This is a genomic window from Lysobacter sp. N42 (assembly GCF_004344885.1).
The window spans coordinates 859832-917502 of sequence record NZ_SKFB01000001.1; the positions used below are offsets into that span (position 1 = coordinate 859832).

At 44.9% G+C, this 57671-nt stretch carries 62 protein-coding genes and 1 pseudogene (2 of these 63 running past the window's edge); 15 read left to right on the forward strand and 48 right to left on the reverse strand.

Going from position 1 to position 57671, the window contains the following annotated elements; all coding sequences use genetic code 11:
- The 5 genes from prfB to EYQ95_RS04240 all read right to left on the reverse strand — a co-directional run.
- Positions 1-965 (reverse strand): peptide chain release factor 2 gene (prfB, locus tag EYQ95_RS04220; protein WP_111913954.1). Its coding sequence is split into 2 segments (ribosomal slippage): positions 1-889 and positions 891-965, totalling 1098 coding nucleotides (it extends 134 nt beyond the left edge of the window); the frame shifts between segments, so codons are not numbered across the junction.
- Between the two features lie 101 nt (positions 966-1066).
- Positions 1067-2803: a single-stranded-DNA-specific exonuclease RecJ gene (gene recJ, locus EYQ95_RS04225; RefSeq protein ID WP_111913953.1), complete on the reverse strand. Its 1737-nt coding sequence runs from the start codon at positions 2801-2803 to the stop codon at positions 1067-1069.
- Positions 2804-2826: 23 nt separating this feature from the next.
- Positions 2827-3555, reverse strand: coding sequence for a thioredoxin fold domain-containing protein (locus EYQ95_RS04230; RefSeq protein WP_111913952.1), 729 nt, complete (start codon positions 3553-3555; stop codon positions 2827-2829).
- Between the two features lie 54 nt (positions 3556-3609).
- Positions 3610-4491, reverse strand: a complete 882-nt coding sequence (gene xerD, locus EYQ95_RS04235) for a site-specific tyrosine recombinase XerD (RefSeq protein WP_111913951.1) — start codon at positions 4489-4491, stop codon at positions 3610-3612.
- 57 nt (positions 4492-4548) lie between these two features.
- Positions 4549-5040 carry a VC2046/SO_2500 family protein gene (locus EYQ95_RS04240; RefSeq protein WP_111913950.1) on the reverse strand — a complete coding sequence of 164 codons (492 nt, stop codon included), beginning with the start codon at positions 5038-5040 and terminating at the stop codon, positions 4549-4551.
- A gap of 132 nt (positions 5041-5172) precedes the next feature.
- On the opposite strand from EYQ95_RS04240, the gene EYQ95_RS04245 reads away from it, so the two are divergent.
- Entirely contained in the window at positions 5173-6819 is a 1647-nt protein-coding gene (locus EYQ95_RS04245) for a response regulator (protein ID WP_111913949.1), read from the forward strand.
- 54 nt (positions 6820-6873) lie between these two features.
- Here EYQ95_RS04245 and EYQ95_RS04250 read toward each other — a convergent pair whose 3' ends face one another.
- The 16 genes from EYQ95_RS04250 to rpsB form a co-directional block, all read right to left on the reverse strand.
- Positions 6874-7707, reverse strand: coding sequence for a pirin family protein (locus tag EYQ95_RS04250; protein WP_111914822.1), 834 nt, complete (start codon positions 7705-7707; stop codon positions 6874-6876).
- A 4-nt stretch (positions 7708-7711) separates the two neighbouring features.
- A complete protein-coding gene (locus EYQ95_RS04255) occupies positions 7712-8692 on the reverse strand; it encodes a glutathione S-transferase family protein (protein ID WP_111913948.1) in 981 nt (326 codons plus the stop codon).
- Between the two features lie 126 nt (positions 8693-8818).
- Positions 8819-9979 carry a lipid-A-disaccharide synthase gene (lpxB, locus tag EYQ95_RS04260; RefSeq protein WP_111913947.1) on the reverse strand — a complete coding sequence of 387 codons (1161 nt, stop codon included), beginning with the start codon at positions 9977-9979 and terminating at the stop codon, positions 8819-8821.
- Positions 9980-10001: 22 nt separating this feature from the next.
- Complete coding sequence (lpxA, locus tag EYQ95_RS04265; RefSeq protein ID WP_111913946.1) at positions 10002-10766, reverse strand: acyl-ACP--UDP-N-acetylglucosamine O-acyltransferase; 765 nt, start codon at positions 10764-10766, stop codon at positions 10002-10004.
- A 1-nt stretch (position 10767) separates the two neighbouring features.
- Positions 10768-11223, reverse strand: coding sequence for a 3-hydroxyacyl-ACP dehydratase FabZ (gene fabZ / locus EYQ95_RS04270; protein ID WP_111913945.1), 456 nt, complete (start codon positions 11221-11223; stop codon positions 10768-10770).
- Positions 11224-11242: 19 nt separating this feature from the next.
- A complete protein-coding gene (lpxD, locus tag EYQ95_RS04275; RefSeq protein WP_111913944.1) occupies positions 11243-12262 on the reverse strand; it encodes a UDP-3-O-(3-hydroxymyristoyl)glucosamine N-acyltransferase in 1020 nt (339 codons plus the stop codon).
- Position 12263: 1 nt separating this feature from the next.
- Positions 12264-12779 (reverse strand): OmpH family outer membrane protein, encoded by a 516-nt coding sequence (locus EYQ95_RS04280; protein WP_126266322.1) that lies wholly within the window; start codon positions 12777-12779, stop codon positions 12264-12266.
- A 31-nt stretch (positions 12780-12810) separates the two neighbouring features.
- The gene (gene bamA / locus EYQ95_RS04285; protein ID WP_111913942.1) at positions 12811-15288 is read right to left on the reverse strand and encodes an outer membrane protein assembly factor BamA; all 2478 of its coding nucleotides are present in this window, start codon (positions 15286-15288) and stop codon (positions 12811-12813) included.
- Between the two features lie 28 nt (positions 15289-15316).
- Positions 15317-16660, reverse strand: coding sequence for a sigma E protease regulator RseP (rseP, locus tag EYQ95_RS04290; RefSeq protein ID WP_111913941.1), 1344 nt, complete (start codon positions 16658-16660; stop codon positions 15317-15319).
- 2 nt (positions 16661-16662) lie between these two features.
- Entirely contained in the window at positions 16663-17895 is a 1233-nt protein-coding gene (ispC, locus tag EYQ95_RS04295; protein ID WP_111913940.1) for a 1-deoxy-D-xylulose-5-phosphate reductoisomerase, read from the reverse strand.
- Between the two features lie 5 nt (positions 17896-17900).
- A complete protein-coding gene (locus EYQ95_RS04300) occupies positions 17901-18782 on the reverse strand; it encodes a phosphatidate cytidylyltransferase (RefSeq protein WP_111913939.1) in 882 nt (293 codons plus the stop codon).
- A 15-nt stretch (positions 18783-18797) separates the two neighbouring features.
- Complete coding sequence (gene uppS, locus EYQ95_RS04305) at positions 18798-19559, reverse strand: polyprenyl diphosphate synthase (protein WP_111913938.1); 762 nt, start codon at positions 19557-19559, stop codon at positions 18798-18800.
- An 80-nt stretch (positions 19560-19639) separates the two neighbouring features.
- Positions 19640-20197: a ribosome recycling factor gene (gene frr / locus EYQ95_RS04310; RefSeq protein ID WP_111913937.1), complete on the reverse strand. Its 558-nt coding sequence runs from the start codon at positions 20195-20197 to the stop codon at positions 19640-19642.
- A gap of 17 nt (positions 20198-20214) precedes the next feature.
- Positions 20215-20964, reverse strand: a complete 750-nt coding sequence (gene pyrH, locus EYQ95_RS04315; RefSeq protein WP_111913936.1) for a UMP kinase — start codon at positions 20962-20964, stop codon at positions 20215-20217.
- 94 nt (positions 20965-21058) lie between these two features.
- Positions 21059-21934, reverse strand: a complete 876-nt coding sequence (tsf, locus tag EYQ95_RS04320) for a translation elongation factor Ts (RefSeq protein WP_111913935.1) — start codon at positions 21932-21934, stop codon at positions 21059-21061.
- A 70-nt stretch (positions 21935-22004) separates the two neighbouring features.
- Entirely contained in the window at positions 22005-22754 is a 750-nt protein-coding gene (gene rpsB, locus EYQ95_RS04325; protein ID WP_111913934.1) for a 30S ribosomal protein S2, read from the reverse strand.
- A 288-nt stretch (positions 22755-23042) separates the two neighbouring features.
- Here rpsB and map point away from each other — a divergent pair, with 288 nt between their 5' ends.
- Genes map through dapD form a run of 3 tightly spaced genes read left to right on the forward strand, consistent with a single transcriptional unit; the run spans position 23043 to position 27281 of the window.
- Positions 23043-23825, forward strand: coding sequence for a type I methionyl aminopeptidase (map, locus tag EYQ95_RS04330; RefSeq protein ID WP_111913933.1), 783 nt, complete (start codon positions 23043-23045; stop codon positions 23823-23825).
- Positions 23826-26444 carry a [protein-PII] uridylyltransferase gene (gene glnD, locus EYQ95_RS04335; RefSeq protein WP_111913932.1) on the forward strand — a complete coding sequence of 873 codons (2619 nt, stop codon included), beginning with the start codon at positions 23826-23828 and terminating at the stop codon, positions 26442-26444.
- Between the two features lie 12 nt (positions 26445-26456).
- Positions 26457-27281, forward strand: coding sequence for a 2,3,4,5-tetrahydropyridine-2,6-dicarboxylate N-succinyltransferase (gene dapD, locus EYQ95_RS04340; protein ID WP_111913931.1), 825 nt, complete (start codon positions 26457-26459; stop codon positions 27279-27281).
- On the opposite strand, the gene truC is transcribed toward dapD, so the two are convergent.
- Positions 27278-27982, reverse strand: a complete 705-nt coding sequence (truC, locus tag EYQ95_RS04345; RefSeq protein ID WP_111913930.1) for a tRNA pseudouridine(65) synthase TruC — start codon at positions 27980-27982, stop codon at positions 27278-27280. The genes dapD and truC overlap by 4 nt on opposite strands.
- 20 nt (positions 27983-28002) lie before the next feature.
- On the reverse strand, positions 28003-28335 hold the full coding sequence (locus tag EYQ95_RS04350) for a YqcC family protein (protein ID WP_111913929.1): 333 nt from the start codon (positions 28333-28335) through the stop codon (positions 28003-28005).
- Positions 28336-28492: 157 nt separating this feature from the next.
- Here EYQ95_RS04350 and EYQ95_RS04355 point away from each other — a divergent pair, with 157 nt between their 5' ends.
- Positions 28493-29527 carry a DUF3549 family protein gene (locus EYQ95_RS04355; RefSeq protein ID WP_111913928.1) on the forward strand — a complete coding sequence of 345 codons (1035 nt, stop codon included), beginning with the start codon at positions 28493-28495 and terminating at the stop codon, positions 29525-29527.
- Positions 29524-29874 carry a DUF3301 domain-containing protein gene (locus EYQ95_RS04360; RefSeq protein ID WP_111913927.1) on the forward strand — a complete coding sequence of 117 codons (351 nt, stop codon included), beginning with the start codon at positions 29524-29526 and terminating at the stop codon, positions 29872-29874. Before EYQ95_RS04355 ends, EYQ95_RS04360 begins: the two co-directional genes overlap by 4 nt.
- Here the strand turns inward: EYQ95_RS04360 and EYQ95_RS04365 are convergent, their stop codons facing one another.
- The 3 genes from EYQ95_RS04365 to syd form a co-directional block, all read right to left on the reverse strand.
- A complete protein-coding gene (locus tag EYQ95_RS04365) occupies positions 29875-30210 on the reverse strand; it encodes a DUF962 domain-containing protein (protein ID WP_111913926.1) in 336 nt (111 codons plus the stop codon).
- Between the two features lie 24 nt (positions 30211-30234).
- The gene (locus EYQ95_RS04370; RefSeq protein ID WP_111913925.1) at positions 30235-30891 is read right to left on the reverse strand and encodes a GNAT family N-acetyltransferase; all 657 of its coding nucleotides are present in this window, start codon (positions 30889-30891) and stop codon (positions 30235-30237) included.
- Positions 30892-31006: 115 nt separating this feature from the next.
- Positions 31007-31564: a SecY-interacting protein gene (gene syd / locus EYQ95_RS04375; protein WP_111913924.1), complete on the reverse strand. Its 558-nt coding sequence runs from the start codon at positions 31562-31564 to the stop codon at positions 31007-31009.
- Between the two features lie 90 nt (positions 31565-31654).
- Between syd and queF the strand changes: the two genes are divergently transcribed.
- The 6 genes from queF (at position 31655) to EYQ95_RS04405 (ending at position 38513) form a co-directional block, all read left to right on the forward strand.
- Positions 31655-32509: an NADPH-dependent 7-cyano-7-deazaguanine reductase QueF gene (gene queF / locus EYQ95_RS04380; protein ID WP_111913923.1), complete on the forward strand. Its 855-nt coding sequence runs from the start codon at positions 31655-31657 to the stop codon at positions 32507-32509.
- Positions 32510-32730: 221 nt separating this feature from the next.
- Positions 32731-34314, forward strand: a complete 1584-nt coding sequence (locus EYQ95_RS04385; RefSeq protein ID WP_111913922.1) for a GGDEF domain-containing protein — start codon at positions 32731-32733, stop codon at positions 34312-34314.
- A gap of 15 nt (positions 34315-34329) precedes the next feature.
- Positions 34330-35691, forward strand: coding sequence for a nucleotide 5'-monophosphate nucleosidase PpnN (gene ppnN / locus EYQ95_RS04390; RefSeq protein ID WP_111913921.1), 1362 nt, complete (start codon positions 34330-34332; stop codon positions 35689-35691).
- A gap of 22 nt (positions 35692-35713) precedes the next feature.
- Entirely contained in the window at positions 35714-36082 is a 369-nt protein-coding gene (locus EYQ95_RS04395; protein ID WP_207916214.1) for a DUF3192 domain-containing protein, read from the forward strand.
- Between the two features lie 9 nt (positions 36083-36091).
- Entirely contained in the window at positions 36092-37366 is a 1275-nt protein-coding gene (locus tag EYQ95_RS04400) for a hypothetical protein (RefSeq protein WP_111913920.1), read from the forward strand.
- 142 nt (positions 37367-37508) lie between these two features.
- Positions 37509-38513, forward strand: coding sequence for an isocitrate dehydrogenase (locus EYQ95_RS04405; protein WP_111913919.1), 1005 nt, complete (start codon positions 37509-37511; stop codon positions 38511-38513).
- On the opposite strand, the gene rlmM is transcribed toward EYQ95_RS04405, so the two are convergent.
- The 4 genes from rlmM to cfa all read right to left on the reverse strand — a co-directional run bounded on the left by rlmM (position 38510) and on the right by cfa (position 42482).
- Positions 38510-39586 carry a 23S rRNA (cytidine(2498)-2'-O)-methyltransferase RlmM gene (rlmM, locus tag EYQ95_RS04410; RefSeq protein WP_111913918.1) on the reverse strand — a complete coding sequence of 359 codons (1077 nt, stop codon included), beginning with the start codon at positions 39584-39586 and terminating at the stop codon, positions 38510-38512. The two genes, EYQ95_RS04405 and rlmM, sit on opposite strands and share 4 nt — an antisense overlap.
- Positions 39583-40203 (reverse strand): alpha/beta family hydrolase, encoded by a 621-nt coding sequence (locus tag EYQ95_RS04415; RefSeq protein ID WP_111913917.1) that lies wholly within the window; start codon positions 40201-40203, stop codon positions 39583-39585. The genes rlmM and EYQ95_RS04415 overlap by 4 nt, the downstream gene beginning before the upstream one ends.
- Position 40204: 1 nt before the next feature.
- The gene (locus EYQ95_RS04420) at positions 40205-41134 is read right to left on the reverse strand and encodes a transcriptional regulator GcvA (protein WP_111913916.1); all 930 of its coding nucleotides are present in this window, start codon (positions 41132-41134) and stop codon (positions 40205-40207) included.
- A gap of 229 nt (positions 41135-41363) precedes the next feature.
- Positions 41364-42482 carry a cyclopropane fatty acyl phospholipid synthase gene (cfa, locus tag EYQ95_RS04425; RefSeq protein WP_111913915.1) on the reverse strand — a complete coding sequence of 373 codons (1119 nt, stop codon included), beginning with the start codon at positions 42480-42482 and terminating at the stop codon, positions 41364-41366.
- Positions 42483-42698: 216 nt separating this feature from the next.
- On the opposite strand from cfa, the pseudogene EYQ95_RS27060 reads away from it, so the two are divergent.
- Positions 42699-43148: pseudogene (locus tag EYQ95_RS27060) on the forward strand (hypothetical protein).
- A 2-nt stretch (positions 43149-43150) separates the two neighbouring features.
- Here the strand turns inward: EYQ95_RS27060 and EYQ95_RS04435 are convergent.
- Entirely contained in the window at positions 43151-43804 is a 654-nt protein-coding gene (locus tag EYQ95_RS04435; RefSeq protein ID WP_111913913.1) for a hypothetical protein, read from the reverse strand.
- A gap of 151 nt (positions 43805-43955) precedes the next feature.
- On the opposite strand from EYQ95_RS04435, the gene EYQ95_RS04440 reads away from it, so the two are divergent.
- A complete protein-coding gene (locus EYQ95_RS04440; RefSeq protein ID WP_111913912.1) occupies positions 43956-44939 on the forward strand; it encodes a kelch repeat-containing protein in 984 nt (327 codons plus the stop codon).
- Between the two features lie 2 nt (positions 44940-44941).
- Here EYQ95_RS04440 and EYQ95_RS04445 read toward each other — a convergent pair whose 3' ends face one another.
- The 12 genes from EYQ95_RS04445 to EYQ95_RS04505 form a co-directional block, all read right to left on the reverse strand.
- Positions 44942-45235, reverse strand: coding sequence for a hypothetical protein (locus EYQ95_RS04445; protein WP_207801067.1), 294 nt, complete (start codon positions 45233-45235; stop codon positions 44942-44944).
- A 68-nt stretch (positions 45236-45303) separates the two neighbouring features.
- Positions 45304-45576, reverse strand: coding sequence for a hypothetical protein (locus EYQ95_RS04450; protein ID WP_111913911.1), 273 nt, complete (start codon positions 45574-45576; stop codon positions 45304-45306).
- Positions 45560-45850: a hypothetical protein gene (locus tag EYQ95_RS04455; RefSeq protein WP_111913910.1), complete on the reverse strand. Its 291-nt coding sequence runs from the start codon at positions 45848-45850 to the stop codon at positions 45560-45562. The genes EYQ95_RS04450 and EYQ95_RS04455 overlap by 17 nt, the downstream gene beginning before the upstream one ends.
- 492 nt (positions 45851-46342) lie before the next feature.
- A complete protein-coding gene (pgsW, locus tag EYQ95_RS04465) occupies positions 46343-47494 on the reverse strand; it encodes a poly-gamma-glutamate system protein (protein WP_111913908.1) in 1152 nt (383 codons plus the stop codon).
- A 14-nt stretch (positions 47495-47508) separates the two neighbouring features.
- Positions 47509-48084, reverse strand: a complete 576-nt coding sequence (gene pgsC / locus EYQ95_RS04470; protein WP_111913907.1) for a poly-gamma-glutamate biosynthesis protein PgsC — start codon at positions 48082-48084, stop codon at positions 47509-47511.
- A complete protein-coding gene (pgsB, locus tag EYQ95_RS04475; RefSeq protein WP_111913906.1) occupies positions 48081-49286 on the reverse strand; it encodes a poly-gamma-glutamate synthase PgsB in 1206 nt (401 codons plus the stop codon). The genes pgsC and pgsB overlap by 4 nt, the downstream gene beginning before the upstream one ends.
- Before the next feature lie 157 nt (positions 49287-49443).
- Complete coding sequence (locus EYQ95_RS04480; RefSeq protein WP_111913905.1) at positions 49444-49845, reverse strand: GFA family protein; 402 nt, start codon at positions 49843-49845, stop codon at positions 49444-49446.
- Between the two features lie 16 nt (positions 49846-49861).
- Positions 49862-50158: a HigA family addiction module antitoxin gene (locus EYQ95_RS04485; RefSeq protein ID WP_111913904.1), complete on the reverse strand. Its 297-nt coding sequence runs from the start codon at positions 50156-50158 to the stop codon at positions 49862-49864.
- Positions 50158-50436 (reverse strand): type II toxin-antitoxin system RelE/ParE family toxin, encoded by a 279-nt coding sequence (locus EYQ95_RS04490; RefSeq protein WP_111913903.1) that lies wholly within the window; start codon positions 50434-50436, stop codon positions 50158-50160. The genes EYQ95_RS04485 and EYQ95_RS04490 overlap by 1 nt, the downstream gene beginning before the upstream one ends.
- A 493-nt stretch (positions 50437-50929) precedes the next feature.
- A complete protein-coding gene (locus EYQ95_RS04495; protein WP_207916215.1) occupies positions 50930-51112 on the reverse strand; it encodes a hypothetical protein in 183 nt (60 codons plus the stop codon).
- Positions 51113-51296: 184 nt separating this feature from the next.
- Positions 51297-51746 (reverse strand): hypothetical protein, encoded by a 450-nt coding sequence (locus tag EYQ95_RS04500; protein ID WP_111913902.1) that lies wholly within the window; start codon positions 51744-51746, stop codon positions 51297-51299.
- Positions 51747-51970: 224 nt separating this feature from the next.
- A complete protein-coding gene (locus tag EYQ95_RS04505) occupies positions 51971-52720 on the reverse strand; it encodes a hypothetical protein (RefSeq protein ID WP_132327471.1) in 750 nt (249 codons plus the stop codon).
- 589 nt (positions 52721-53309) lie between these two features.
- Between EYQ95_RS04505 and EYQ95_RS04510 the strand changes: the two genes are divergently transcribed.
- Positions 53310-53831: a hypothetical protein gene (locus EYQ95_RS04510; RefSeq protein WP_111913900.1), complete on the forward strand. Its 522-nt coding sequence runs from the start codon at positions 53310-53312 to the stop codon at positions 53829-53831.
- 86 nt (positions 53832-53917) lie between these two features.
- On the opposite strand, the gene EYQ95_RS04515 is transcribed toward EYQ95_RS04510, so the two are convergent.
- From EYQ95_RS04515 to EYQ95_RS04535, 5 genes are all read right to left on the reverse strand, one after another.
- Positions 53918-54742, reverse strand: a complete 825-nt coding sequence (locus EYQ95_RS04515) for a hypothetical protein (RefSeq protein WP_111913899.1) — start codon at positions 54740-54742, stop codon at positions 53918-53920.
- On the reverse strand, positions 54729-55298 hold the full coding sequence (locus tag EYQ95_RS04520; RefSeq protein WP_111913898.1) for an RNA polymerase sigma factor: 570 nt from the start codon (positions 55296-55298) through the stop codon (positions 54729-54731). The genes EYQ95_RS04515 and EYQ95_RS04520 overlap by 14 nt, the downstream gene beginning before the upstream one ends.
- Positions 55299-55411: 113 nt before the next feature.
- The gene (locus EYQ95_RS04525) at positions 55412-56176 is read right to left on the reverse strand and encodes an SDR family oxidoreductase (RefSeq protein WP_111913897.1); all 765 of its coding nucleotides are present in this window, start codon (positions 56174-56176) and stop codon (positions 55412-55414) included.
- 24 nt (positions 56177-56200) lie between these two features.
- Positions 56201-57097 carry a 3-hydroxyisobutyrate dehydrogenase gene (gene mmsB, locus EYQ95_RS04530; RefSeq protein ID WP_111913896.1) on the reverse strand — a complete coding sequence of 299 codons (897 nt, stop codon included), beginning with the start codon at positions 57095-57097 and terminating at the stop codon, positions 56201-56203.
- 2 nt (positions 57098-57099) lie between these two features.
- On the reverse strand, positions 57100-57671 hold the 3' portion of the coding sequence (locus tag EYQ95_RS04535; RefSeq protein WP_111913895.1) for an enoyl-CoA hydratase/isomerase family protein. Its footprint extends 571 nt past the window's final position; only the last 572 of its 1143 coding nucleotides appear in the window; its start codon lies beyond the right edge, outside the window — the gene reads right to left on this strand; its stop codon occupies positions 57100-57102.

Consider the following 57671-nt stretch of genomic DNA (forward strand, 5'->3'; position numbering starts at 1 on the left):
GACTGCCCCAGCCGATATCCGACTTGGTATCTTCTAGTGCCTGCTTCGCTTCTTCCTGCTTTTTCATTTCCATCTCATAAAGCTTGGCTTTTAGCTGCTTCATGGCTTGGTCTTTGTTCTTGTGCTGCGAACGGTCGTTCTGACACTGCACCACAATTCCCGAAGGCTCGTGCGTGATTCGCACTGCCGAGTCAGTACGGTTAACGTGCTGACCACCCGCACCAGACGCACGATAGGTATCTATGCGCAAATCGGCTGGGTTAATTTCAATTTCAATGTCGTCGTCTATTTCTGGATAAACAAACACCGACGCGAAAGACGTATGCCGACGATTACCAGAGTCGAACGGAGATTTACGCACCAGTCTATGTACACCTGTCTCTGTGCGTAACCAACCGAACGCATATTCGCCCTGTACGCGAACAGTTGCCGACTTCAAGCCCGCTACTTCACCTTCCGACAATTCAATAATTTCTGCTTTCATGCCATGAGCTTCAGCCCAACGTAAATACATACGCAGCAGCATGTTAGTCCAGTCTTGGGCTTCTGTACCACCCGAGCCTGCTTGTAAATCTACGTAGCAATCGCTCACGTCGTTCTGACCAGAGAACATGCGTCTAAACTCAAAGCCCTCTAGCACTTCACGCCATTTGCCAATTTCAGCAACAGCGTCGTCTAACGTATCTTGGTCGTCAGCTTCTATCGCCAACTCAACAAACGCTTCAGAGTCGTCTAAACCTTGTGTTAACTGTTTAAAGCCTTTCACCAGTTCTTCGAGCTGTGAACGCTCTTTACCTAAAGCTTGCGCCTTCTCAGGCTGATTCCAGACTTCTGGATCTTCTAACTCTCGCTCAACTTCTTCTAGCCGTTCTTCTTTGACCGTTAAGTCAAAGATACCCCCTAAGCTGCTCAGAGCGCTGCCTAAGATCAGCAATATCATTCATCACGGCATTTGTTTCTAACATAGTCCAGAGTCCCTTACGATTTCTAACAAGCAACGTTAAGCGATTAAAATGGGGCGCTAGTTTAGCGAATTTGAGGGTAAAACAACAGAGCTAAGAGCCAATTAGGACGGGTTGCACCACAAATATTCGACGACGAGTTGAGGGGTAACCACACCTCTAAACTCATTAGCTTGCAAGCGGTAAGCTAACGTCACTTTTTGGCAGGGTTCAAAACTCCATTTCGCGTCTGCAGCGAAAAAGGCGATTGCTTCCACCTCTTGCCCGCTTCGTGGGTCTTTAAGCCACAGCTTCAGGTGCTTTTCCTTCAGCCAGGCGTGACGCTTTACCTCAAATTGATTGTCAAACACCGGGGCCTCGAACTTTTGTCCCCACGGTCCAACGTTTTCCAATTGATGAATGAAGTCCAATGATATTTCTTCAGGCTGTAACTCTCCATCTGACCAAACCACAGGCGTCAGCATGTCTTCGTCAGCCCACTGCTCTACTACTTGCTCTACGGACTGCTGAAAAGCATCCAACTTACTCGCGTCTAGTGTTAAGCCGGCAGCCATAGCGTGCCCGCCAAATTTTACGATTATATTTGGGTCCAAAGTATGAACGCGCTCCAACACATCACGAATATGTAGTCCTGGAATAGACCGGGCTGAGCCCCTTAATTGATTATTTTCGTCTTTCGCAAACGCAATCACCGGGCGGTGGTACTTTTCTTTAATTCTCCCTGCCACAATACCAATCACACCTTGATGCCAGTTTTCGTGATAGAGCACAATAATGGCAGGAAGATTACCAGACATCGAAACCTGAGCCACCGAACTTTCCGCCTGCTCTCGCATATCTTGCTCAATGGTGCGGCGTTCTCTATTTAACGTATCCAGGCGAAATGCACTTGCTTTGGCTTGTTCATAGTCACCAGCTAACAAACAGTTAATCCCTAAGTTCATGTCGTCAAGTCGCCCAGCGGCATTAATTCGAGGACCAACGGTGAATCCGAGATCTTGTGCAACAAGTTTACTTGGGTCTCTGCCTGCAGCTTCTAGCAGCGTAGAGACTCCCGGCTGACATTGTCCACCGCGAATCCTAGCAACGCCTTGCTGCACGAGAATTCGATTGTTGTAATCAAGTGGAACTACGTCTGAAACCGTACCTACCGCGACTAAATCTAACCACTGAGCAAGGTTTACCGTCGCACCAACGTGGCTTTCATGGTTTTCTCTAAACCAAGTACGCAAAGCCATAAGCACATAAAATGTAACCCCCACGCCTGCAATAGCTTTACTCGCAAACGAACACTCTGGGTGGTTCGGGTTCACAATCGCGTCGGCATCTGGCATTTGTGAGCCGGGTAAATGGTGGTCGGTAACGACTACACGCAAGCCCAGCTCTTTCGCTCTGGCTACGCCCTCGATAGCACTGATTCCATTGTCTACGGTAATTAGGCAGCGGCAGTTTTGTTGATGGGCTATTTCCGACAAAGGTGCAGTTAAACCATAGCCGTCGGTGAATCTATTAGGTACTAGAAAAGAAACATCTTGAGCGCCCATTGCGGTTAGCGCTAAAACAAACAAACTCACGCTAGTTGCACCGTCTGCATCAAAGTCACCGACAATACATATTTTTTCTTGCGCTAAAATGGCTTCGCCAATGATTTGTGCTGCCTTTTCACAGTCTCTTAAGGTATTAAAATGCAGCAGACCCTTTAACCCGTATTCAAGCTCAGAAATATGACTTACGCCTCGGCGAGCAAGAACTTTTCGAAGAGTTAAAGGCAGGCTTTCAGGTAACGAAGAGAAATCTCGTTCCTGCCTGCGCCTTAATGTCATTTCAACTGCATCAGACATCGGTGAAGTGAAACCTTCGCAGATTAGTTACTTGCACGTAAGCTTTGCAGCAAGCGCTGTGGAGGCACAAAGCCAGGCATTAGTTGACCACTAGGTAACACGATTGCTGGAGTTCCGGTCACCCCCATTAGTCTTGCCAAGCGAACATGTTCAGCCATAGAAACGTCACAGGTTTTAGGGCTTGGTACAACACCATTCATCGCGTCAGTCATCGCTTGTTCTGCGTTATCCGAGCACCACACTGAGGTAAGATCGGTTGCTGACTGGGTATTTAAACCGGTTCTTGGAAACGCAAGGTAACGTACTGAAATGCCTAAGTTATTGTAATCGCTCATTTGCTCATGGAACTGTCGGCAATATGGGCATGTGTGGTCGGTAAATACGGTGATCTCATAACGCTCACTTGGAGCTGGGTAATTAAGCGTCAGACCATCTACTTCTTCCAGCAGCTCGCGTCGTACAGACGAAACTGACTGTTCTGTTAAATCGAGTGGTTGGCTTGTAATGTCGAATACTTTTCCTGCAAGCAGTTGCTCACCAGACTCGGAAATATAAAAGATGCCTTGGCTGGTAAACGCTAACCAAAAACCTTCGAGCTCAGGTGCTGGTTCTATGCGTTGTACTTGAAAACCAAGGGTGGCGAAGCTATTTTCAAAACGGCTTTGAAGTTCCTCAGGAATTTCCTCCGCCGACATCACAGGTGTGTTGAAAACATAGAAAGCTGTTATTAATGCACTCAGCCAATACTTCACGTTAAATATCCTTGTTCTTCATATTTGCAATGGGTTTGCATACTACCATGCTTATCAACCTCGTGGGTGATGTTGAGCGTGGATTTGTTTCAATCTTGCTTTCGCCACCTGGGTGTAAATCTGTGTTGTAGCTATATCGGCATGGCCTAACAACATTTGTAAAGCTCTCAAATCAGCGCCATGGTTCAATAAGTGTGTCGCAAAAGCATGGCGTAATTTATGCGGTGAAAGCGGTCTAGTTATTCCCGCAACTTGAGCATGGTGTTTAATACGGTGCCAAAAGGTTTGACGGGTCATTTTCTGCCCCCGAGTAGACAAAAACACCTCGTCACACGACTTCTTTTGCAGTTCAACTCGACCATACTGCAAGTATTGCTGCAACCATGTAATCGCTTCTTCACCCAAAGGCACTAGGCGCTCTTTATTACCCTTACCAATGACTCGAACTACTCCTTGGCGCAAACTCACTTCATTGAGCTTCAGCTCAACCAGTTCAGTCACTCGTAATCCGGTAGCGTATAAAACTTCCAACATAGCGCGGTCACGCACGCCTAACGGGCTATTTGTTTCTGGCGCTTGGATTAGGTCGGTAACATCTTGCTCGGTTAACGTATCAGGAAGTTTTCGAGGCTGTTTGGGTGATTTAATATGAGCACAAGGGTCGTCGGACCGTACTTCTAACTTTTGTAGGTAACCGAAGTATTTTCGGCAGGCACTTAAAAAGCGAGCTTGCGTACGCGCGCTTTGCCCTTGTTGGTATTGCGCTGCTAGGAATCGTTCAATATGTTCAGAAGATGCAGATTCTAACTCTAGGTTATGGTGTTGCAGCAGCCATTTCGCAAACTTCTGTAAATCAGAACGGTAAGCCGACAATGTATGTTGGCTTGCACCTTGAACTAACCATAACTGCTCAATAAATTCTTCTAAATCTGCCACCGCCCTTCTCTTACCTTCTGTCTGCAACACTAAGAAAGCTTTATGGCTTGAACTATATCACATGGTTAGCGAATCGGGAGTTAACTTGTCTTGGGGAATTTTGTTTTGATGTAAGGTATCTAGAATGTCCACAAGATCCTGTGGGTGCTCTTCTTGGGGCTGCCTTTCTTGCGAACGAGCCTCTATCCAATGAGGTGCATTGTCACGAATTCTGGCAGGAACTCGGTCGTGTTCATCTAGCAATACCATAGCTTCAGGGTCCAGCGCATCTAACAATAACCAGTCACGCATCGACTTACTGGCAAACTTGGCAGGTTCTCTTTCGTGATCGCGACGAGAAGCATACATTGGGCGTGAAACACCTATGCTAAAAGGAGGAACCCAGCTATCTTGCTCTTTTTTCGGTTTATCGTCGAACCAGTCAGGTGCGTGCGGGCTTAACGAAGCGAGCAGAAATTTAAACTGCGCCGTATGGTTTTGATGTAGCGACTGAATCAGCTTGCTATCAATGTCTTGCTCACGTTGTATCCAAACTGTCTGTTCAACCATAGGTAATTCCAAATGAATGTGGCACACTCTATATCGGCAAAGGTTTTCGGGTCTTAAGCTCGAAAACGAAATTGGCAGAAATATTTTGTTCACGTATGCTTGAAGCAGCACCACGGGGAATTTAAATAACGAATGAGCAACGAACTCGACCTTTCAAAGAAAAAGATTTTAATTATCGATGACCAGAAAACCTTTCAGGTCATGCTGAAAACTATGTTGCTCAATTTAGGTGCGCTTCAGGTCGTTGCTGTATCTTCTGGTGAAGCGGGCTTAGCGGCACACAAACAGCATCATTTCGACGTTCTTTTAGTCGACTACAATCTTGGCCGCGGAAAAAATGGTCGCCAAGTACTTGAAGAGCTTCGCGTGCTCGAATTACTTCGACCAGACGGTGTGTTTATCCTCGTAAGTGGCGAGAACAATAAACCTATGGTTCTTAGTGCCATCGAGTTACAGCCCGACGACTACCTCATGAAGCCGTTTTCTAATAATGTGCTGCGCTCTCGTTTAACCCGCTCTTTTAGAAAACGCATAGCACTTAGAAAGGTATACCAAGCACTTTACCGACAAAAATATTCAGAGTGCTTACAAGCCTGTAAAGAACACATTGACAGCGGTGGGCGTTACAAAAACTTCTGTTTACAACTCTCCACCGAACTCAATATGAAAACAGGAAAGTTAAACGACGCAGAGAAATCCGTTAAAGCATTACTTTCAGAGCAGAGGTTCTCATGGGGTGTACTTGCTTTAGCCAAAATTAAATACGCGCAGGGGCAATTTGAAGTTGCCATCCCCTTGTTAGACGAAGTTATTAAGAATAACCCTAACGGTGCAGACGCTTACGACCTAAAAGCTCAAGCATTAGACAAACTCGACAAACAAGAAGAAGCCCTAGACCCGGCTAGAAGAGCAGTTACGTTGGCGCCTTTCTCATTAAACCGCCAACTGTATATGGCAGACTTAGCAAGGCGCAATGGAGAGTTCGAGCTGGCGAAGCAAGCCATGTACCATGTTGTTGAAATTTCGAGAAAATCGGTACACCGAGACCCTAAATATTTGTGTACTTACATTCGCAGTATTTTAGATGCAGCAGAAAACGGTGAAGATTCAAAACAAGTCAGTAAATATCAGCAAGAAGCTTCTCTAGCACTTCATCGAGCTAAAACAGATGAACTTTTGGTGTACTCAAAATTTGACTACAAAACTTTAGAGAGTGCGGTTTTTGCACGTATCAACGCTTTTAATGGCCAGTTGCGTGAAGCACAGTCCAATATGAAAGGAATTGTTGCAGGCTTTCTTGAGCAAGGTCATGAGGTTCCACCTGAAATAGCGCCAGACATTATTATCGCCCTACTCGATATTGGTGAGTTTGAGCGCGCTGAGTTACTTGCAGACGGACTTAGCGATGAAGCGATTTACGACAACTACAACAAAAAGTTACTCGAATCACGAATCGAGAAATGCAAAGAGCAACGTAAATCATTTGTGGAAGCGAATAAATTGGGTATTAAAGCCTATACCGAAGGCGATTACAAAGAATCATTAAAACACTTTGAAGTGGCGTTAAAGCAGGCACCAATGAACAGTGGCGCCTCTCTTAACTACGTGCAAGCGGCGATCAAGGTTATGATGGATGATGATCAACACTCGCAATATCTACTCGACGGTTGTAAACGCTGTTTTAGAACGATTGAAGGGTTAACCCTACCTGAAGCCCACCAAAAACGTTTAAAACAAATCAAAACAGATTATCAAGGCGTAACCGGTATCAAGGTATAAAGTACCCAGTTTGATACCGGCTTTTTACTCTCAAGATAGAGGCTTAGGAGCCGATTATTGAGCTAGAGTCCCATTCTGGTAATCGGTAAACGCTTGTCTTAGCTCATTTTCCGTGTTCATAACGAACGGTCCGTATTGCGCTATTGGCTCTCCAATAGGCTGCGCCGCTAGCAATAGAAAGCCTGTTTCACCTTTTGTTTTTAACGTAACCGTCGCCTCATCGTCGAGCTCTACCAACTCCCCGGCACCTACATTTATACCGTCGAGTAATATCCCACCCTCGTAGACATAAAGAAGTCGAGTAGATTGCCCTTGATTAGGCAGTTCAATTTCGCTGTCTGCCTGAGTTCGATAGTCTAAATATAAAAAGGAACGACCTGGAGCTTTCACAGGACCCTCTTCGTTTTCAAAATTCCCCGACAACACGCGAACTAGACCGTTTTCGATCTTCACCTCTGGTACCTTGTCTCCAGGAATGTCGGCATATTCAGGATCGCTCAGTTTTTCACTAGCGGGCAAATTCAACCACAGTTGAAAACCCCACATTAAACCGTTTTCTTGCTTAGGCATCTCCGAATGAATAATGCCTCTTGCAGCTTTCATCCACTGCAAACCGCCCGGGCCAATTTCCCCCGAATTGCCGGTAGAGTCTTCATGAGCCATTTTTCCTGCCAGCATATATGACAAGGTGCAAAAACCGCGATGAGGGTGCGGAGGAAAGCCAGCAATATAATCATTAGGATCATCCGACTTAAATTCATCCAACATTAAAAACGGATCTTTGTGCCGAAATGCAGGTTGATTGATAACACGGCTTAACTTCACACCTGCTCCATCTTGAGCAGGCATACCTTTAACGCGGTGACGAATCACTGAAGATGACTTCATAACTTTAAACTCCGCTAAAACTTTCACGATTGTGAGGTTCCAAAAAGTCAATTTCAGGACCTTTTGGCACAATGCCCGTAGGGTTAATCATGGTATGGCTCGCATAATAGTGGGTTTTGATATGCGCCATATTTACCGTTTCAGCCACACCGTCTACTTGATAAAGCTCGCGTACGTAGTTCCACAAATGAGGATAATCAACAATACGCTTCTTGTTAGTTTTAAAGTGCCCATGATAAACGGGGTCGAACCGCACTAGCGTTGTAAACAAACGCCAGTCAGCCTCTGTAAGGGTTTCCCCAGTTAAATAACGCTGCTTCGCCAATATTGACTCTACTTTGTCTAAAGCTTCAAACAACGCATCAAAAGCCACACCGTAGGCTTCAGGTGTAGTAGCAAAACCTGATTTATAAACACCGTTGTTAATATTGTCATATACCAACTCATTGATGGCATCTATGTCGTTATGTAATACCTCTGGGTAAAAGTCTTCTGTATTACCGGTGATTTCATCAAACGCACTATTGAACATACGAATAATGTCCGCAGACTCGTTGCTTACGATAGTGTTTTGTTGTTTATCCCAAAGCACAGGCACGGTAACGCGACCTGAGTAGTTCGGATCCGCTTTCGTGTAGACCTGATGCATGAAATTAAAATCAAAGAGCGGATCTTTCATTTCACCCGAACCAAATTCCCAACCGTTCTCCAGCATTTTAGGCTCAACCACAGAAACGCTAATATGGTCTTCAAGGTTTTTCAGAACCCTAAAAATAAGCGTACGATGGGCCCACGGACAAGCATAAGAAACGTATAAATGGTAGCGCCCAGACTCAGCTTTAAAACCCGCCTTACCCGTAGGTCCAACAGAGCCATCTGCGGTCACCCAATTTCTAAATTGAGCTTCACTACGAACAAACTTACCGCCAGTTTTCTCGGTATCGTACCATTTGTCTTGCCATTTACCGTCTACTAAAAGTCCCATCGAGTACTCCGCAACTCTTTGATGAATTTAATGATGCTTAAGTTTACCAATCCCAGAGCGCCCGGAATAATCGATTCTTTCGAGCGCTGCATTCGGTATTCTCTTGAAGTTAGAACGTAAAGTAAACTATACGGTAGGCGCAGTTTCGTGGATCAATGCAAGCAGGCGTTTAGCAGCTTGTTTACCTGCTCCACAACGGATTTTTTCATGAAGTGCTGTGTACTGGTCAAGCACGGGAGTCATATCTTCCGTTAAGTGCCGCTTTACTTCGTGAAAAATATTGTCTGGCGTACAGTCGTTTTGCGCTAATTCACGCACTAACGATTTGTCGGCGAGTAAGTTAGGTAAAGAAAAATATTTTAACGTCAGCATGCGACTAAGAATTTGATAGTTCAGCCAGCCGAATTTATAACACACCACCATCGGGCGCTTAAGTAGCATGGCTTCTAACGTTACTGTACCTGAAGCTAGAATACATGAGTTCGCCGCCAACATGACATCCCTACTGTTGCCATCAAACTCATGCAATGGAAGTGCTTTGTCTTGCTCGGATAGTAAACCAGCAATTTGATTTTTCCGTGCATCGTTGGCGTACGCGAGAAGAAATTCTACTTCGGGAAAAGCCTCATAAATTTTATGTGCGGTAGCGAAAAAATCAGGCGTAAGCAAACCTGCTTCGCCGCCCCTACTTCCGGGTAATAATGCGACATAGGTTTTATCTGGCGCAAGCCCGAGCTTCTTCCTAGCCGCTTGGCTATCTGGCTGCAACGGAATATCGTCTGCCAACGGATGCCCCACAAACGTACAGGGAACGTTATAACGGCTATAAAAGTCAGGCTCAAAGGGAAGTATCGCAAATACGTCGTGAGTGGCCTTCTGTACTTTGAAAATACGTTTTGGACGCCATGCCCAAACAGACGGGCTTACATAATGCGCGGTTTTGATACCTTGGGCTTTTAACTTGGTTTCTATGGGCAAATTGAAGTCTGGCGCGTCAATACCTACAAATACGTCCGGCTTTTGCGAGAGCATCGCGGTAACAACCTGCTTTCTTGCCTTTAACAACCCTGGGAGCTGCTTTAAAACATCGACAAGCCCCATCACCGAAAGCGTTTCCATTGGGAATAGGCTGTTTAATCCTTGCTCTTCCATTAAAGGTCCGCCTACGCCGATAAACTCAACGTCTGGCTGCATCGCTTTCAGCGACTTCATTAGATTTGCACCAAGAATATCGCCAGAGCTCTCTCCGGCGACAATACCTACTTTAAGAGGGGATACAGAGCTCATTGAAGACCTATAAAAGCAAAGATTAGCGAATAATTCCGCGTGTGGACTGGCCGATAAAATCAATCATGGGTTGTACTTCATCTACGGCCATTTTCTCCATTGCAGCAACTGCTTCGTCGAGCGTGTAACCGTTCCGGTATAGCAACTTATACGCACGCTTCACGTTCTTGATTTGCTCTGAAGTGAAACCTCTGCGTTTTAACCCTTCGCTGTTAATCGTGCGGGGCACTGCATTGTGTCCCTGCGCCATAATATACGGGGGAATATCTTGTACGACTACGGAGCTTACGGCACAAAATGAGTGCGAACCAATTTTGCAGAATTGATGAACACCGGTAAAACCGCCAAGAATAACGTAGTCGCCCACATGCACATGACCAGCTAGCGTTACCGCATTCGCGAAAATATTCTGGCTACCAATAACACAGTCGTGCGCCACATGTACGTAAGCCATAAATAGGTTGTCGTCACCTATTTTGGTAATACCCTTGTCTTGCACTGTACCACGGTGAATTGTCGTCGACTCGCGAAAAACATTACGGTCACCAATCACCAGTTCAGTAGGCTCGCCAGCATACTTCTTATCTTGGCAGCCTTCTCCCACAGACGAAAATTGGAAAATCTTATTTTCCTTACCCATTCGCGTAGGTCCATTAAGCACTACATGAGGACCTATCCAGCAGTCATCGCCTATTTCAACGTCTGGGCCAACAACTGTATAAGCACCTATAGAGACATTGGCGCCAATTTTGGCACTCGGGTCAATAATCGCTGTTTCGTGAATCAAACTAAACCTTCCTTCTCGCGCACATTAAGTCTGCGCTCGCTGCTAACTGCCCGTCTACTTCAGCTCTGCCTTTAAACTTCCAAATTCCGCGTTTCTCTTTATCAAACTCAACGAAAAGGTCGACGCGATCCCCCGGGATAACCTGGCGCTTAAAGCGCGCATTGTCGATACCCGCAAACAAGTAAATTTCGTTTGACTCGATATCTTCAACCATTTTGAAACCCAGCAACCCTGTTGCCTGCGCCATAGCTTCAAGTAGCAAGACTCCAGGAAATATCGGGTTTCCAGGAAAATGGCCCGTAAACACGGGTTCATTCATGGTTATGTTTTTTATCGCATGTAATGACTCACCAGGTACATAAGAAATAACCCGGTCAACTAAGGCAAAAGGATAACGATGTGGAAGGATTTCGGATATCTCGTTGATATCAAAACCAGGTAGTTGTTCTTTGCTCAAAAGACTCTCCGTCTACAACTTATTTATTGTTTTTTTCTAATGCACGCACTCGAGAAAATAACTCGGGCAATTGCTTAAATCTAACACTAGCTCGAGACCAAACACTATGTTCCATTTCAGGTAACCCTGAAGCCAACACACCCGGCTTTTTAATATCTCGGGTTATCATGGTCATACCGTTGGTTCTTACACCATCACAAATATTGATGTGACCTGCTATACCAGTATAGCCTGCAAATAAGCAGTTTTTACCAATTGTTGTACTTCCGGCAATACCGGTGTGCGCAGCCATTGCAGTATTTGCGCCAATATGAACGTTGTGCGCAATCATACAATGGTTGTCGATAATACATCCGCTTTCAATAACTGTGTTGTCCAGCGCGCCGCGGTCAACAGTCGTATTTGCACCAATTTCGACACGGTCACCAATTTCAACTGAACCAAGCTGTGGTATTTTAACCCAGCTACCTTGATGCGGCGCAAAACCGAACCCGTCCGCGCCAATTACCGCTCCACTATGAAAGGTACAATCGCTACCAATAACCACGCCATAGTAAATCGATACCTGCGGCCATAGCCGACAATTATCTCCTAAACGAGCGTTCTCGCCTATGTAACAGTTAGCACCAATGCTTGTTCCGGCACCGATCACTGCATCATCGGCAATCACCGCATGAGGACCCACTGCGACTCCCTCACCTAATTGAGCTGACTCGGAAACCACTGCTGTTGGATGTATCCCCACAGGAGGTCGTGGAGACAAATCGAAAAATTGCGCCGCTTTCGCGTACGACAAGTATGGGTTATCGCTTAATATAAAATTACGGTCAGGAAACGCTTTAGCTACTTCAGGATGAGCAATGATAGCTCCAGCCTGAGTCGTTTCAAGCTGACTTTGATATTTAGGGTTCGCTAAAAAAGAAACTTGCTGAGGCGTTGCCGCAGCAAGTGTCGCTAAACCATGAACTTCAGTTTCTGCAGCACCGCTCACTTCCGCATCTATTGCAGAAGCGAGGGTAGCTATACTCACAGGCTTCATATTATTCCTGCGTCATACGCTCAATAACACGGTTAGTAATGTCTAAGCTGTCTTTCGCAAACGCAAGGTTACCAGCTTCAATCACCATGTCGTAGTCGCCTGCAACAGCCATGTCGTTGATCACCTGCTGAATTTGACCAAGAACACGGTTACGCTCTTCCGTTCTACGACGGTTAAGCTGCTGTGTAAGTTCTTCACGGCGTTGCTGATACTCTTCATAAGTTGTTTGCAATTCAGCCATTGAGCTTTCTTTCTCTTCATCGCTCATAATAGCTTCATCGCGTTGCATAGTTTCTTGCAAAGTCGTCATGTCTTCTTCCATTTGGCGAAGACGCTCAGCTCTGTCTTGGAATTCACGCTCAATAATAGTGCCGATTTCACGAGACTGTGGAAGCTGCTCGAATACAGCACGAACGTCAACAACCGCAACCTTTAGTGGAGCAGACTGTGCATTTGCAGTAAATGGGCTTAATGCCAAAGCTGCGACAAGCGCTAAAGATAACATTACAGATTTCAAAATTACTTCCTCTATATTTATTAATTAAAACTTAAAAAGTTGTACCAATATTAAATGTAAATTGATCTTCTAACTCGGAATCAAGCGAACGCAAAGGGAAACCTAAGCTAAAGGTTAATGCTCCCATAGGTGAAAGCCACTGTAAACTCGCACCGTATGAAGCTTGATAGTTTCCTGGATCACTGTAATCCCAAAACGGGGTGCCTTCAACGACTTGAAGGTCTTTGTACTCATCGTAATTAAATTCGGTATCCCAAACACTACTTACGTCAATGAACGCACTTGTTCTAATCGTGCCTCGCGTAGACTCTCCAACAAACGGTGTTGGGAAAATCAACTCGATACTTGCATTAAACATCGCGTTACCACCAAGTGCTCTGCGGCGGAGAACATCTAACGTGTCATGCTCTGGACCCAGGGCGATTTGAGTCGGCAAACCGTTCTCGTCTGGTGGCCCTTGAATATAGTTAGTACGACGAATTAAACCTTTAGGTCCAGTTCGGTTTTGTTCAAACCCGCGCAGCGAGTCGCCGCCGCCACCATAGAAGTTTTCCCAGAATGGTAGCGTATATTCAAAGCCATCATCGTCACCGTAGCCATTACCGTAACCAAAACTCATTCGTGTCAAACCTACCCAGTTGTGGTCGTCATCGAATGGTTGGTAATAACGGAAGTTATACTCGGCTCTGAAGTACTGCAAGTCACTGTTCGGCGAAGTTACCTTCAAGCTCAAAGAATTCTCTGTACCGTCGGTTGGAAACACACCACGGTTCAAGGTAATTCTTGACCAGCTAGCTGTCGCATAAAACGAGTCGAACTCTAAACGAGCATCGCTTGAAGATTGCTCCGCATAACGTTCATAAAAGTCTCGCGTTTGCTCGTACGGGTCAAACTGAGTAATACCTGTTTTCGCATAACCAAAACCGAAGTTTAGACGGTTATATTCGTTCACAGGGAATCCCATGTTCAAACCAACACCGTAAGACGTTTGGTTATATTGCTGCAGGTTAGCCTGCCCTGCGTCAAAGTCGTTGTAATAAATACTACCGCCTAAACTTACACCGTCGTCGGTGAAGTAATTGTCGCGATAATTTAAACGTAACGACTTCGAGTAACGGTTGGTGTCAACCTGGAAACCAACACTGTTACCTGAACCTAAAAAGTTTTCCTGAGAAACAGCAACGTTAAAACTTAAACCAGCATAATCGCCATAACCCATACCTGCCTGGAATGTTCCAGAAGGTTGCTCTTTCACATTGTATAAAACATCAACTAAATCAGGTTCACCAGGCACCGGTACGGTTTCAAATTCAACCGTTTCAAAATAACCAAGTCGCTCTAAACGAACCTTACCTTGCTCTACCAACTGGTCCGATAGCCATGCGCCTTCAATTTGACGCATTTCACGACGAAGTACTTCGTCTGCAGTCGCATCGTTACCCTCGAAATTAATACGGCGCACATATACACGTTGGCCAGGATCAACCATCATGGTTAATTTTACGGTATTTGTTTCTTGGTCGAGCGTCGGCATAGTATTCACTTCGGTACGCGCGTAGCCCATACGACCAAAGTAACGCTTAATCGCTTCTTCTAAGTTAGTAACTTCTGCCTGACTGTATTGCTTGTTGTCAATCAGCGCACCTAGGCGATCTAGCCATTCACGATGACGCTGAATATCACCAATGATTTCCACACCGTCGACATTAAACTGTTCACCCTCAGACAAATTCAACGTTACATAGATACTTTCAAGCTCTGGTGTAATGTCTACTTGCACAGAGTCCATCGAGAATTGTAAGTAACCATTGTTAAGATAAAATGACTCTATGTTCTCTAAGTCACCTACCAACTGTTCTTGCTGGTAATTACGCTTGGTAAAAATACGCCAAAATGGAACTTCGTCTCGTAATTCCATTTGCGACAGCAACTGTTCACGGCTGAACACGTTATTGCCGATCACGTTAATTTGTTCAATTTCAGCTGCAGCGCCCTCTTCGAACTCAAATCGAAGATCAACACGGTTACGCGGTCGGTTAATCACTCGAACGTCTACCTGGGCGGTGTATTTACCTACACTGTGATAGAACTCTTCGATACTGCGCGCAATGCCTGAAATCACTGTTCGGTCTAACGACTCACCTTCCGCAATACCTGAAGTACGCAAACTGTCCAATAATTGGTCGTCTTTAAGGTCTTTATTGCCCTCTAACTCAACCGCATTAATCACTGGACGTTCTTGTACAGTAATGACCAAGCTGTTACCGACACGCTCAACCTGAATATCGTCGAAGTGAGTTGAGGCATAAAGCTCGCGAATCGTTTCACGAATACTTATTTCGTCTACTTCTTCACCTGGGCGAACAGGTACGTAAGTTAGGGCGGCACCCAAAGCTACACGCTGCAAACCGCGAACTTGAATATCCTCAAGTAAAAATGTTTCAGCAACCGCGGCAGAAGAACTTGCCCCTACTAATGCTGCACCAACAAGCCAATGTTTCAATGTCATGAAATTACGTCTTTTTTGTTTATAAGTTTTATGGCAATAAACGGTTAATATCGTTAAACACCGCAACCATTGTAAGTAATGCTAATAATACGAGTCCAATTCTAAATCCATATTCTTGAACACGCTCCGAAACCGGCTTTCCTTGAATACCTTCCACGATGTAAAACAATAAATGTCCACCGTCGAGCATCGGTATCGGTAATAAATTCAATATTCCCAAACTCACGCTAATCAAGGCTAAGAAACTTAAGAAATAAACTAAGCCATAACTTGCGTGTGTACCTGCGCCTTGGGCAATACCAATAGGACCGCTAATGTTGTTCAGCCCTACGTCTCCTAGCACAAGCTTCTTCACCATGGACAACGACAATCCCATAAGCTGCCATGTCCGTTCTACGCCCCCTACCAGAGCCTCAATAGGCCCTGCTTTCATTACGAAGCGATATTCTTCCGGATAAGGTTCACTTTGTGGCGCTACACCCAAGTAACCATTTCCATCTCTATTCGCCAGTTGCACCGACAGTTCTTGGCTGTTTCCACCTCGTTCAATGCCAATATCGATGACTTGATCCGGGTGTTGTGCAATGAAGCTTGTTATTTGTCCCCATTCTTGGACAGGAGTTCCGTTAAGGGCGACAATTTTATCACCCACTTCAAGTCCTGCAATCTGAGCAGGCGCGTTTTCCTCTATCCAAAGCAACGTTGTTGTCACTTTAGGGCTAAATAGGTCAATCCCTAATGCACTCAACGTTGTTTCTGTTTCTGGATCTACTGACCATTGAGTCAGGTTTAACCGATGCTCTGAAATTTCCCCATTTTCTTGCTGAGTCTCTATAGTGGTTGCATCGTCACCCATTCGGGCCACTAACCGAAGGTTTACATCTTGCCAGTCCTCTACTGCATGGCCGTCAACACGAATAATTTCGCTATTCGGTGCAATACCCGCTTGTTGCGCAATACTGCCATCAGCCACTTCACCCACAATTGGTTTTGCCGCTGGCATACCTATCATCAGCATGACCCACAAAACCGCAATGGAAAAAATAAAATTAGCAATAGGACCAGCAGCAACAATAGCACTGCGCTGCCACAGAGGTTTATTTCGGAAACTTTGGTGAAGTTCATTTTGCTCGGTTGGGTGCACTTCGTGATCCAGCATTTTCACGTAGCCGCCCAGAGGTATCGCGGCTACTTGGTATTGTGTTTGGTCTTTGCCTTTCCAGCTCAATAACGGCTTACCAAAACCAATTGAAAAGGTAAGAATTTTCACCCCGCAACGGCGAGCAACCCAGAAATGGCCAAATTCGTGAAAAGTCACCACCAAACCTAATGCAACAACGAAAGCACCAATTGACCAAATAAACTGTTCCACCGTTAACCCCAATTCGCCTGAATATATTTCTTGGCAGCAATTCTCGCTGTCTCATCACAGCTCACAATGCCAGCTATATCATCGACCGTTGTTGCCAACTGATGTTCCACCACAGAATCACAAATTTCACTAATTGCTGTAAAGGGAATTTGCCGTTCCAAGAACGCTGCAACAGCGACTTCATTCGCAGCATTTAACGTAGTTGTGGCCACTTGCCCTGCCCAACATGCGTCAATCGCAATTTTTAAGCTTGGGTAACGCTCATAATCGACTTCACTGAAGGTAAGCGCTGCAACCTTGGTAAAGTCCAACCGTTCAACACCGCTCTCGATACGCTCTGGATACGCTAAGGTATGCGCAATAGGCGTACGCATATCAGGCATGCCCATTTGAGCGATGACAGAGGCGTCAGCATATTGCACCATAGAATGAATAACACTTTGCGGGTGAAGAAGTACGTCTATCTGTTCGCGATTGCAGTTAAACAACCAGCGAGCTTCAATGTACTCCAAACCTTTGTTCAGCATCGTGGCGGAATCGACCGAAATCTTTCGGCCCATAGACCAATTCGGATGAGCACACGCCGCTTCAGGTGTTTGCTCTTTTAATAGCTCGAGTGGAAGTTCTCTAAAGGGACCACCAGAGCCTGTTAGTAGTATTTTCTCTACACCATAATGGCTCAACTTCGCCTTACCGGAAGCACGTTGTACTTGCTCTGGAAGCGCTTGGAATATGGCGTTATGTTCACTATCAACAGGTAACACCATAGCGCCCGAATCTGCTGCGGCCGACATGAAGAATTGACCACTCATCACCAACGCTTCTTTATTAGCGAGAAGAACGCGTTTACCCGCTTTTACCGCAGCTAATGTTGGCTGCAAACCAGCTGCGCCGACAATCGCAGCCATTACGGTGTCTACCTCTTGCGCAACCGCAACAGCGTCTAAATCTTCAACTTGGTCTAGAACTTGTGTTTTTGAACCCACCTCATTCAACACCGAGCGAAGCTGGCTAGCGGCAAAAGCGTCAGTTAGCACTACATATTCGGGCTTAACCTGATCACACAGCTCTAGCATTTTTTGCCAATTCTGATGCGCTGTTAAGGCAAACACTCGATAACTTTCTGGATGTCGCACAATAACGTCTATGGTGTTTAAACCAATAGACCCTGTGGCTCCAAGAATGGTTATCATCTGTTGGCCCTGATGCAGCTCATCATACTTCGGCGAGTTCATAATAATTAACTACTTCCAAAATAAGGATGAATAAGCCACAGATAGCCCAGCAAGAATATAGGCAATGCAGAAGTTAAGCTGTCGATGCGGTCAAGAATACCGCCGTGACCTGGCAGCAAAGAGCCACTGTCTTTAACGCCCGCACAGCGCTTAAACATACTTTCATTAAGATCCCCAAACACCGACACGATCACCGACAATGTCGCTACCAAGTAGAATGCCAAGAGAATGTTACTAGGCACCGGTAGTGTGAAAGCAACAATACTCATCACTCCAATGGAAAACACGAGCCCACCGACAAAACCTTCTTTCGTTTTGCCCGGACTAACGTGCGGCATAAGTTTATGCTTACCAAACTTTTTACCCGCAAAGAAAGCACCGATGTCGGCAGCCCATACCAGTAAAAACAGGAATAGTACGGTCCAAGAACCAAAGTAAGGGTTGTCGTCGTAATGAAGCGAACGCAAACTCAAAAGCGCAGCCCATGCTGGGATAAGCACTAAAATGCCAAATGCACCGACAAACGCGCGGCTTTTCGCCCAAACAGCGCGGCTTCTTGGGAAAGTAAATACGAGAAATATGGCGAACAACCACCATATACCACCCACTAACACAGGATAGAACACAGCATTAGCAAGCTCAGTTGCTGACCAAATGGAACCAACAGGAGTAATGTAGGCTAAAACAGCGACACAAATACCTACTAGCAAGCAATATAAAGAGCGTCCGGCAGTCTTACAAACGCCCATCAAAGGTGCCCACTCCCATGCAGCAAGCACCATAACCCCACCGATTACCCAGTTAAACCATTCAAGCGGTAGTAAAAATACAATAGCTAACGCGACAGGTATTAAAAATGCCGCAGTCAAAATTCGTTGTCTTAACAAAAAAAAATCCTCTGTTTAGCCCTCAGCCAGCATTTGTTGTCGTTGTTCGCTGGTCAGTCCGAATCGGCGTTCACGTTGCATAAAGCTATCAATCGCGTCTGCAAACGTTTGGTCATCAAAGTCAGGCCATAATGTATCTGTAAAATACAATTCGGCATAGGCTAATTGCCACAATAAGAAGTTACTTATTCTGATGTCTCCGCCGGTTCTGATCAAGAGGTCTGGAGTTGGAATATCGGCTAACTGCATATATTCACCTAGCAACGACTCGTCAATTTGCTCAGGCTCAAGCTCACCAAGCTTCACACGCTGGGCAACTTGTTGGCATGCCGCAGCAATGTCCCATCGTCCACCGTAGTTAGCTGCAATATTAAGAATAAGCGCAGTGTTTTCTTCAGTTTGTTCTTCTGCTTGGCGAATACGCTTTTGTAGTTTTGGTGAAAACCTAGAAACATCACCAATCACGCGTAACCGAACACCATGCTGTTTTAGCTTAGCGACTTCTCGCTGCAACACTGTGATAAAAAGCTCCATTAAAACCGAAACTTCGCTTTCTGGTCGCGCCCAGTTTTCACTACTAAATGCAAACAGCGTTAATGCCTCAATGTCATTTCTACGCGCAAACGTAATGGCATTTTGTACTGCATTTGAACCGGCCTTATGACCATAAGTACGAGACTTACCTTTTTTCGTCGCCCAACGCCCGTTGCCATCCATAATAATTGCAACGTGCTTCGGCAAGCCTTCTATTTTTGTCTCGCTGACTTGTTCTGTCATAATCCAACTTTCAAAAAAATAAACGCCGCGAAAGTATACCTAACACGGCGTGTAGCTCCAATATTTAACCGAGTGAGCGGTTAAACTTCCATCAACTCAGCTTCTTTAGAGGCTAATAATTCATCAACCTTCTTTACAGCTTCGTCGGTGAGCTTTTGGATATCGTCTTGAGCACGACGCTCGTCGTCTTCTGTAATCTCTTTTTCTTTCAACAACTCTTTGATGTCGTTGTTCGCGTCGCGACGTACGTTACGAATCGCTACTCGTCCACCTTCAGCTTCGTTACGTACCACTTTCACAAGGTCTTTACGACGCTCTTCGGTAAGTGGCGGTAAAGGTACACGAATAACATTGCCCGCCGCTGCAGGGTTTAAGCCCAGGTCAGACGTTAAAATAGCTTTCTCAACTGCGCCTGAGCTGCTTTTATCAAACACGGTAATCGACAACGTTCGTGAGTCTTCTACAGTGATATTCGCCAACTGATTTAAAGGTGTTTCAGTACCGTAGTAAGGCACAGTTACACCATCCAATAAACTTGGGTGCGCACGGCCTGTGCGTACCTTTGCCATTTGCGCCTGCAAAGACTCTACACTTTTCGTCATGCGCGACTTAGCGTCTGCTAAAATCTCATTAATCACGGTAGTCCCTCGTTCTCTTATTCTGTTTCGTTCGAATTATGGAGATTGGTAATTAGTGTACCTTCATCTTCTCCCATAATCACTGATTTCAATGCGCCAGGTTTATTCATATTGAATATACGAATTGGAAGTTGGTGGTCTCTTGCTAGTGTAAATGCTGCTAAGTCCATAACCTTCAGCTCTTTAGAGAGCACTTCGCTATAGTCTATCTCATCATAGCGTACCGCGTCAGGGTTCTTCATCGGATCTTCACTGAAAACACCGTCTACTTTAGTTGCCTTCAGTACCACTTCGGCTTCAATTTCAATACCGCGCAAACATGCAGCTGAGTCGGTAGTGAAAAATGGGTTGCCCGTACCCGCAGAGAAAATAACCACGCGGCCTGACTTTAACAAGCTAATGGCTTCCGCCCAGTTGTAGCTGTCACAAACCCCATTGAGTTCAATTGCAGACATTAAGCGGGCATTCACAAATGCACGATGCAATGCGTCGCGCATTGCCAAACCATTCATTACAGTAGCCAGCATCCCCATGTGGTCACCCACAACTCGATTCATGCCCGCTTTCGCTAGCCCTTCGCCGCGGAACAAGTTACCGCCACCGATAACCACACCAACTTGCACACCCAACTCGAGAACTTCTTTAATTTCTCGAGCCATGCGGTCCAACACACGCGCATCAATGCCAAATGCCTCTTCACCCATGAGCGCTTCTCCGCTCAATTTAAGTAGTATGCGACGATAACCAGGTTTTGGATGTGTACTCATGTGTCGGTTTCCTTATAAAAAGCTAAAAAAAACCGCGCCGACTAACGTCAGGCGCGGTATTTACTATTGTTTGCTCGGCTTCGTTGCCATGCTATTAACCTTTAGCAGCAGCTACCTGAGCTTGAACTTCAGCTGCGAAGTCTTCTTCTTTACGTTCAATACCTTCACCCACTTCAAAGCGAACAAAAGTAACAACGTCAGCACCAGCTTCTTTCAACAATTCGCCAACTGATTTGCTTGGCTCTTTAATGAAAGGCTGACCTGTAAGGCTGATTTCACCGGTGAATTTCTTCATACGGCCTTCAACCATCTTCTCAGCGATTTCTTTCGGCTTGCCAGACTGCATAGCGATGTCGATTTGGATCTCACGCTCTTTTGCAATAACGTCTGCGTCAACGTCTTCTGGCTTAACGAATTGTGGGTTACTTGCAGCAACATGCATAGCAATGTCTTTAGCAAGTTCTGCGTCACCACCAGTGATTGCAACAGCAACACCAATGCGGCCACCGTGAACATAAGTTCCAACTAGGTCGCCAGCAGTAATTGTAGCTACACGGCGAACGTTCATGTTCTCACCGATTTTAGCTACTAAAGTTTCGCGTGTTTCGTCAACAGTTGCATCACCGATGCTAGTTGCACGCAAAGCTTCTACATCGTTTTCTTTGTTTGCGAATGCAGCTTCAACTACTTGACCACCAAAACCAAGGAAGCTGTTGTCGCGAGCAACGAAGTCAGTTTCACAGTTAAGCTCAACTAGAGTACCTACGTTACCTTCAGATTTAGTAAGAATTACACCTTCAGCAGCAATACGGCCTGCTTTCTTAGCCGCTTTAGCTTGACCGCTTTTACGCATATTTTCGATTGCAAGCTCGATGTCACCACCAGCTTCTTGCAATGCTTTCTTACAATCCATCATACCTGCGCCAGTACGCTCGCGCAGTTCTTTAACCATCGCAGCAGTAATCGCCATGATTCAAACCTCAATACGTCAGAATTCTTTCGAAAATGGCCCGGCTTGCGCCGGACCGCTCAAATACCAATTACTCGGCACTCGCTTCTTCGTCAGCTGCTTCAACGAAATCGTCAGCTTTGTTTACTTCTGCGCCACCTTGATTGCGGCCTTCAGTAATAGCAGTTGCAGCTGAGTTCAAGTACAACTGGATCGCGCGAATTGCGTCGTCGTTGCCAGGAATCACGTAGTCAACGCCGTCTGGATCAGAGTTTGTATCGACTACTGCAATAACAGGAATACCTAGGTTGTTTGCTTCTTTAATTGCAATGTGCTCGTGATCAGCGTCGATCACAAACAATGCGTCAGGCAAACCGCCCATGTTTTTGATACCACCAAGGCTCTTTTCAAGCTTTTGCATTTCACGCGTAAGCGTTAGTGCTTCTTTCTTGGTTAACTTATCAAAAGTACCGTCTTGGCTTTGCGTTTCTAGATCTTTCAAACGTTTGATTGACTGGCGAACTGTTTTCCAGTTCGTCAACATACCACCTAACCAACGGTGTTGAACGTAGTACTGACCACAAGCTTTTGCTGCAGTTTCTACTTGCTCAGACGCAGCACGTTTAGTACCTACGAAAAGAACTTTACCGTTGTTTGCACCGATTTGAGAAAGGTGACCCAATGCTTTGTTAAACATTGGAACTGTAGACTCAAGGTTGATGATATGAATTTTGTTTCTCGCGCCAAAGATGAAAGGCTTCATTTTTGGGTTCCAGAAACGAGTTTGGTGACCGAAGTGGACACCAGCTTTTAGCATGTCGCGCATCGACACATTAGCCATAATATTTTTCCTTTTTAAGGGGTTAAGCCTCCATACACCCCATGCTGCGACCCGTTTCCGAGCACCCCGCACCATGTGACGGTATATGTGTGTTTAATTTAAATAGTTTGTGCCGAAAGAACTTTGTTTTCTCAGGCGGCGCGATTTATACCATAACCACCATAAAACTACAAGCCGGATGCCATTTTTAACTGATTCTGGTAAACTCCTTTACATGACAATTTAGAGCAGTTCAAAACCCTATTTTTTGAGCTACAACTCATTTGAAGAAGTAGAGATCTGAATCGCATGGCGATAAAAATTAAAACGGCTGAAGAAATCGAAAAAATGCGAGTCGCTGGGCGACTCGCAGCAAGCGTATTGGAAATGATTGGTGAGCACGTTAAAGCGGGTGTAACCACAGACGAGTTGAACCAAATTTGTCATGACTACATTGTCGCTCACGACGCCTACCCTGCGCCACTGAATTACCATGGCTTCCCGAAGTCGATTTGCACGTCTGTTAACCATTGCGTATGCCACGGCATACCGAACGATAAAAAGCTGAAAGACGGCGACATCATTAATATCGACGTTACCGTAAAAAAAGACGGTTACCACGGCGACACGAGCAAAATGTTTATTGTGGGTGAAGGTAGCATTCTGGCGAACCGTTTAACTAAAGTCACGCAAGAAGCTCTCTACTTAGCGATTAAAATGGTCAAACCCGGTGTTCAGCTTGGCGACATTGGTGCCGCCATACAAAAGTACGGTGAGAAGTTTGGCTATTCTATCGTTCGTGAATATTGCGGGCATGGAATCGGCAACGAATTCCATGAAGACCCACAAGTTTTGCATTATGGTCGTCCTGGTACCGGAGAAACACTTCAGGCTGGTATGTGCTTAACCATCGAGCCTATGATCAACGCAGGAAAACGCAACACTAAAACGCTTAGTGACGGTTGGACAGTTTTAACCAAAGACCGCAGCCTAAGTGCGCAATGGGAACATACGATGTTAGTTACAGAGACAGGCGTTGAAGTGCTAACACTGCGAGAGGATGAAGACCTTCCACGCGTTATCGGTGCATAGATGATCGTTGATACGCCCAGTTTATTCAGACCAATCTGGCCTGAAAGCCTGCAACCTATATCGCAATGGCGAGCACAGTTGCAGGCCTACAACGAATGGGCCGCTGAGCAATTCTTCGTTGCCGAAATTGACACTCTTGTTCACGACCGAGCAGGCTTTTTCGACGACCTACTTCGTAACCTCTGGACAATTCTGGAACTAGAGCAAGAGCCTCTAACCTTAATGGCTGTTGGTGGTTATGGACGCGCCGTGCTGCACCCTGGTTCCGACATTGATCTACTCATACTTTTTGAGAGCAAACTTAGCTTGGAACAAGAAGAAAAGCTTAGCGCTTTCATCACCCATTTATGGGACTTAAAGATTGATATTGGCCACGCTGTGCGCACCGTGCCCGATTGCATGTTACAGGCAGCCGCTGACATTACTATCGCTACATCTTTAATTGAAAGTCGCATTGTTGCCGGCAAGCAATCTTTGTCTGAAGCACTACACGGCTCGGTAATGACACAGTTTCCTTGGCAAAGCCGTGACTTCTACCAAGCTAAAAGTGATGAACAGACCAAACGACACCAGAACTTTCACGGTACCTCGTATAACTTGGAACCGAATATCAAAGGCTCTCCGGGTGGCCTTCGCGACATTCAAACGATTCACTGGATAGCCAAACAGCACTTTAAAACTCGCAAAGACGAAAGCTTGGTGGAATACAACTACATTACTGCCGATGAGTTCGTCGAATTACGCGAATGTCAGAATTTTTTATGGCGAATACGCTACGCACTACATTTAACTGCTGGTAAATGCGAAGACCGGTTACTATTTGATTATCAGCCTGAAGTTGCCCGCTGGCTAGGATATGGAAATGCAGGAAAAGCAGCCGTTGAAAAAATGATGAAGGACTACTTCCAAGTCGTTTTAAAAGTCAGTGAGCTCAACCGAATGCTGCTGCAATTTTTTGAGCAGGCTATTCTTGGTCCAACCGACTTACAGCAACCCGAAGTTATTTCAGAACAGTTCGCGCGCACCGGTAACCTTATTATGGCGAGTGCCGACGACGTATTTGAAAATCCAGTTAACATTATGCGGTTCTTTATTACCATTGCCGCAGACAAACGTATTAAAGGTATTCACTCCCATACCATAAGGCTGTTGCGAAACGCTCGCTCGCAACAAGAAAAACCATTGTGTGAAATAGCAGAATGCCGTGAGCTATTTTGCCAGCTCGTGGCTACCCCAAAAGGATTCGGTCGCGCCTTCACGCTAATGCATCGCCACGGAATAATAGCTTGCTACTTACCCGCTTGGGCGCAAATTGTTGGGCAAATGCAGTTCGATTTATTCCATGCCTATACAGTCGACGAACACACGTTTAGGCTTGTTCGCAATTTATACCGCTTTACTCTGCCAGCAAGAAGTGAACAATTCCCGCTATGTAGCGAACTCGTACAAAACTTTAAAACGCCTGAACTATTGTTTTTAGCAGGGATATTCCACGACATCGCGAAAGGACGTGGAGGCGATCATTCAGAACTTGGCGCTGCTGACGCGCGCGAATTCTGTGCTCAACATGGTTACAACACAGAAGACACAGAACTTGTAGCCTGGTTAGTTGAGCAACATCTGTTAATGTCGATGACTGCTCAGAAAAGAGATATTTACGACCCTGATGTTATTCGAGAGTTCGCTCAAAAAGTTAAAACAAAGCGCCGCTTGCAGCACTTGTATTGCCTTACCGTAGCAGACATTCGCGCAACCAACGCCAACCTTTGGAATAACTGGAAAGCAACGCTACTAGAAGAACTGTACCGAGCAACCGAAGCAACATTAGGTAACGACGGCGAGAGTAAAACAACACTGAGAGAGCGCGTTCAAGAAAATAAGCAAAATGCATTGGCTTTGTTACTTAGCGCTGGCTTTAATGTAGAAGACATTCAGCATCTTTGGTCACGGTTTACTGCGGACTACTTTTCTCGCCACACGCCAGAACAGATTGCGTGGCATAGCCAGCATTTAACGAATGTAAAAGACCGGCAATTACCGCTTATTTTAATTGGCGACGAAAACAACCAAGGCACAACAGAGATATTTATTTATCATGTTGAAGAGAACCACCTGTTCGCCAACGTTACAGCTGTGCTCGATGCAGAACACCTAAGTATTCACGACGCACAAATCCTGAATACACGCGACGGCTTTGTTATGGATACATTCATTGTATTAGAACAAGACGGTTCACCATTAGAAAGTTTAGACCGTATTGCCGAAGTTCAGCAGCATTTACAAGACGTTCTGCGCAAACGTAGTAACCCACCGATACATCATCGCCCGCTTTCAAGGCGTATGAAAAATTTCACGGTGAAAACCAAAGTAAACTTTCTCTCGCACAAGGGCCAACGGCGAACCCATTTTGAACTCGTCACGCTAGACCGCCCAGGTCTTATTGCCCGTTTAGCTAGAGTTTTTCAAGCTCAGTCGGTGATTGTTATGGCGGCAAAAATCACCACTGTGGGAGAACAAGCAGAAGACTTTTTCATGGTCACCAACAGTAACTATGAGGCGCTCAATGAAAACGAGCAGCACGATTTACGACAGGCAATTATTCAAGAACTCGACAGTTAAAAGGAAAAATCAATGAGCTCTTTACAGCAAGTGATTGAACAAGCATTTGAAAACCGCGCAGACATTTCACCCACTTCAGCACCACAAGACGTGCGTGACGCGGTTACCGAAGTACTTGCAGAACTCGACAAAGGCACACTTCGTGTAGCAGAAAAAAATGGCTCTGAATGGGTTGTAAACGAGTGGGTAAAAAAGGCGGTACTTCTTAGCTTCCGCTTGTCAGATAATGAAGTGATGGAAGGCGGTGAAACCCGTTTTTACGACAAGGTACCCAGCAAATACGCAGACTACACGAAAGCTGACTTTCAACGTGACGGAGTTCGCATTGTTCCACCTGCAATGGTTCGAAAAGGAAGCTTTGTCGGTAAAAATGTCGTGGTTATGCCTAGTTACATTAACCTTGGCGCTTATGTCGACGAAGGCTCCATGGTCGATACTTGGGCGACTGTAGGTTCATGCGCACAAATCGGTAAAAACGTGCACTTGTCGGGCGGTGTTGGCATTGGAGGCGTACTTGAACCACTGCAAGCTACGCCAACCATCATTGAAGATAACTGCTTTATTGGTGCACGCTCTGAAATTGTAGAGGGCGTTATTGTTGAGCAAGGCGCAGTTATTTCAATGGGCGTATACATTGGTCAAAGCACCCGTATTTTTGACCGTGAAACAGGGGAAATTCATTATGGTCGAGTACCGGCAGGTGCCGTAGTTGTTCCTGGTTCGCTACCTTCAAAAGATGGCACGCACTCTTTATACGCTGCCATTATTGTGAAGAAAGTTGACGAAAAAACGAAAGCAAAAGTAGGTATCAACGAGCTATTACGCGCCGCTGACTAATCTCTAAAAGCTGTTTTAAACACCTCGGGCAAGGGTAGCTCGAGGTGTATTTCTTCTTGAGTTACCGGGTGCTCGAAACGAATTGCCGATGCAATGAGCAACAACCGATGACAATCAAAATGTTCTCGAAAGAAACGATTCTGCCTACCATCACCATGGTTGGTGTCACCAATGATTGGATGTCTTAGGTGTGCTAAATGTCGACGAATCTGATGTTTTCTTCCTGTTTTAGGCTTGCATTTCACTAACGAAAAACGGCTAGTATCGTGCTTTTTGCTCACCTTAAAAGGTAACTCTACTTTCGCCACAGTTTCAAATTCAGTAATAGCTTCCTTCGCTTCTGGGGTTTTCGAAGCTTGCTTGTCTGCGACGTCATCCAACTCTTCTACCAATGGATAGTCGATTACACCTGAATCTGGCATATAACCGCGTACCACCGCATGGTAGGTTTTCTCTACTTCTCTGTTGGCGAAAGCGTCACTTAGCTTTCGGGCGATTTCCGAATTCAAGGCAAACACCAATACCCCGGACGTTGGTCGGTCTAGTCGATGAATAGGAAAAACATGTTGGTCAATTTGGTCGCGCAGCTGTTGCATGGCGAATTCGGTTTCACCCCATGCCAAAGCTGTACGGTGAACTAATAAACCGGAAGGTTTATCAATAACAACGATATGTTCGTCTTGGAACAAAATAGGAAGCATGCTTCTTTGCCTACTATAGATTATGCACTTTTGAACATTTCATCTATTTTGCGCAAAACCAATATGACCTGGCGGCGCTCTTTCCAATTTCCGCGCCATGCTTCTTCCGCCATGGGGCTAACTTCAAGACGATTAGGTAAAGGCTTTTTCTTATCAATCCGTTCTTTCATATTCGGAATAAATATAAATTGCAGCCACTGATAGAACTCTAACGTGTCATACGCAAACGGTTGAGTGCTCTTCAAGGCTTTTTGCGACGGTGCTTTGCTGTCCCATAACTCAGCACCTTGCATTTCGTCTCTTAGTTCACGAATCAACGCACTTAACTGTTGCTTGAAGTCACTCGAATGCATTACCACTACTCCTATCAATATGAATCGCGAATTATACCTGAATTCGTACACCGACAAAACGCTTGGCAATCTGCACAACCCATAAACAAAAGGTGGAGAGCACTTTATAAAGTCAGTAGAATGCCTGCGCAATTCAAAAGAATATAGGTAAGTTGTTGTGAGCCAAATTTCTACTTTGTCCGAATTTATGAATGCTAGCGGCTGTCGTTGGTGTGCCTATGACCTTTCACGCCAAGTTCGTGCGCTCAGCCCTGCCCTTATCGAAGAAGTAGAAACCGGACGCCAACCCTTTCCAACTCCGCGCCAGCAAAAAGCTTGGCTCGCACTTGTATTCTGGCAGTCAATAGACAAACCCTACATTTGGTTTGCCTCGCTACCGTTAGACGAACGCGGAGGCTTCCAGCAAGCGGCTATGCAGCACTTCATGAGTATTATTGTGGAAGCACTAGGGTCAGATCTAACGCAAGACCCCACAAAAGAACAAGAAGCGCTATTAGAGCAGAACCCTTACATATTCACACCCGACATGAACAAACGTGCTGCATTTCATGCTCAGTTTACCCGCGACTTTGACCTAAATGCCTCTATTCACTTTGAGTCGGCAGACGCATTTTTCTCAGGTAACTCAGACATAGACTGGCAACAGCTTGGCGTGCAAGGTATTCATGACGTTATACAACGCAAGTTGGAAAATTCATCAGTGCAGCAAACTTTAAACCTGAATCTACTAGAGTGGCCTGAGCCACTACAGCAAGCTGTTTGCCAAGCTATTGAACATGCGCAATTGCCTTCTTCACTTGCAGACAACCTGATTGGGAAAGCGCAAAGCAACGAAAGCTCACGGGTAAACCCTGTGCTTTTGCAAGCTATGGCGTCTGTAGCGAATCGAAAAGGTGTAGAACAGTTCGTACTTAAAACCTTGCAGCAAAGTGAAGGTGAAACACGCACTCAAATTTTAATTATTATTGCTGCTCGACTATGGCAAGCACTAGCAAAACCAGAAGTATTTCAAAACTACTTTGAGGTGCTAGCAACCGATAGCGAAGAAGTATTTCAGTCTTTATTTAAAGAGCTAGTCACTCTGCCGTCATTAAGAATGAACTGCTTGCAGCTGCTCAATAGTCCGCAACAGAATGAACAGCTTCAACAGCAAATTGTGAAACTCATCACAAATATGAAAGGCAGATCATGACCGCGAACCTGATTAATATTCTGCTGCTACTTGTCGCCGCTATGGGCGGATGGCTTTTTTGGAGTTGGAGAAAGCAAGAAGAATACGCCAAACGCCATATTCTGCATTTATGCAAAGGTGAATCGTTGCAGTTTCTAGACCTTTCTCGGGTAAAGGGTAAACCGGTTTGGAACCGCGGTTTAGCATGGCAAGCGGAATTCAGTTTCGGCTTTTCAAGTGACGGTGAAACTCGCTATGAAGGCACTATATATATGGTGAACTTAAAGTGTGTGAGTAAAGAACTACCCGTTTACCGCGTCCCACAGGAACCAAGTCCTGAACCTGAACGCGGTTATAATCAGTGGTAATTAAATGCCCCAAGCCTGCTTGGCTGCAGCACTTTTTTTCCGACTAAACAGGTACACCCAAGCGTCTTTATACATCACCCAGTCACCCGCGAGGCTATACCAAGGGTGCTTAAAGGTTGCAGGTTTGTTTTTCTCAAACACAAAATGACCAATCCACGCAAAGCCATACCCTGTTAAAGGAATAGCCACTAACCAACCCCAATGCAGAGTAAGAAAAAACATGACAAGTTCTGCAAGTACCAATGTACTTCCCACATAATGCAAGACCCTACATTTTAAGTCGCTGTGCTCTTTCAAATAATAAGGATAAAACTCTTTAAAACTAGTAAATGCCATACCTAGTCCTCTATCTTATGTTCATTATTGTTCTGGACGATCGTGGAACAACAAAGCGCCGCGAATACCGTTCACTTCGAGTTCTGCAACCTGGCGATAATCGCGGGCCGCAAAAAATTTCTCATACTGTGGGCGCGTAGCAAATACAGCCACGCCTTTCGAGGTCTCGTCTTGTTCTAGCTCGTGTTCAACCGCACGAACAAGCAAATCGCCCAACCCTTTTTGTTGATATCTTGGATGAACCGCTATGAATGAAACCATGTGATAGTTATCTACTGGCATCGCTTCTTTAATTAGCCGCTCTTTTTCCAGTAATTGCTTGGTGCTTACCAACCCAGCAGTTAAGAGCATCTTTAAACGCCAATGCCATACCCTTGAGTCGCCAAAATGTTCACCTGGGCGAGTTAAACACACCACTCCTTCGAGCGTCTCATCTTCAAAGACACCAAACATTGGGTGCTGCGCCTGCCAAAATGCACTTAACTCTTCCCTTATTGCTGCGCGCAAACGTTGTTCGTAACCTTCCTTGTCTACCTGAAATATTTGTTGAAATAATGGATCGTCTTGGTAGGCCTGAAACAATAACGATGCCGCTACGCGTAAGTCTTCAGAGGCAAGATAAACTAACCTGCCCTGCAGCTTATCTTGTGCCGACTTTTCTAGTTCTTGGTGGTCTGTCATCTTGCCCTCTTATCGTTATTCTATGAGCTTTGAAAACCGTTGTAGATAACATAAACGACTCAATAACAACTGTCACCTATTGAATAAAACTTAATCGTTCAAGTAAAAATTACACCTATGAATGACCGATGAGTTCTAATTCCTTTAAGAATGTAGGTAAGTCGCTCGAAAGCACCTCATGTTGCTCTTTACCCACGTATTCGAGCCCTACTACGCCAGTTTCTTGAGATACGGTGAGTAATAAATCATCTTCGTCGGTTAAGCCGATAAACCATGTAATAGGCTGCTTTAAGCGTTGTTTCATCATCACATGTCCGATCAGGTTCTGTTGCAACCTTTCCATGTCCTCCGGACCTTGCACTTGAAGGAGTGTTAGTGCGCGATCGCGAAAACTAACGTCGATATCACCGGCCCATACCGTGGCAAAAAAATTCTGTAACTGGCTGTCTATTTCAAGTTCTAGAGCCTTTTCTACATTTGCAAAGTCGGTTTTTGGTTGTTGCTTTACCCATTTCCAAGCAATTTGCTCTTCTCCACTTTCTAGGTGTTCCTTTAAGTAGCAAGGCGCTTCCCACTCTTCAACATAATCGGTTACTGGCAGCGTACCTTCCTTTTCGTGCTGCAGTTGATGCTTTTCATGTAACGCTAATAACAAAGCTTCTGTTGCGTTCATCTAGTTTCTGTTCCTTAAAGTTCGTAGAATAGCGGTCATTGTATTTGCTTCATGGCACGTATGCCAATTCATAAGCCCGAAGGTTAAGTTATGAACTCTAAGAACCAAACTGAAACAGCGATAGAACCTTTTAAAGAGAAGCTTGGCTTAGGCAAAGACACCCAATACCCAGAGCAGTTCGACCCAACGTTACTACAGGCGGTGCCAAGAAAGCTCAACCGAGATCCACTAGGCATTAACGAGAAAAGCTTACCGTTTCATGGTGAAGACATCTGGACTTGCTATGAGTTGTCTTGGTTAACTGAAAATGGCATGCCTCGTGTAGCAATTGCACAAATAACTGTTCCAGCAACAACACCTAACTTAATTGAATCGAAATCTTTTAAGCTCTACCTCAATGGTTTTAACCAATTCCGCCCGTCTAAAGCGCAGTTACAAACGCAATTAGAAACCGACTTAAGTCAATGCGCAGAAGGCCCTGTTCACGTGCAACTATTCTCACTAGAAGAATTTACGGAATTAGGTATAGCTACCCCCCAGGGGAAATGCGTAGACAATGCTTGTGAAGAAGCTACCTCCTTTCAATACGACCCGACATTGTTACGTTTAGATGGTGAGGAAAAATGTGAAGAGCTACTTTACAGCAACCTTTTAAAATCCAATTGCCTTATCACTAATCAGCCCGACTGGGGAACTGTAGCCATTCATTATCGCGGCCCTAAAATTAACCAGGCTTCGTTGCTGCAATACATTGTTAGCTTTCGAAATCACAATGAATTTCATGAGCAGTGCGTGGAACGGATATTCCAAGATATTATGGCATTGGCCAAACCGGAGCTGCTCACTGTAGAAGCTCGCTACACTCGTCGAGGAGGTTTAGACATTAACCCTTGGCGAGGAACAAGCAAAAACTCTATACAAATGAAACGCACAGTGCGCCAGTAGGCAACTTTTTAGTCATTTTGATTGATTAATACTCAACCCAATCAGCTAGCTATGTTAAAATAAGAGATGTTTTCTATAGTTTAATTGGCACATCTAATTTTTTACGATACAGTCGTTTAAGTAACCTTCTGACGACTATTGTTTTTTTGTCTTAACAGGTAGTTTTTTCGTAAACTAAGTGTCTCGGTATTTACCTGTTAATAACGAGTTGAGTAATACGAGTGAGCAAACACAGCAATCCTAATTCAGAGTCAAGCAGTTTAAAGGCCCAACTTGAGGAAAGCCGCCACTTACGTGAGCAACTCGAGAAAACCTATCGTACAGACATAAACAACCTTACTCAGTTCATCGCACGCTTAGGAAACACGCTTCGTGGTATCGACGGAGACTTAGACCATAAACTAAGTAAAATGAGTTCAGCCATGACTCGTGTCGACAAGATCGACGCGGTTATTCCAGTCATGGATGATGTCAGTTTAGTACTTCAACAACATGGCTCACGCGTGCAGCGCGAGTTACAAACAACTCAGTCACGTATGCTTGCCGCTGCGCGCCGACTACAAAAGCTAAGCAACCTTCCTAAGCCTATCCGCGAAGAAATTCGAGACTTAATCACGCAAGTTGAGGGCCCAGCATTTTCTGTTCTGCATTACTTGCCGTATTTAACCCAATTGGTTGAGCTTTATCAAAAAAGCATGGACATTCGTGTATCGAATGGTAACAGCCAAGGTATGCTCGAGCAGCTTAAACAAGATGGCGACAATAAGTACGCAGAGCTCCGCGAGGAGCTTGTGAATTTAATTTCGCTTATCGACTTAAATGGTACAGCGGCAACAGGCTTACAAAACATTCGCCAGCAGCTTATCAGTGGTTTAAGCGAAGACCAGTTCGTACTTTCATGCGTACAAGTTGTTCGTTTAATTGTTCAAGGTATTAATGAAGAACGCCAAAACGCACAAGTATTCCTGGAAAGTTTAAACGAAGTTTTAGGTAATGTTTCGAACTCTGTTGCGCGCTCTATAAAAGCAACAGACAAAGCCGAGCAAGCACATAAAACGCTCGACAAAAAACTTGATGAAGGCATTAAAGCATTGAGCGAATCGGCGGCGAATGCATGTAACTTAAGCGAGCTTACACAGCAAGTTGGTGTTCATGTGGAAACTTTGGTTACTACACTCGGGCAGAAACAAGCTTTGCAGTCGCGTAGTCATCAATTATTAAAAAGCGAATTAGAAGCGGCTCAGTCTAAAATAATGGAATTGGAAGACGAAGCAGAAGGTTACAAACAGAAACTGTCAGAACAGAAATTTAAGAGCTTACAGGACAGCCTAACGAAGCTTCCAAACCGAGCAGCTTTTGAAGAAAGACTAGAATTAGAATTTAAGCGCTGGCAACGCTACGGTACGCCGCTTGCTATTGCCGTCGCTGACATAGACCATTTTAAAAGAATTAACGACTCTTATGGTCACATTGCAGGTGACAAAACATTACAAGTCATCGCCAATATGCTGAAAAAGTCGCTACGAGGTACTGATTTTGTGGCGCGTTTCGGCGGGGAAGAATTTGTTATCATTTTCCCACAAACGGAATTGACTGGTTTACTTGAGCCTCTTGAAAAAGCAAGAAAGCGTATTCAAAGTATTCCTTTCAAGTTTAAAAACAACGACATTTCAATCACAATTTCCGTTGGTGCTGCAGAATTCAAAGACCAAGACACAATGAGTACAGTGTTCGAGCGTGCAGATAAGGCCCTTTACGAAGCAAAACAGCAAGGGCGCAACCGAGTTGTGATTGATAGCCGCTAGGAGAGAAACGGCATCATGCGCATTTCATTATCACCGCAAGGCAGCATGTCCTTGCTTTCTCAGGTTGAGATAGACCGACTACAGCAGTCCACAAACAGTGCTTTATACAAGCTTTTTAGAAACTGCGTTCTTGCAGTATTGAACGTAGGTAGCCATACCGACAACGCCGACGACATTTTCAATCAACACAATGAATTTGAAGTGAATGTGCTTCGCCGTGAACGAGGCGTAAAGCTTGAGCTTATTAACCCACCGCCAAGCGCCTTTGTCGACGGCGAGTTGATTGTAGGTATTCGCGAGCACGTTGAATCTGTATTGCGTGACATTCTATTCGTAGGTGAACGTTACCCAGAGTCAATGCTCCAAAACTGCGACTCTCGTCACCTAACCCATATTGTGTTCGACATTCTACGCAATGCGAATACGTTGAAACCTATTCATGAACCCGACATGGTTGTGTGCTGGGGTGGCCATTCCATCAACGAAGCAGAATACAAATACTCTAAAGTTGTTGGCTATGAATTGGGCTTGCGTGGATTCAATATTTGCACAGGTTGCGGCCCAGGAGCCATGAAAGGCCCTATGAAAGGCGCAACGATTGGTCATGCAAAACAACGCATGAAAGACGCCCGTTATTTAGGACTTACCGAGCCGGGCATTATTGCCGCAGAGCCGCCAAACCCTATTGTGAACGAACTCGTAATCATGCCAGACATAGAAAAGCGTCTAGAGGCATTCGTACGCTGCGCTCACAGCATTATTGTTTTCCCTGGTGGCGCGGGAACGGCCGAAGAAGTGCTTTATCTTCTCGGCATTATGATGCACCCAAATAACAAGAACCAAGCACTGTCTATTGTGCTTACGGGACCTGAAAGCAGTAAAGATTACTTCGTAATGCTGGACCAGTTTATTCGTGAAACCTTGGGTGAAGAAGCAACCCAGTGGTACACCATTATAATTGAAGATCCTGAAGCGGTAGCTCAGCACTTACAAGCAAGTATGGCGGCGGTGAAACGCTACCGTCGTGAAAGCGGTGACGCGTACTACTTTAACTGGACGTTACACATTGAAGAACAATTCCAGCATCCGTTTGAGCCAACTCATGAGAATGTAGCGAAGCTTGACTTACACCGCGATCGTCCAAAAGATCAATTAGCGGCAGACCTACGCCGTGCATTCTCTGCGATTGTTGCCGGTAACGTGAAAGCGCCAGGAATTGCTGAAATTCGTAAAAATGGTCCGTATGAAATCAACGGCGAACCGTCATTAATGAAGTCACTCGACACACTACTGAAAGCTTTTGTTGAGCAAGACCGAATGAAGTTACCCGGTGGTACAGCTTACGAGCCGTGTTACCGAGTAGTAACCAAGGACTAAGTTCTCAAACGAGGAGTTTGCGGTGTTAAAAGGTTTTTTAATAGCACTTATGGGTTTTGTTGTGTACGCACTTATTGCCGGCAGCGTGCTCACTTTTCACACCGCGAACCCAGAGAATATGACATGGCGTGAGCGTGAAGTATTTAATCGTAAATACATCGGTCGCTTAGCCTTAGGAACTGGGCGCGAAGAAGTACTAAGATTACTAGGTCCGCCAGACATCAGCGAAGGTATTGTGACTGACGACGGGGAGTTATTGGTTCTTTTTTATCGAACTCATCACGTTACTTCAGACGGTGTGACCACGCGTGACGAAACAACGCCGCTTATTTTCCAAACTGATCAACTCGTAGCTTGGGGCGACACAGCTTATCGAGACTACGCCGGTTAAGGTCATTCTATGAAGCCACTTCTCGACCTTCATAACCGCTTACAGTTGGTTTTTGCTGAGTCTAGAGTTGACACTGAAACCCTTGCTGCAATAACCCAACAAACCCTCGAAGTTGCTGACATTAAAGAACTCACATTACTGTCGGCACTGGAAATTTTACAAGCGCAAAACACCTCTAAAGTTTACCCTTTTGTAAGTGCTGAACTACTTCTCGTTTGTTGGACCTGCCATTACCGACAAATGTCCAAACGCTACACATTAAGCTTGTTATCCCAAGTTATTTTAAGCCGTTATAAGGGAGCTTCTGGCAATTTCAGAAGACCGCCAAGCCAAATTATTCGTGTTGCTCAAGTGACAGTAGAAAGTCTATGGAATGGTAGTTCGCTAGGTAGAGCTTTGGCTAAGTTGACTCGATATAAGAACCTTTCTGACGGTTTGGAGCTTGTTTCACAACTTGTGCACTACCAGCTGCAATTCCTAGAATCTGCTCCAGTAAAAAGCGTCAAACCACTACCTAGAAAATTATTAGTGGCTATTCGAAATTGGCCAGATAACGACGAAGTATTCCCTAAAGTCATTCAAGCATTAGAGAGCCATCCAAGTCTTAGCGACCGCCTTCGTGAACAAGCAACCGCGCAAACAGAGCAGACCCACCTGCTAGGCTTGAAACAATCATTATTGTGGCTGGGACCAGAGCGCAGTCGGGAGCTTATCTTGGTTTCTCATTTTGAAACCCATTTAAACTACCCTTATTTTCCATTACGAGAACCGCTATTAGTGCTAAGAACATTCTTGTCTCGTGTATTAGAAAGTTTGCTCCAGCTTGTTAATGTAGATATGCCCTGCCACCCAGATTTGCTCAGCTATTTATGGGTCTATGACTGCTGGTATCACCCCAACTGGACCACACAGGTTCATTGGAAACCATTACCTAAAAGCTCTAGCGCAAGGGTACAACCTACCGACTGGCAAACCATGCCGAAAAAGCCAAACCTTCACCGTGCTATGAAACTTGCTGAATATTGGCGGCTTTCTCCTCGGTTGGTTAACTTCCTTGCTCAACCAGAGCAGCCAACTAATCGTTTAGCCGTGCTTTGCCAACTCAGCGCTATGGCGGCACTTATCATGTACGAAAAAGGCGGCGAGGTTCCTTCAGAATGGCAGCACACATTAAGCGAGTATCTCAGTGCGCTAGGGGTTTCTTGGACCGAGTTCAATGACGTTATTCATACCAGCGCGCACAACTATGGTCTTTACTGCCCGTTCGAGCCTATTCCGCTGTAATTTACCGACATATTTTCTAAATAAATACTACATATACTAAGGTTGTATGCATCAAAGTCGAAAATGACATACAACTTCGTGTAAACTATACGCCCTTTTTATATTCCCAAGCGTTCGTAGTTAAACCTAGAAGGAATCGAGCATGAGCACCACAATCACAGTTATTCCGGGAGACGGAATCGGCCCAGATATTATCGATGCAACAATTAAGATTTTAGACAAAGCAGGATGTGACTTAAATTATGAGTTTGCAGACGCGGGCTTAGTGGCGCTAGATAAACATGGGGAATTACTTCCAGACACGACTTTGAACGCTATCGAACGCAATAAAGTAACATTAAAAGGTCCTCTTACTACACCTGTAGGTGGTGGCTTTACGTCAATTAACGTAACGTTAAGAAAGCAGTTCAACTTGTACGCGAACCTGCGTCCAGTTGTTTCTTTCAAAGGCACACAAGCACGTTACGACAACATCGACATTATTACCATTCGTGAAAATACAGAAGGTATGTATTCAGGTTTGGGTCAAACAACTTCAGCTGACGGTTCTGAAGCTGAAGCCATGAGTAAAGTTACTCGTGCGGGTTGTGAGCGTATCGTTCGTTTTGCATACGAAGTGGCGCGACGTGAGGGCCGTAAGAAAGTTACAGCAGTTCACAAAGCAAATATATTAAAGTCTACTTCAGGCTTGTTCCTTAGCGTTGCCCGTGAAGTCGCAAAAGACTACCCGGATATTCAGTCTGAAGAGATGATCGTCGATGCAACATGCATGAAATTAGTGATGACCCCTGAAAACTTCGACGTTATCGTAACCACCAACTTATTTGGCGATATTATTTCGGACCTTTGTGCAGGTCTTGTAGGTGGTTTAGGTATGGCGCCTGGTGCGAACATCGGTCAAGACTGTGCAATCTTCGAAGCGGTTCATGGTTCTGCACCAGATATCGCCGGGCAAAACTTGGCGAACCCAAGTTCTGTTATTCTAGCTGCTGTACAAATGCTTGAGCATTTAGGTCAGCAAGACAACGCGAAACGCATTCTAAACGCACTTCGCGAAACCATTGAAAGTGGCGACAGAACAACTCGCGACTTAGGTGGCGAACACGGCACAGACGAGTTCACTCAAGCTATTCTAGAGCGCCTTTAAGATTTAAGGCGCTTTCTTAAGTAAACCGTGATTTCTTCACGATCATGGTACAAGTGCCGAGCAGTGAGTTCATAACCACGAACTCCTGCCTCGGCCAACCTTTCCTTAATAGCCTCTAAATACTGTTGAGTAGCCGCATAACGCTGCTTCATGGGTAGCTTCAAATTGAACATGGCATTTTCGCAGTAGCCTTCGATAAACCAGTCAGCCATCAAGTGCGCTACCTTCACCGGCTTCTCCACCATGTCGCACACCAGCCAGTGAACATTTCGTTTTTTCGGTCTGAAAACAAACCCGTCTTCTCGAAAATGTTTAACTTGTCCGGTTTCCATAAGTTGTTCATCAATTGCGCCGTTATCTACTGCACTTACCATCATGCCTTCAGCAACAAGCACGGCTGTCCAACCACCAGGACATGCTCCAAGGTCTACCGCATTCATTCCTGAATGAATGCGCTGTTCATACTCTTCTTTGGGCACCATCACTTTAAAAGCTTCGGCTAGTTTAGCGCCAGAACGACTTGGGCTAAGCTTCGGCGAACGGATACGAGGAATGCCCATAGCATAAGGTGCGTGATTATAACTGTAGGAATAACCGATCATAGCGGCATGGGTGCTTCGAAACAGCACGTGTAACGTAGGACGATTTGTTTTCGGTTCTTCCGTAAGCACACCTTTCGCTCTTAACGCCTTTGTTAAGGCTGGCGTTATTTTTTTACATAGAGGAGAAAGTGCTCTGCCGTCATTCGTGTCAGTCGTTTCTGTCCACAACTGACCACATACTTGAAAGTCTTCAGGCAGCAGCTCCAAAAGCGGAGTGACGCGGTCATCAACCGACAACGTATTCGACTCACCCACACTCACCCACAATTGCCGTGCAAAAACTAATGAATCGATAGATACCTTTCGTCCAATATGGTCGGCTTCTTCGGCCATGCATACGTATAACACCATGCCGGTATTGGGCTGGGTTTTACAGTATCCATAAACTCCTAATTGGCCTGCGCGCTCTTGGATTTCCGCAGCGCACTCACCTTCAAAACCACTACGGCAATATAGCACCACACTACTCATTGAACGCTCTCCCACCACTTCTCTATATTTGACACGATGTTTTCCCAGCTTGTTTTAGCCAGATCATCTATACGTTTCGGTTGTTTCAAATCATGGTTTCCTGCTGGAACCCATGAAATCTCGATATCATTCAAACTTGCATACTGGCTCGCAAACTCTTTTACGGCCTCGACATTCCCAAATGGATCACGCTCTCCTTGCACAATTAAACTCGGCATTTGCAAAGCTTCTATTTCGTTCATTCTATGTTTGTCTTTCTTGCCTGGCGGATGAAAAGGAAAACCAAGACCAATTCGAGCTGCAGCCTCTACTTTTTGCGCACAACGAAAAGCCACACGTGCACCCATAGACTTTCCCATCACCAGCAACGGAGTCTTGGGGTATTCATTTTTTAATTGCTGAGCTGCTGCAATAAAGCTTTCATCTAGCTTTTCAGCTTTATCAGGTGGACGTTTTTTACCGGTTTCCAATACCTTCTGCCAGTACGGAAACACATGAAACACAACGACAAACCCTCTTTCGGTCAAAGCATGCCCTATGGTTTGCATAAACTCACTCTCAGGCCCTGCTCCCGCTCCGTGACCAAATAAAATAATGGCTTTCGGTTCCTTTTGCATATTAAGATTGCTCCGAAGCTGCGCACTCAACTGAAGATAACTCGGCTTCGTCTCGCTCTACTTCACTCAATATCCAGTCACGGAAAGACTCAATCTTCCCTGCATCAGCTTGTGACTCGCGGCACACCAAATAAAAAGCATCATTGGTGGGTAAGGTTTCTGGGAACACTTGCACAAGGTGCCCTGAGTCTATTTCGGGCTTTGCCAATACATTATTCGCTAGCGCTATGCCTTGCCCATGAACTGCTGCTTTCATTGCCAATGCAGAATGGCTAAACACCAACCCATTCAATTTTTTCGGCGTTTCTTCACCGACCATATCAAACCAGTCTCGCCACGCATTTCGTGTCTCGTCGTGAAGCAAAGTGTGGTTAAGTAAGTCACTTGGCTTATTGAGCGGCTTCTCTCCTTTCAACAACAATGGCGAGCACACTGGAATAAGCTGTTCTTTATGCAACCTATTGGCACGAATCCCTTGCCAAGTCCCGCGACCATAGTAAATCGCAATATCGACGTAATCGGTTAAAGAGCCGGTCACTTCGTCTACAGCCTTCAGGCGCACGTCGATGTCTGGGTAAAGCTCATGGAAACGACTTAAGCGAGGTACAAGCCATAAAATGGCAAAACCCGGTGGCACACAAACCGTAAGAGCCCCTTGCTCACTAGCCAACATGATTTTACCGGTAACCTGAGTGAGGTGCTCAAACATCTGGCGTATTTCAAGGTAGTACGCTTGCCCTGCTTCGGTGAGTAGTAAGTTTCTGTTCTTTCGCAGAAACAAATGAATACCCAAATAATCTTCAAGGGTTTTCACTTGATGGCTCACAGCTGCTTGAGTCACAAAAAGCTCCTCCGACGCCTTAGTAAAACTTAAATGGCGGGCGGCAGCTTCAAAAGATTTTAATGAATTGAGCGGTGGTAACTTGCGCATGTAGGCTAGTCGTTTTCCTTTTCAGCTTCGTTCTTTTTCGGCTTTTCCGTTAATGTGCCCACACATAGTCGGCATTCACCTTCTGGGGGAGCACTACTTTCTACATAACGCACACGATGAGACGCCCGACTGCGGTTAGTCGAGACCTGAAACACAGTTTCTCGTTGCTTGGTCATAGGCTGCCTCCTCTACATGCGCCAAGTATAACACGCATCGGCTTCAACGTACGCTAAGAAACGCGACGATAACCGCCCCGCAGCCCATTTTTTGAAAATACCCATTGCCATAACTGAATGTCTCGCGCACGAAAAGCGCCCGCACAGGAGAGCAAATAGTAACGCCACATGCGCTCAAAGGTATTACCCAACTCGTCCTTAAATTGTGGCCAGTTTTCAGCAAAGTTGTCGTGCCAGGCCATCAATGTTTTATCGTAATCAGCACCGAAGTTATGTACATCTTCGACTACAAAGTGAGTTTCACTCGCCTTAGTAATTTGCTCCATCGAAGGAAGTTCACCATTAGGGAATATATATCGGTCTATCCAAGGGTCCGGTGTCGTACCTGTTAAGTTCTTACCAATCGTGTGTAAAAGCATTAAACCGTCTTCTTCTAAGCATTTTTCTGCGACCTCAAAGAAAGACTCATAGTTTTTTCCGCCCACGTGTTCAAACATGCCCACACTAACTATACGGTCAAATGTTTCGTCCACTTCTCTGTAATCTTGTAAACGGAAATCCATATCTAAATCTTGATAACGCTCTTTTGCCCACGCTACTTGCTCTTTAGAAATAGTGACGCCAACACACTTTACGTCGTAATGCTTAGTGGCATAGCTCATAAAGCTACCCCAGCCACATCCTATATCGAGCACTCGCATACCAGGTTTAAGCTTCATCTTCTGGCAAATCAGCTCCAGTTTATGCTCTTGCGCTTGTTCAAGTGTTTCGGCTTCTTGCCAGTAACCGCAGGTATAGGTCATCCTTGAATCAAGCATTGCCTCGTAAAACTCATTACTCAGATCGTAATGTTCTTTACCTACTTGCCATGCTCTTTTTGGAGTTTGCCTGTTCACTAATCGGGACCGAATGAAATGACCAATAAGGCCCATGGGGCTAATTTTGCTACCTAGTTTTGCAGACAACACACGGAAGAAAAACTCGTCCAGTTGGTCACACTCCCACCAACCTTCCATATAACTTTCACCTAAACCTAAGTTAGCTTGCGCCATCACTCGGTCGTATACACGCTTGTCGTGCACTTGAATATCCCAAGGGTTTGAGCCGTTTACCTCAATACCCGCAATATCCAGCAGTCGTTTCACAATGTCTTCGGATTTACTTTTAAACATAAAGTCTCCGCACCATGTTCTACTTATAGGTCAACATATAATCTAAATGGACACTTTCTAACGATGAAGCTTTAACCACAATTAACGCAGGTTGCTTCGTAAACATATACATACAGTAAGGCTTTTCTACACCTTCCATGCATTGTCATAAAACGGTCACAGTTCTTGCAAATAAACACGCTAAAATCGAGCCATAACAAACGGTAAGAGTGCTTCATGAAGTTTTACCCAAAAGAATTAAGTTGGCTGTCGTTTAACGAGCGCGTTCTGCAAGAAGTTGGACTATCGGTGAATTCAAGCGGTTTACAAAAGCATTCAGGCTACATACTGCGGCATGCTGACATGCCAGGCTTTAGCAAAGAAGAGTAATTCTTTGTTTCTGCACTTGCAGGAAACCATCGAAGGAAAATAAAGCTGGAGCAATGGCCTGACTTTCATTTACATGAACAACAAACTCTTTATCGCTGCTTGTCGCTACTGCGTTTAGCCGTGTTGTTTAATACCGATCGGCAGCCGTCACAATTGCTTCTTAAAACCACGGTTCAAAAGAATACTTTATTGCTTACGCTTACGCCTCAAGGTAGGCAAAATCCGATGCTTTGCCTAGACCTAGATTCTGAGATTAAGCGGCAAGCCAAGTTGGGTATTTCACTTCGTTATGAATAATCTTATTGAAGACTTAATGGCGGTGTTTCTTCCCCACCAATTACCATAACAACAACGCCATAATGAACACCGTTTTCCTCAACGTAGCGCAATACCCCGCCCTTACTGAAGCTGTTCAAACTCTCATTTCTAATCATGCCATCTAATGCAAGATTAACTTCCTCGCGTGTTTGCCCGGAAAACATCACACCACAGACACTTCCAGAGCACCTCAAAGCCTCTTGGCTCGTACCTTCATAATCATTAATTGCAGTACTAAGTTGTTGCTCAACCTCATAAGACAAATTGGTCTTATCACTCAAATAATCGAGATTGGTGATCGCGTAGTGATATTCCATTGCATTGAAATGATCTAAGTGGGAAGTATCAAACAATAAAGCTTCATCGCTAGACGTTAGAAATGACGCTAGTGACACGTCTGAACTTACTTCAGGGGATTCGAACTGCTCTTGAATAATCATGTTACTCGTTTCATTAGATACGTCATTATCAACGACCAGAGAAGCCGTTGAAGGCCCAGAATTTCGAGTATTACGCTCCTGCACTCTTTCCGCTACACGCTCCGTTAGTTCTGCTGTTTTATCGGACTGGGAGGCTTTATGACCAAACCAAAAGGCAATCCCAGCGATACATAAGATAAATAAAAAGTTTTTCATAAGTATTCCCTTACTTTTATGCAAGTATCGGGAGGTACAATAGCGTGAAAATCATTAAATTCACAACATAATTTATAACAATTCGTTTACAGTTGAGCTTGGACTATTTAGACTAGTTGCTTTAAATAGGAACAGAATAAAAGGACGTTTCATGCTCTCCAATAAGGTTATTTATAAAGCCATTCTTGCTTCAACGATCGCATTGCTGTTGAGCAGCTGCGCGAGTACACATGAATACGCAGAAACAAACGACTTTACATTACAATCGCCCCGCTATGGTACTTCAGTTGCAACCGTAGGGAACTTTATATATGTCATCAGTGGCGGACATACCGACGGCCTTTTTTATAGAAATATCGAACGAATTGACACCGAATCTAAAACAGTAACGAACATGCCTGTTTTAATAAAACCAAGAACCTACAGTTCTGCTATTTGGGACGGACAAAGCTCAATTTACGTATTTGGTGGCTGGGGCTATCGGGGTAGGTCTGTCTCAGAACCACAGATTGACATTATTGATACAAGAAACGGACAACTAAAACAATTAACAATGGAAGTCCCGCGTGAAAACACAGGTGCGGCGATTTTAGATGGTAAGATTTACATTGTCGGAGGTACAGTTCGTCAATTTGACGAAAATGGAGAAAACGAACAATTTCAATCGTTAGGGTTAGTTACTGTTTATGATTTCGAAAACGAAACATTGAGCCGTGTTGCCGACCTTCCTGATGCGCGCCAAACTAAAGTTTTTACATACCAAAATAGAGTCTGCGCTGTGGGTGGCTATAGCCAGCATCAAGACCGCGTGTTCTCAAGATTTGATTGCTATAACCCCGAAAATGACACTTGGGAACCGATGCCAGAGATGCCCGTGGCAACTAGTGCGCACTCCGTAGCGATTCACCAAGACACACTTTACGTTTTCGGAAGTTACTCCGTATTAGACCAAGTGCTGGAGTTTAACTTCAACACTATGCAATGGTCCTATTCTGATCTGCCCTATCAACCCAGACGTCATAGTTCTGCGGCAGTTGTGGGTGATGAAATCTATGTGATTGGCGGCGTATACGAGGCGAATAATGGCGACTACGAAACCTTGGATACCATTCAGGTGTTTAACGTTGGTGAGTAAAATTAGCTACCAAGGTTTGTAAAAATACCCACAGCAAGCTCAGCCCAAATATAAAGCGTTAAGGCTAGCACCAAAACACCTACCAGTATGCGGTGTTTAGCCTGCGTTTTACGAGCGATAAGCACAAATGAAGACCCAGAAACGAACAATAGCCCACCCATAATAATGAAATCGCTTAAACTCCAATTCACTTCAGGTGTAAGTTGCATAGCAATAAAAGGAACAAGCAACAACAAACAAGTTGCCACAGCAATCCAAACAAACACCCGATTGTTCATTAACAAATGGCTACTCATTGTTTTCACACCTTTTAATCGTTAGGCCTTAAGGGAGGATTAGTTTAGCTCTCCCCTTTACCAAAATGCTAGATATTTGTTTCAAGGTTCGCCACAACAGCTCCCTCGTAAAAAACTTGCACACGATCTGGGGTGATTAAAAGTTCTGCTTCGTAGGCCGAAGACATCGACCAAACTTCTTTAACAAACCGAAAACCTAATGGGGTATCAATCTCTTTTTGCAGCAATAAACCAAAATCACAGGTTGCCCCACAATTAGTCTGATACAAACGAAAAGTATGGAGTTCATTTGAAGCCACATCGATGACTTTATAACGGTTACTGTTAGGGGTCGAGTACATTGCTAACACCAATGAAACCGGCAAATCCCGCGACTGCAAAGCCAGGGCCAAGCAGTAATAAAAGACCTATAGTAACCCCAGGGAGCTTTATGAGATCAGACTTAAACGTCATTGCACTGGCCACCAATAGCGCTGGAACGCCAATACATAAAGCGGCAAATGATAAATTATTAAGTGGTGAGTAGTTAAAACGAAACTGATACGAATCGCCAAAGAGAACCCAAAACGCTGCTGCGAGTCCAACAAGAAATGAAACTCTTAACGCTTTTTTCATGTGAATATCCTTATTCCATGTACTTAATCAATACCATGAGTCGACCTAGTGTTTATCCGGTTCTCAGAATCTTCTAACGCCCTAATTTGAGCTAATTCGTCTTCTGTGAGTGCTTTGTATCCTCTTGGATAAGGCCAGCCATAGCCCCAGCGAAACCGTGTAGGCAAGTACGGAGTTCCACCAACTCGGACGCCTCCTAGCATAAGAGCCGCAATTTCCGGCTCTCCTACTTGGGCTACGCAACTCTCAAGCTCCTCGTCTGCAGCGACTCGTTGGTCATACGTACCGCCTTTCCAGTAGGTATAGTCATGACCTCTGCAGCACGACAACCAAAGTTCGTTCTGCTCGAACGTGCCGTCTGGAAACGCACTACAACCGTCAGAAGTAAACGGTCGAATTTCGGCAGCCCATGTGGAAAATGAGCATAGTGAGAATAAAATAATCCAGTATTTCAACACTCATCGCTCCTTTCACTTGGCTGCCAAAATCATATTAAACCATTGGTTTGGTACCTTTACCACTGCGACCTGAGCGTTGCCATAAGCTAGTAATTCGTGCAGAACGAACAATTAACCACGTCAGGCCAAACAGTCCGATAGCTAAAACTAGCGCTAACCAACGGTTGTATGTGGTCGCAGAGTAAACCCCGCCATTCCCTACCGGCACAATTTCAGGAGGCATAAGGGGTAAACCATGCCGTTCAGCCATATTTTTAATGCCTATGAAATGAATGCCCGGAATGTCTTCTTTCAAAAAGTAACCCATTACAGTTTCTACCGCGAAAGCACGTGCTGGGGCGTCCTTTTGTAAGCCAGAACGAAACATATCATCGATTCCCGGGGGCCCGACTACCGTGGCACCACCACCAACGTTTATGTAAGCCGCATAATTTCTCTCTGCGGAGTATTCACGGAAAATAGCAATACGGTCAGCAACCGCTTCTTGGTAATTTGCAGGGTCAATAAATTCAACATTCGCTCTGCTTATTGAGTTCCTGATCGACTGCAAGCCTTCCTCAGCAATTCCAATACCACGATCTTCAATACCGCCAATTGATGAGTATTCAGCGTGTAGCGACATTACGCCAGCTTCGCGAAGTTCACGCTCCATGTCTAACCAAAGGAAATTTGGAACATTCGCGCCCCACTGAGAAGAGGATGCGGAAGCCACAATAACTGCGTCTGCTTCCATTGCCTCCAGAGCCGAATACACCGCTAGGTTCAACGCTGGAAAAGAGCCTGATACCGTTACCGCAACCAAATCACCAGATTGCACTCCTGCGTCTGCCAACAATTTCACGGCAACAGCCGCCCAGTTTGGGTTCACCGTGGTTTGCTTGGCTTCCCGACCACCTTGATTCGTGGTTACCACGCTGTTTTCCAGACCGATTAAGCCCGAACGCTGGGGATCAAACTCTGGATTAATCGGTGCAATTTGAGCTCGGAGTGGCCGCAAAACTTCCATGCCGTCACGCATGATTTTCGCCGCATTCACCATAGTGGCGTAATTCTCTTCCACAACGGGGTCGCGTTGCTTCATGTTTTCCGCGGCTACCATCACAATAACAGCCACAATAATAAGGAAAATAAGTCCCCAGGTTGGTACACCTGAAGAGCGCCAATAAATTTTAGTAAAACTACTCATTCAAGGGTCTCCTGTTACCAACCGGGCATTTGAAAGGCGCGGCTTGCTTCATACATTTGTAGCGACTCAGGCATAATGACAATTAACGCCAACCTTACCAAAACTGCTGTAACAGCAAGGCCACATAAGGTTTGCAATACACCTTGGCGTTCGAACCAAATAGCGATGAGCCCCGGAATAATGTAACCAATAATACTGCTTTCCATTACGGTCATCATGAACGTCGAGTCTAGTGTGCCCACACGAGCTTGGGTGCCGTCGCTGCCCGCGACCATTTGCAAGTCGGTCCAATTTACCAAGTTACCAATAAACAAATCGAACAAGCCTGCGATTAAATAGCCAGTTAAAATCATAATAATGGTTTGCCGACGACCATAAATAATGGCAAAGCTCGCAATCACTTTAACAATCAAATAAGTCATCAATGCCGCCAACAAAGTAATGCCTAAACTTAGTGGATCAGTAAGTTGCAGAGCCACATAACCAGGCACGACAAGACCACCAGCCGCTAACCCTAAAGTGTGCGTAAGTAACAATGTAAAGAACAAGCCGATACCAATGGCTACAGCCAATATATTAAGCGCTATCATAAATCTTCCTCTTTAACGGCACGGTTCTGGAAGAAACGCGCGACCTCTTCACCGCCACCATGAATATTGCACATACCAATCACCAAACCATGACCTGCCGACTCTTCTAAAATAGTTTCGGTAATGTCGGTCATGTCGCCGCCCTCAAGAACCAGCAGCTTTTCTGGATCAATTCCGTGTTTTACAGCGCTACGCACAAATACAAAACAACCTGATCCCATAAGAATCACCTTGTCTGCTTTAGTCCACTTCCCAGCTTCTTCAGCCATTTGCTGAGAACGGTGTGGCCTGTCCGCACGACAATTAATAAGCATGATTTTTTTTCGCCCTTTACCAAACTTGTCCACCATGTTTTCCCAAATCTTGCCGGTAGACTCTGGGTCGTTCGCTGCAAAGCCATTCACAAACACAATTTCACGTTTGAAATAACTCACATGAAGAACTTGCATAGCCCCAGGCTCAGGCTCAAGTTTTGTCATGCCTTTCAAAGCTTTGTCTCGTTCTACACCCAAGTGCTCACAAACATTCAAAGCCAAAGCCACATTTTCTTTGTGCTCGGCATAACGAAACAAGCTCATGGTATCGTCTGAAATAGCCTCTACTTCTTCTAAAGTAACACCATGAAGTTGCGACTGACGGTCTTTGCAAGAATGTTCAAAGGTAGGTAGTAAGTCTCTTTCAGCCGTGAATAAATTACCCTTCACTGGCGTACTTCCCGCCAACGCTAGTGCTACGTCTTCTTCTTTTGGCCCCATTACATCTAAATGATCGGGGCGCGCGTTGGTAATCACACCAACATTTGAACGCACCATACGCAGCTCGCTTAAAGACTGGTATTGCGGTTGAAGCGCCATACACTCCATCACCACAATATCGGGCTTTAACTTCGACATCCGTTTTAGTGTGCGCATTTGCTCAATAATGTTAGCGCCACTAATTCGATAAATAGGAAACTCACGGCCATTGGGGTCGGTAATCGCAGCAGCAGAACCAGTAGTTTTCGCACACACACGCTTACCCCCTGAACGCAATCCGGCAGCAATTAAACGCGTTACACTGGTTTTACCCCGTGTACCATTCACATGAACTCGTACAGGAACACGGCTAACCAACCAACGATGCTTCAATGCCTCCAAAGCACCAGCAAATACGAGAGCTATCCACAACCCCGCAACAATAGCGAGCAAAACAGGTATATCCATAATCGCTCCCTTTTCATACACACATAAGTAATCCCTCTTTTACCGAAGCAGGAGAGAAAAAACCAATAAATAGAGGCGCCTTTACACTTTTATAACGCACGCCACTAAAGGCATAGAGGTATTTTGAAACTGTACTGAAAGGTAAGTTATGAGAAGTTTAACGGGGAAGTTTTTCGAATGAAGGAAGTTTGGTTTGATCTATATCCCAACACGGTTTACTAGAAGTGAAAATATGTGCTGTAGGTTCCAAAGGCACTTTTGAATCTAAGCACCCCGCGGGCACGACAAGCAAACCTTCTATTTCAGTGTTAGGTAATGCAGAACCACATAGATTACAAAAACTTTTACTATGGCGTGTACCTGGAAGCGTGAAAGTACTTATTGCATCCTGCCCAACTAACCATTTCAGCTGAGCTGACTGCGAGAATAAATTCGCGGCATGAGCACTGCCAGTATCTTTTTGACAGTGCTGGCAATGGCACAAATAAAAGCTGTCGAACTCACCTTTGACTTCGAACTTTACAGTGCCGCATAAACAAGAGCCAATGTGTTGTTTCATTTATTGCTTACTCCTATTAAGCAGCGGAGAGATCGAGTTTTTGAACCTTTTCTAAACTTAAACTCTTTTCAGCATGCCATAAGTCATACGCATCTTGCATTGCTAGCCAACTCTCTGGGCTCCTACCTAATGCTTTAGAAAGACGCAAAGCCATTTCTGGGCTAACGCCACTTTGCCCCTTTAAAACTCGATTTAACGTAGAAGGCGAAATATCCAATTTACCCGCGAGATAACGACAACTTAATCCATAAGGTTGCATGTACGTTTCAATAATAAATTCGCCCGGATGGGCTGGGTTAAACATCACAGACATTAGTGATAGTCCTCATATTCAAGCAGATACGCATGGCCGTCACGAAACTCAAAAGTTAACCGCCAGTTTCCACTGACCGTGATTGACCAAACTCCCTTCCGGTTCCCTTTTAATAAATGGAGCTTGTACCCTGGAATGTTAAGATCTGAAACTTCCATCGCAGTATTCAAAGCTGTTAATTGCATACGTAACCTCGTAGCATGGTTCGCTTGAATCCCGCGAGTACTTCCGGTTTCGAAGTAAAGCTTCAATCCTTTGTGCTTGAAAGTTTTAATCATGGAGCTCAGTGTAGCGCAACGCGCAACACTGTCAAGTGACTTCCACTAGTGGTCGGCTTCGTTAAAAGATTTAGTCAGGTAGGTTAAGTTGAAATAATTCACAGAATAAAAACTGAAAACTTTTGGGTTTGGCTTGACTTTGCGCTTTTCTAAACGCTTGTATATTCATATTTCCAACTCTTTTTTGTGGCTTCCTTTTATTTCTCCATGGTACTGACTCTATACAATATCAGGAGATAGAAATCGCACGGTATAACCTAGAAGCGCTAATTATCTTAGGGTTTTTCTTCAGTACAACAATATGGACGAGCAGTATTGCGTTTCTTGCTTTAAACGGGAGATTAAACATTCAGAAATCGAGAGTGTCGCAGTGTTTTGCCTTTATCAACGGATTGGCAACAGGTATTTTAGTTATTGTGGCAGTCTCTGTAAGCATAATAAGCCTTTTGTATTCTGCAATGCTCCAGCTATGAACGTGACTTTAGTCCGAGGGTTATCTTTTAATTTCATTCAGCAATCCTTCATGGCTCATTGTCGGTTCAGCAACGCGTTCTTCAAACGCTGCTAGATCTTGCTGATCTTCAGACAACGCAGCGCGAACAGCGTCATTGACGATCTCAGATAGTGAACGATGGGTATGCGCAGCCTTTAAGCGCCGCGTGTAGTTGAGGGTCAAAATATACTGTAGAACGTTTCGATGTATCGCTCATAATATTCTCCAAGTGCTAGGACATTTTGGCGTTATAGCACTACGGCATCAATTTCTATAATAGAAGTTTAAGTCAGCTATAATCTCCTACACAACGCACTAAGCATCGGAACTCCAACGTAAGTGACTTTACAGCTTGAAATAGATCTTCTTAGAATATGAACTCCCCAACAGCATAATTTGCTTGCTCTGCTTGCAACGCGGAAACATCGCAGGTTGCTTCTAAGTACACAATTTTATTTTCGATGGCTGTTGAACGATTGTAAGAATAATTACATTTGGTGATGAAGTCTCCATCTGAACTGAAGACATCAAATGCAGTCCTGGGAATATAAGATAGTTCATCAGAATGACTTTGCACCGACGCGGTGATTCGTAACTGGTTTTCTAATTTGTAGATATTCAATACTTCGATATCATAGTTTATTATCCATTTTTCATTTAGCTGCTCGAGCATGTCAGCTCTATAAAATTCTTCCGCTATCTCCGACACCTTTCTTTCACCAAAAACCATGTATAGAGCAAAAACGAGCAGTGAGGCCACAATAAAGCCACCACCCCAGAAGAAACCAAAGCCAAATTTCTTAAAATACTCATGCATCGTTTGAAAACACCTTTGAATTGTATAGCCTTATACTGGGTTGATATTAAGATTTAGTAACTTAACTGAGTTTTAGCTGAAAGTCCTGTGTTTTGGTTCTGGGTTAGTACAGCGGTGTGAACAAAAAACGTGTGAGTAGGGTTTGTCTTATAATGTGGTTCAGAGGTTGGTCGTTCTGAATGTAGCTCATAAACACTGCTGTCCATTGCGTCCTCTTGTAATCGCTAGATATTGTCCAATATTCTTCGGTTTGCATTGCTGACGCACGAAACTCGCTCTAGCGAACCATCGGTTCTTAATACTTGGCTTCCATCGCGAGAGTTTATTAATAAATCACCATTGGACAATTTCAAACTAGTTTCAGGAGCACCAATTAAACCAAACAATGTTGTTATTTGAGGCTCGCCATCTAAAAAGGTAACGAGATAAAGCGTACCTCTGTCACTGCCCATATGCCTTAAACCAGCAGTTACCACGTAACCAAAGTCAAACTTGTAGATGTCTTCCACATTCATATCTTGGATAAGTTCAACTACTCCAGAATTGTTCACAAAAACCAGCTCGCCGCCGAACTCACCTTGTGAATCCCCAGCTAAGTGTCCGAATGGCGTTTGATAAGTTACTGCCGCTGGTACATGATGAATTGTTAAATGATTTTCTAGACCAAAATACTTTTCTTGATAATATTCCATCGAATAAACGATAGGCGCACCAATTTCGTTAGCTAACAATTCGTTACTAGCTAACTTTATTTTTCTTTCATTCTCACCAAACTGTTTAAAGAAGTTAAATAATTCAGCGTCAGACACTTCTCTACGTTCCACTCTAGCCCTAACTGTGTCGCGGAAATACTGTTTATTTGGTTCCAGTTCTAATGCCACTTCTTCAACGAACTCAGGGCATTCCATTTGAGCAATAGGCTCTGGAGGTGCAGAGAGTAAAGAACTAAGTAAGAGGCTGAATATATACATCATAATTTCCTAGATAACGCCGTGCTCTGCGGAAATTTAGGAGCGAAGCGACTAAATTTTCCGTAGCAGCATCTTGTTATGAGTTTTAGTTTTTATAAGTGCTATTACAATACGGATGAGAAAGCTGTATGTGTGACAGAGCGTAAACGGCAGCGCACATCCTAAAAATAACGAACCAAAAACTGTTATCCCTCTCATCTTTCATCCCTTTTTATATGTTACCGCGAGATTTCCGTTGCTTATTCTCGACAAGTCATTAACTCCACAATTCTGAAAATACCGGAGCAAGAGCTTAGTTTGATTCCTGTATTTCTTTAGCAATATCTCCCATCAGTACAGTTAGCAATTACTCAGATTTAGCTACAACAACCGCTTGCACAGTGCCCTGTGTCGGGATAAAGTCAGGCTATCTAGTCAAAGTAGCTTCCAATATGGGAGCTGTTTATGGACAACCCACATGCGCAAGCTGTGCGAAGTTAATGCAGGAAGCAAAAAGCAAAATACTTTTTCACCTCCCTTCCAGCTGAATTTCGCCATTAAAGCTCCGCGTATACGCAAATTACAATAATAATGAATCACAAGGAGTATATAGATGGTTCAAAGAGTAGTTGTTGTCGATGGCAACCAAATAGCAGCGGAAAATTTATCAAACTTTGTTATGGGCACTTATATTGGTGTCGGTGCGCTTATGTTTGGGCTCTACTGGCTAGTCGGCTTTTTTACACCACATTTTTTAGCGGACGACTTAGGACTTTTAACCTATATCATCGCCCCTGCGGCTATTCTGCTCAGTGCGTTTTTCCTACTAGTGGTATTAATGTGCGCAATTTCATTTGAAGACCCTATTACTCAAATCGCATACTCGGCTGGCATCAGCTATATAAGTGTTCCAATAATTCGAGACATGGGTTGGATTGGCTACAGCGACACGGGGAAAGTCATTGGCTATATTCTAGTTTTCGCGATTGCCTTCGCTCTTCTAAATAAATTAATGAAATACTCTTTTGTATTAAAAGCCACGAAAGTAGTTGGCGGAATCGCTATTTTTGGCGCATTACTTTTTCCGTTTACAAACTCAACCATGGATATATTGAAGTCTGCGGGTTGGTTATAACCCCCTGTCGTTGTTCCAAAAAAGCCAGCTCCAAAGAGCTGGCTTTTTTATATCGCTATCGAACTGAATACGAAGACCAATAGTAATTAATATTGAAACAAATTCTCATCGATAGTTTCGTTGAAAGTAAGCTCGGCTTGCAACTCAAACGTGGCTTGTTCACTTTGTCCAGGTATTAGCACGTTTAAACGCACAGGCAATTCCGTATTCGCGTCCACCCAAACACGAACTTGTGTACCCTGCTCTTCAACTAAGAACCCAGTCAACAGCTTGCCGTCTACTTCAATGCTATCAAGCGTCGTCACAGTACTTGGATCGGCATTTAGTAAGGTGTCGTACCAAGCTAGCGGGTCCTCTTCTTCATTCGTTTGACCGTTTTGTTCTGGGTCAAACTGGTAAGGCACGTTCATCCCTTGCTCAGGAAAAATGATTTGCCCCTGCCCATTGGCGATATCCATGATATTAATGGTGGCACCACCTTCTGCTGAACCGCTTGGCAAAGTTTCTACTCGAACCTTATCTGGATGCTGGTAAAACACATTGATATCCATCAAGTGTTCACCTCGTGCATGCATGCTGCCCTGGTAAGTTAAACTGGTAATGTCTCTTAATTTAGCGACCATATCGGCATACAACGGAGTACTTGTAGAGCCTAAAAACAGTAAAGTAGCTATCCCCACTGCACCTACCGCGCTAAACGCACTAGCTGTCCGTAACTTCGCTTTCGCCATGCTTTGCAAGAAACCTCTTAACCATGAGGTACGTTTTTCTTGCGCTTGCTCAGGCTGAGCGTCAATTAAATTCTGTATACGCAAACTGACTTGCTCTGCATACTCTTCACTATCACCTTGGTTGCGCATAGCTTGCGTTGCTTGGTCGACTAAGTATTCATTTGAATTAGTTGCTGACATGAACGGCTTCCTCTGAATTTGTTTCACTAAAAATCACGGCAAGTTTGTCTTTGGTGCGGTGTAAAATAGCTCCCACATGACCACTATTTATTGCGAGCTGGTCTGCTATTTCCTGGTAACTCAGTTGCTCAATGTTTCTTAATACAAAAACCTCTGCTTCCTGCGGTTTCAGCCTTGCTAAAGCTTCACGCAATAGGTCGAGTTGTATTTGATTTTCAACACTTCGCTCCGGGCCAGAAAGTTGGTCGTTGTTTGGCTGAACAAAAGGTAAAACTTCAGCCTGCTCAGACACCTCTTGCTGGTGGTAACGCTTGCGCAGAAAATCACAACTGGCAGATGTTGCCATTGTTTTGAGATAAGCGCCCCAATGTTGAACCTCGTCCATTTGCGCGCACGACTTCTTAAATAGTTTAAGAAAAACTTCTTGGGCTATATCTTCGGCTTGGTGCCGGTCTCCCAATATCTTATATGCGCACTGATAAACGAGGCTGCCGTACTCACCGGCTAACTTGGATATCCGTTGTTTTATGTTTGAAGTTGGCAATTGCCTCTCCATATTTGTGGTGAATTTAATACCTAGACGGAATCAGCACTCAAATTCTTACAGAAACCTCAAAAAAAAAAGCCAGCTAATAAGCTGGCTTTTATCATAACTTCATAAACGGAACGTTAAAGTCTCACGCCACCATCAATTTCAATGACACGGCCACTGAAGAAGTCGTTTTCAATAATGAAACGTGCAGAGTCTGCAACTTCACTGGGTTGGCCCCAACGCTTAAGCGGTACCATTGAAAGTGCGCGCTCTACTGCTTCTGGTTTCATAGCAGCAGTCATTGGTGTTTCGATGAAACCTGGTGCAATTGCGCCACAACGGATACCAAAACGACCAAGCTCGCGCGCCCAAGTTACGGTCATTGCCACTACGCCAGCTTTAGTTGCTGCATAGTTGGTTTGGCCGATGTTACCGGCTCTTGCCACGCTAGAAATGTTGATGATCGCACCTTTACGCTCGCGCTTCGCCATAACAGCTGCCGCTTCACGGCCACACAAGAATGTTCCGGTAAGGTTTACGTCGATCACTGACTGCCATTGTGAAAGTGGCATTTTGTGAGTGATTTCACCCTCTTTGCACTTGATCAACATACCGTCACGCAAAATACCTGCGTTGTTTACAAGTACGTCGATACCGTCGAAGTCTGCGTCGATAGCACCGAAAGTAGACTCTACTTCTGCTTCGTTAGTTACATTAGCAGAGTATGTGCGTACTACTTTCGCCCCTGACTTTTCACAGCTTGCTTGTGCTTCTTGTAGCTGCTCTGCGTTCATGTCGATAAGAGCTAGTGAAGCGCCGCGTGAAGCGAAGTCTTCAGCCATTGCGCGGCCTAAGCCTTGCGCGCCACCGGTAATTACAATTACTGCGTCTGAAATTTGCATGTTCGTTTATTCCTTCAATTCTTTTTACTTGCCAAACTTCTTAAAAATGCTTGAGAAGTCTAAGCCACCGAAACCTTCTGCGCTGTGCTCTGCAAACAGTTCTTTAGCACGCTCGCCCATAGGCGTTTCATTACCCGACTGTTTTGCCGTATCCAATGCCAAACCTAAGTCTTTTAACATGAGATCGACTAGGAACCCGCCATTGTAGTCGTTGCTTGAAGGCACACCGTCCATTACGTCTGGGCATGGGTTATACACTTCTAGCGTCCAGTTACGGCCAGAGCTTTGCAGCATGATTTCTGAAAGTACTTTTGCGTCTAGCCCTTGCGCACGACCAAGCTGTAACGCTTCAGAAGTACCGGCCATTAACACACCTAGAAGCATGTTATTGCAGATTTTCGCAACTTGGCCTGCGCCGTGCTCACCTGCTCTGAATACGGCTTTACCCATCGACTCAAGCACTGGGCGCGCTTCTTCAATGTCACCACCGTCGCCGCCACAAATAAAGGTCAGCGTGCCAGCTTTAGCACCACCCACACCACCAGAAACAGGTGCGTCGATTACACGCTTACCTTTTTCCACGAGTGCTTGAGCAAGTTTGCGTGCGGTGTCTGCGCTAATCGTGCTTGAATCTACAACTAATGCACCTTCTTCAATTGCGTCAGCGATGCCGTCGCCCTCAACGCCTTCGCCAAGGTATAAACCCAGTACGTGCTTGTCAGCAGGTAACATAGACACAATAATGTCTTTACCTTTCACACAAGCTTCTGCGCTTTCTGCAACGGCCGCACCCGCTTCTTTCAATGTTGCTAAGGCTTCTTGCGACAAATCGAAAACAGTCACGTCGTGCCCTGCCTTCACCAAGTTTGTCGCCATTGGGCCACCCATATTACCTAGCCCGATAAATCCTACATTTGCCATGATTATTCCCCTAAATCCTTAAGTGGGTGCGCTTCTGCGCTCCAAGGCGAAGTAAACATTTCGTCTACGTCGCGCTCGCCAATAACGTCGATAGACGCATGACGCCACTGCGGACGCTTGTCTTTGTCAATAAGCAAAGCACGAACGCCTTCAATAAAGTCGCCATGGATGGCGCAATTCACCGATAGCGTAAGCTCTAAGCGAAATACGTCTTCAATCGATAGTTGTTCGCCATGCTGAAGCTGCTGCCAAACTATATGGGCAGTCATGGGACAACCACGCTGAAGCGTTTTCTGACCACGAACCAAAGCTTCTTCGTCGGTTTGGTATTGCGTAAATTGATGCGCAACCGCAGTTAAATCTTCACCAGTCATTAGTGTGCGAATCACTTCATGCAATGGCTCTAACTGTGCTTCAGGCATTGCTGTTGCATCGCCTACGCCACGAAGAACGTCGTCTACTAAGTTATGGTTTTGGCTTATATCTGCAGACCAGTCTGCACCTTGCAATGCTTCAATTGCAGACTGTTTCGCATTAAATGGAATCGCAACGTCGGCCATACCTAACCATAATG

Excerpts from the sequence above, each read along its gene's own strand:
- recJ (WP_111913953.1), bottom strand. The coding sequence starts at position 2,803 with ATGTCTGATGCAGTTGAAATGACATTAAGGCGCAGGCAGGAACGAGAT.
- EYQ95_RS04240 (WP_111913950.1), bottom strand. The coding sequence starts at position 5,040 with ATGGTTGAACAGACAGTTTGGATACAACGTGAGCAAGACATTGATAGC.
- EYQ95_RS04245 (WP_111913949.1), top strand. The coding sequence starts at position 5,173 with ATGAGCAACGAACTCGACCTTTCAAAGAAAAAGATTTTAATTATCGAT.
- EYQ95_RS04250 (WP_111914822.1), bottom strand. The coding sequence starts at position 7,707 with ATGAAGTCATCTTCAGTGATTCGTCACCGCGTTAAAGGTATGCCTGCT.
- EYQ95_RS04255 (WP_111913948.1), bottom strand. The coding sequence starts at position 8,692 with ATGGGACTTTTAGTAGACGGTAAATGGCAAGACAAATGGTACGATACC.
- lpxB (WP_111913947.1), bottom strand. The coding sequence starts at position 9,979 with ATGAGCTCTGTATCCCCTCTTAAAGTAGGTATTGTCGCCGGAGAGAGC.
- lpxD (WP_111913944.1), bottom strand. The coding sequence starts at position 12,262 with ATGAAGCCTGTGAGTATAGCTACCCTCGCTTCTGCAATAGATGCGGAA.
- bamA (WP_111913942.1), bottom strand. The coding sequence starts at position 15,288 with ATGACATTGAAACATTGGCTTGTTGGTGCAGCATTAGTAGGGGCAAGT.
- ispC (WP_111913940.1), bottom strand. The coding sequence starts at position 17,895 with ATGAACTCGCCGAAGTATGATGAGCTGCATCAGGGCCAACAGATGATA.
- uppS (WP_111913938.1), bottom strand. The coding sequence starts at position 19,559 with ATGACAGAACAAGTCAGCGAGACAAAAATAGAAGGCTTGCCGAAGCAC.
- pyrH (WP_111913936.1), bottom strand. The coding sequence starts at position 20,964 with ATGAGTACACATCCAAAACCTGGTTATCGTCGCATACTACTTAAATTG.
- tsf (WP_111913935.1), bottom strand. The coding sequence starts at position 21,934 with ATGGCGATTACTGCTGCGATGGTTAAAGAACTGCGCGAGCGTACTGGC.
- rpsB (WP_111913934.1), bottom strand. The coding sequence starts at position 22,754 with ATGGCTAATGTGTCGATGCGCGACATGCTAAAAGCTGGTGTCCACTTC.
- map (WP_111913933.1), top strand. The coding sequence starts at position 23,043 with ATGGCGATAAAAATTAAAACGGCTGAAGAAATCGAAAAAATGCGAGTC.
- glnD (WP_111913932.1), top strand. The coding sequence starts at position 23,826 with ATGATCGTTGATACGCCCAGTTTATTCAGACCAATCTGGCCTGAAAGC.
- dapD (WP_111913931.1), top strand. The coding sequence starts at position 26,457 with ATGAGCTCTTTACAGCAAGTGATTGAACAAGCATTTGAAAACCGCGCA.
- truC (WP_111913930.1), bottom strand. The coding sequence starts at position 27,982 with ATGCTTCCTATTTTGTTCCAAGACGAACATATCGTTGTTATTGATAAA.
- EYQ95_RS04350 (WP_111913929.1), bottom strand. The coding sequence starts at position 28,335 with ATGCATTCGAGTGACTTCAAGCAACAGTTAAGTGCGTTGATTCGTGAA.
- EYQ95_RS04360 (WP_111913927.1), top strand. The coding sequence starts at position 29,524 with ATGACCGCGAACCTGATTAATATTCTGCTGCTACTTGTCGCCGCTATG.
- EYQ95_RS04365 (WP_111913926.1), bottom strand. The coding sequence starts at position 30,210 with ATGGCATTTACTAGTTTTAAAGAGTTTTATCCTTATTATTTGAAAGAG.
- EYQ95_RS04370 (WP_111913925.1), bottom strand. The coding sequence starts at position 30,891 with ATGACAGACCACCAAGAACTAGAAAAGTCGGCACAAGATAAGCTGCAG.
- syd (WP_111913924.1), bottom strand. The coding sequence starts at position 31,564 with ATGAACGCAACAGAAGCTTTGTTATTAGCGTTACATGAAAAGCATCAA.
- queF (WP_111913923.1), top strand. The coding sequence starts at position 31,655 with ATGAACTCTAAGAACCAAACTGAAACAGCGATAGAACCTTTTAAAGAG.
- ppnN (WP_111913921.1), top strand. The coding sequence starts at position 34,330 with ATGCGCATTTCATTATCACCGCAAGGCAGCATGTCCTTGCTTTCTCAG.
- EYQ95_RS04400 (WP_111913920.1), top strand. The coding sequence starts at position 36,092 with ATGAAGCCACTTCTCGACCTTCATAACCGCTTACAGTTGGTTTTTGCT.
- EYQ95_RS04405 (WP_111913919.1), top strand. The coding sequence starts at position 37,509 with ATGAGCACCACAATCACAGTTATTCCGGGAGACGGAATCGGCCCAGAT.
- rlmM (WP_111913918.1), bottom strand. The coding sequence starts at position 39,586 with ATGAGTAGTGTGGTGCTATATTGCCGTAGTGGTTTTGAAGGTGAGTGC.
- EYQ95_RS04415 (WP_111913917.1), bottom strand. The coding sequence starts at position 40,203 with ATGCAAAAGGAACCGAAAGCCATTATTTTATTTGGTCACGGAGCGGGA.
- EYQ95_RS04420 (WP_111913916.1), bottom strand. The coding sequence starts at position 41,134 with ATGCGCAAGTTACCACCGCTCAATTCATTAAAATCTTTTGAAGCTGCC.
- cfa (WP_111913915.1), bottom strand. The coding sequence starts at position 42,482 with ATGTTTAAAAGTAAATCCGAAGACATTGTGAAACGACTGCTGGATATT.
- EYQ95_RS04435 (WP_111913913.1), bottom strand. The coding sequence starts at position 43,804 with ATGAAAAACTTTTTATTTATCTTATGTATCGCTGGGATTGCCTTTTGG.
- EYQ95_RS04440 (WP_111913912.1), top strand. The coding sequence starts at position 43,956 with ATGCTCTCCAATAAGGTTATTTATAAAGCCATTCTTGCTTCAACGATC.
- EYQ95_RS04445 (WP_207801067.1), bottom strand. The coding sequence starts at position 45,235 with ATGAGTAGCCATTTGTTAATGAACAATCGGGTGTTTGTTTGGATTGCT.
- EYQ95_RS04450 (WP_111913911.1), bottom strand. The coding sequence starts at position 45,576 with ATGTACTCGACCCCTAACAGTAACCGTTATAAAGTCATCGATGTGGCT.
- EYQ95_RS04455 (WP_111913910.1), bottom strand. The coding sequence starts at position 45,850 with ATGAAAAAAGCGTTAAGAGTTTCATTTCTTGTTGGACTCGCAGCAGCG.
- pgsW (WP_111913908.1), bottom strand. The coding sequence starts at position 47,494 with ATGAGTAGTTTTACTAAAATTTATTGGCGCTCTTCAGGTGTACCAACC.
- pgsC (WP_111913907.1), bottom strand. The coding sequence starts at position 48,084 with ATGATAGCGCTTAATATATTGGCTGTAGCCATTGGTATCGGCTTGTTC.
- pgsB (WP_111913906.1), bottom strand. The coding sequence starts at position 49,286 with ATGGATATACCTGTTTTGCTCGCTATTGTTGCGGGGTTGTGGATAGCT.
- EYQ95_RS04480 (WP_111913905.1), bottom strand. The coding sequence starts at position 49,845 with ATGAAACAACACATTGGCTCTTGTTTATGCGGCACTGTAAAGTTCGAA.
- EYQ95_RS04485 (WP_111913904.1), bottom strand. The coding sequence starts at position 50,158 with ATGTCTGTGATGTTTAACCCAGCCCATCCGGGCGAATTTATTATTGAA.
- EYQ95_RS04490 (WP_111913903.1), bottom strand. The coding sequence starts at position 50,436 with ATGATTAAAACTTTCAAGCACAAAGGATTGAAGCTTTACTTCGAAACC.
- EYQ95_RS04500 (WP_111913902.1), bottom strand. The coding sequence starts at position 51,746 with ATGCATGAGTATTTTAAGAAATTTGGCTTTGGTTTCTTCTGGGGTGGT.
- EYQ95_RS04505 (WP_132327471.1), bottom strand. The coding sequence starts at position 52,720 with ATGATGTATATATTCAGCCTCTTACTTAGTTCTTTACTCTCTGCACCT.
- EYQ95_RS04510 (WP_111913900.1), top strand. The coding sequence starts at position 53,310 with ATGGTTCAAAGAGTAGTTGTTGTCGATGGCAACCAAATAGCAGCGGAA.
- EYQ95_RS04515 (WP_111913899.1), bottom strand. The coding sequence starts at position 54,742 with ATGTCAGCAACTAATTCAAATGAATACTTAGTCGACCAAGCAACGCAA.
- EYQ95_RS04520 (WP_111913898.1), bottom strand. The coding sequence starts at position 55,298 with ATGGAGAGGCAATTGCCAACTTCAAACATAAAACAACGGATATCCAAG.
- EYQ95_RS04525 (WP_111913897.1), bottom strand. The coding sequence starts at position 56,176 with ATGCAAATTTCAGACGCAGTAATTGTAATTACCGGTGGCGCGCAAGGC.
- mmsB (WP_111913896.1), bottom strand. The coding sequence starts at position 57,097 with ATGGCAAATGTAGGATTTATCGGGCTAGGTAATATGGGTGGCCCAATG.